At 63.8% G+C, this 55410-nt stretch carries 59 protein-coding genes (1 of these 59 only partly in view); 29 read left to right on the top strand and 30 right to left on the bottom strand.

The window, feature by feature from the left end; translation table 11 throughout:
* The 15 genes from G513_RS0107085 to G513_RS0107015 all read left to right on the top strand — a co-directional run.
* Positions 1-583: the 3' portion of a response regulator transcription factor gene (locus tag G513_RS0107085; protein ID WP_028475240.1), read on the top strand. It extends 167 nt beyond the left edge of the window; 583 of the gene's 750 nt are visible here — the last part of the coding sequence; the start codon falls outside the window, past its left edge; its stop codon occupies positions 581-583.
* An 8-nt stretch (positions 584-591) separates the two neighbouring features.
* A complete protein-coding gene (locus G513_RS0107080) occupies positions 592-1044 on the top strand; it encodes a CoA-binding protein (protein WP_022976128.1) in 453 nt (150 codons plus the stop codon).
* A 127-nt stretch (positions 1045-1171) separates the two neighbouring features.
* On the top strand, positions 1172-1819 hold the full coding sequence (rsmG, locus tag G513_RS0107075; protein WP_022976127.1) for a 16S rRNA (guanine(527)-N(7))-methyltransferase RsmG: 648 nt from the start codon (positions 1172-1174) through the stop codon (positions 1817-1819).
* A gap of 99 nt (positions 1820-1918) precedes the next feature.
* Positions 1919-2710: a ParA family protein gene (locus G513_RS0107070; RefSeq protein WP_022976126.1), complete on the top strand. Its 792-nt coding sequence runs from the start codon at positions 1919-1921 to the stop codon at positions 2708-2710.
* A complete protein-coding gene (locus G513_RS0107065; protein WP_022976125.1) occupies positions 2710-3555 on the top strand; it encodes a ParB/RepB/Spo0J family partition protein in 846 nt (281 codons plus the stop codon). Before G513_RS0107070 ends, G513_RS0107065 begins: the two co-directional genes overlap by 1 nt.
* A gap of 91 nt (positions 3556-3646) precedes the next feature.
* Positions 3647-4432, top strand: a complete 786-nt coding sequence (locus G513_RS21855; protein WP_033417401.1) for an SDR family NAD(P)-dependent oxidoreductase — start codon at positions 3647-3649, stop codon at positions 4430-4432.
* Positions 4433-4756: 324 nt separating this feature from the next.
* Positions 4757-5104, top strand: coding sequence for an ATP synthase subunit I (locus tag G513_RS0107055; protein ID WP_156891474.1), 348 nt, complete (start codon positions 4757-4759; stop codon positions 5102-5104).
* Positions 5104-5913, top strand: coding sequence for a F0F1 ATP synthase subunit A (gene atpB, locus G513_RS0107050; protein ID WP_022976123.1), 810 nt, complete (start codon positions 5104-5106; stop codon positions 5911-5913). The genes G513_RS0107055 and atpB overlap by 1 nt, the downstream gene beginning before the upstream one ends.
* 99 nt (positions 5914-6012) lie before the next feature.
* Positions 6013-6288 carry a F0F1 ATP synthase subunit C gene (gene atpE / locus G513_RS0107045; RefSeq protein WP_022976122.1) on the top strand — a complete coding sequence of 92 codons (276 nt, stop codon included), beginning with the start codon at positions 6013-6015 and terminating at the stop codon, positions 6286-6288.
* A gap of 48 nt (positions 6289-6336) precedes the next feature.
* Positions 6337-6810, top strand: a complete 474-nt coding sequence (locus tag G513_RS0107040) for a F0F1 ATP synthase subunit B (protein ID WP_022976121.1) — start codon at positions 6337-6339, stop codon at positions 6808-6810.
* Complete coding sequence (locus tag G513_RS0107035; RefSeq protein ID WP_022976120.1) at positions 6810-7346, top strand: F0F1 ATP synthase subunit delta; 537 nt, start codon at positions 6810-6812, stop codon at positions 7344-7346. The genes G513_RS0107040 and G513_RS0107035 overlap by 1 nt, the downstream gene beginning before the upstream one ends.
* An 84-nt stretch (positions 7347-7430) precedes the next feature.
* Complete coding sequence (gene atpA, locus G513_RS0107030) at positions 7431-8984, top strand: F0F1 ATP synthase subunit alpha (RefSeq protein WP_022976119.1); 1554 nt, start codon at positions 7431-7433, stop codon at positions 8982-8984.
* A gap of 38 nt (positions 8985-9022) precedes the next feature.
* Positions 9023-9886, top strand: a complete 864-nt coding sequence (gene atpG / locus G513_RS0107025; RefSeq protein ID WP_022976118.1) for a F0F1 ATP synthase subunit gamma — start codon at positions 9023-9025, stop codon at positions 9884-9886.
* 60 nt (positions 9887-9946) lie between these two features.
* Positions 9947-11356, top strand: a complete 1410-nt coding sequence (atpD, locus tag G513_RS0107020) for a F0F1 ATP synthase subunit beta (RefSeq protein WP_022976117.1) — start codon at positions 9947-9949, stop codon at positions 11354-11356.
* Positions 11357-11416: 60 nt separating this feature from the next.
* A complete protein-coding gene (locus G513_RS0107015; RefSeq protein WP_022976116.1) occupies positions 11417-11836 on the top strand; it encodes a F0F1 ATP synthase subunit epsilon in 420 nt (139 codons plus the stop codon).
* Here the strand turns inward: G513_RS0107015 and G513_RS25705 are convergent.
* The gene (locus tag G513_RS25705; RefSeq protein WP_156891472.1) at positions 11817-12011 is read right to left on the bottom strand and encodes a hypothetical protein; all 195 of its coding nucleotides are present in this window, start codon (positions 12009-12011) and stop codon (positions 11817-11819) included. The genes G513_RS0107015 and G513_RS25705 overlap by 20 nt on opposite strands.
* A gap of 98 nt (positions 12012-12109) precedes the next feature.
* Between G513_RS25705 and G513_RS0107010 the strand changes: the two genes are divergently transcribed.
* From G513_RS0107010 to G513_RS21845, 3 genes are all read left to right on the top strand, one after another.
* Positions 12110-12574, top strand: coding sequence for a hypothetical protein (locus G513_RS0107010; protein ID WP_022976115.1), 465 nt, complete (start codon positions 12110-12112; stop codon positions 12572-12574).
* A 140-nt stretch (positions 12575-12714) separates the two neighbouring features.
* Positions 12715-13500, top strand: coding sequence for a carbonic anhydrase (locus tag G513_RS21850; RefSeq protein WP_436197935.1), 786 nt, complete (start codon positions 12715-12717; stop codon positions 13498-13500).
* The gene (locus G513_RS21845; protein ID WP_022976113.1) at positions 13497-15053 is read left to right on the top strand and encodes a SulP family inorganic anion transporter; all 1557 of its coding nucleotides are present in this window, start codon (positions 13497-13499) and stop codon (positions 15051-15053) included. Before G513_RS21850 ends, G513_RS21845 begins: the two co-directional genes overlap by 4 nt.
* On the opposite strand, the gene G513_RS25700 is transcribed toward G513_RS21845, so the two are convergent.
* Positions 15043-15186, bottom strand: a complete 144-nt coding sequence (locus tag G513_RS25700) for a hypothetical protein (protein ID WP_156891470.1) — start codon at positions 15184-15186, stop codon at positions 15043-15045. The two genes, G513_RS21845 and G513_RS25700, sit on opposite strands and share 11 nt — an antisense overlap.
* On the opposite strand from G513_RS25700, the gene glmU reads away from it, so the two are divergent.
* Positions 15185-16561, top strand: coding sequence for a bifunctional UDP-N-acetylglucosamine diphosphorylase/glucosamine-1-phosphate N-acetyltransferase GlmU (gene glmU, locus G513_RS0106995; RefSeq protein WP_028475239.1), 1377 nt, complete (start codon positions 15185-15187; stop codon positions 16559-16561). The genes G513_RS25700 and glmU overlap by 2 nt on opposite strands.
* Here glmU and G513_RS21840 read toward each other — a convergent pair.
* The 8 genes from G513_RS21840 to G513_RS0106955 all read right to left on the bottom strand — a co-directional run bounded on the left by G513_RS21840 (position 16503) and on the right by G513_RS0106955 (position 24421).
* Positions 16503-17030, bottom strand: a complete 528-nt coding sequence (locus tag G513_RS21840) for a hypothetical protein (RefSeq protein WP_022976111.1) — start codon at positions 17028-17030, stop codon at positions 16503-16505. The two genes, glmU and G513_RS21840, sit on opposite strands and share 59 nt — an antisense overlap.
* Before the next feature lie 36 nt (positions 17031-17066).
* Positions 17067-17471, bottom strand: coding sequence for a type IV pilin protein (locus tag G513_RS0106985; protein ID WP_022976110.1), 405 nt, complete (start codon positions 17469-17471; stop codon positions 17067-17069).
* Positions 17468-20632, bottom strand: coding sequence for a pilus assembly protein (locus G513_RS0106980; protein WP_169560555.1), 3165 nt, complete (start codon positions 20630-20632; stop codon positions 17468-17470). Before G513_RS0106980 ends, G513_RS0106985 begins: the two co-directional genes overlap by 4 nt.
* Before the next feature lie 25 nt (positions 20633-20657).
* Positions 20658-21236: a pilus assembly PilX family protein gene (locus tag G513_RS24765; RefSeq protein ID WP_169560553.1), complete on the bottom strand. Its 579-nt coding sequence runs from the start codon at positions 21234-21236 to the stop codon at positions 20658-20660.
* 8 nt (positions 21237-21244) lie between these two features.
* A complete protein-coding gene (locus G513_RS0106970; RefSeq protein ID WP_169560551.1) occupies positions 21245-22345 on the bottom strand; it encodes a PilW family protein in 1101 nt (366 codons plus the stop codon).
* A 7-nt stretch (positions 22346-22352) separates the two neighbouring features.
* The gene (pilV, locus tag G513_RS21830; protein WP_022976106.1) at positions 22353-22829 is read right to left on the bottom strand and encodes a type IV pilus modification protein PilV; all 477 of its coding nucleotides are present in this window, start codon (positions 22827-22829) and stop codon (positions 22353-22355) included.
* A complete protein-coding gene (locus G513_RS0106960) occupies positions 22801-23373 on the bottom strand; it encodes a GspH/FimT family pseudopilin (RefSeq protein ID WP_084711464.1) in 573 nt (190 codons plus the stop codon). The genes pilV and G513_RS0106960 overlap by 29 nt, the downstream gene beginning before the upstream one ends.
* A gap of 172 nt (positions 23374-23545) precedes the next feature.
* Positions 23546-24421 carry a LysR family transcriptional regulator gene (locus G513_RS0106955; RefSeq protein WP_211219629.1) on the bottom strand — a complete coding sequence of 292 codons (876 nt, stop codon included), beginning with the start codon at positions 24419-24421 and terminating at the stop codon, positions 23546-23548.
* 151 nt (positions 24422-24572) lie between these two features.
* Between G513_RS0106955 and G513_RS0106950 the strand changes: the two genes are divergently transcribed.
* Both G513_RS0106950 and G513_RS0106945 read left to right on the top strand, forming a co-directional pair.
* Complete coding sequence (locus G513_RS0106950; RefSeq protein WP_022976103.1) at positions 24573-25139, top strand: carboxymuconolactone decarboxylase family protein; 567 nt, start codon at positions 24573-24575, stop codon at positions 25137-25139.
* Positions 25140-25163: 24 nt separating this feature from the next.
* A complete protein-coding gene (locus G513_RS0106945) occupies positions 25164-25919 on the top strand; it encodes an SDR family oxidoreductase (protein ID WP_022976102.1) in 756 nt (251 codons plus the stop codon).
* Positions 25920-25982: 63 nt separating this feature from the next.
* Here the strand turns inward: G513_RS0106945 and G513_RS0106940 are convergent, their stop codons facing one another.
* The 6 genes from G513_RS0106940 to gshB form a co-directional block, all read right to left on the bottom strand.
* Positions 25983-27659 carry a phosphoenolpyruvate carboxykinase (ATP) gene (locus G513_RS0106940; protein WP_022976101.1) on the bottom strand — a complete coding sequence of 559 codons (1677 nt, stop codon included), beginning with the start codon at positions 27657-27659 and terminating at the stop codon, positions 25983-25985.
* Between the two features lie 142 nt (positions 27660-27801).
* On the bottom strand, positions 27802-29058 hold the full coding sequence (locus G513_RS0106935) for a dihydroorotase (RefSeq protein WP_022976100.1): 1257 nt from the start codon (positions 29056-29058) through the stop codon (positions 27802-27804).
* Positions 29055-30092 (bottom strand): aspartate carbamoyltransferase catalytic subunit, encoded by a 1038-nt coding sequence (locus G513_RS0106930; RefSeq protein ID WP_436197934.1) that lies wholly within the window; start codon positions 30090-30092, stop codon positions 29055-29057. The genes G513_RS0106935 and G513_RS0106930 overlap by 4 nt, the downstream gene beginning before the upstream one ends.
* Positions 30029-30538, bottom strand: a complete 510-nt coding sequence (gene ruvX, locus G513_RS21825) for a Holliday junction resolvase RuvX (RefSeq protein WP_022976098.1) — start codon at positions 30536-30538, stop codon at positions 30029-30031. Before ruvX ends, G513_RS0106930 begins: the two co-directional genes overlap by 64 nt.
* Positions 30531-31091, bottom strand: a complete 561-nt coding sequence (locus G513_RS0106920) for a YqgE/AlgH family protein (RefSeq protein WP_022976097.1) — start codon at positions 31089-31091, stop codon at positions 30531-30533. The genes ruvX and G513_RS0106920 overlap by 8 nt, the downstream gene beginning before the upstream one ends.
* Before the next feature lie 146 nt (positions 31092-31237).
* Complete coding sequence (gene gshB, locus G513_RS0106915) at positions 31238-32191, bottom strand: glutathione synthase (protein WP_028475235.1); 954 nt, start codon at positions 32189-32191, stop codon at positions 31238-31240.
* 122 nt (positions 32192-32313) lie between these two features.
* Here gshB and G513_RS0106910 point away from each other — a divergent pair, with 122 nt between their 5' ends.
* The 5 genes from G513_RS0106910 to glcF all read left to right on the top strand — a co-directional run bounded on the left by G513_RS0106910 (position 32314) and on the right by glcF (position 38827).
* Positions 32314-33354 carry a molybdopterin-dependent oxidoreductase gene (locus tag G513_RS0106910; RefSeq protein ID WP_028475234.1) on the top strand — a complete coding sequence of 347 codons (1041 nt, stop codon included), beginning with the start codon at positions 32314-32316 and terminating at the stop codon, positions 33352-33354.
* Between the two features lie 72 nt (positions 33355-33426).
* Positions 33427-34968 carry an FAD-binding oxidoreductase gene (locus G513_RS0106905; RefSeq protein WP_022976094.1) on the top strand — a complete coding sequence of 514 codons (1542 nt, stop codon included), beginning with the start codon at positions 33427-33429 and terminating at the stop codon, positions 34966-34968.
* A 61-nt stretch (positions 34969-35029) separates the two neighbouring features.
* Complete coding sequence (locus G513_RS0106900) at positions 35030-36511, top strand: FAD-linked oxidase C-terminal domain-containing protein (RefSeq protein WP_022976093.1); 1482 nt, start codon at positions 35030-35032, stop codon at positions 36509-36511.
* Between the two features lie 3 nt (positions 36512-36514).
* On the top strand, positions 36515-37573 hold the full coding sequence (glcE, locus tag G513_RS0106895; RefSeq protein ID WP_022976092.1) for a glycolate oxidase subunit GlcE: 1059 nt from the start codon (positions 36515-36517) through the stop codon (positions 37571-37573).
* Positions 37574-37585: 12 nt separating this feature from the next.
* A complete protein-coding gene (glcF, locus tag G513_RS0106890; RefSeq protein WP_028475233.1) occupies positions 37586-38827 on the top strand; it encodes a glycolate oxidase subunit GlcF in 1242 nt (413 codons plus the stop codon).
* Positions 38828-38830: 3 nt separating this feature from the next.
* On the opposite strand, the gene G513_RS0106885 is transcribed toward glcF, so the two are convergent.
* Genes G513_RS0106885 through cysS form a run of 3 tightly spaced genes read right to left on the bottom strand, consistent with a single transcriptional unit; the run spans position 38831 to position 41636 of the window.
* Positions 38831-39511, bottom strand: coding sequence for a cupin domain-containing protein (locus tag G513_RS0106885; RefSeq protein WP_022976089.1), 681 nt, complete (start codon positions 39509-39511; stop codon positions 38831-38833).
* 14 nt (positions 39512-39525) lie between these two features.
* Positions 39526-40230, bottom strand: coding sequence for an esterase/lipase family protein (locus tag G513_RS21820; RefSeq protein WP_022976088.1), 705 nt, complete (start codon positions 40228-40230; stop codon positions 39526-39528).
* A 29-nt stretch (positions 40231-40259) separates the two neighbouring features.
* On the bottom strand, positions 40260-41636 hold the full coding sequence (cysS, locus tag G513_RS0106875) for a cysteine--tRNA ligase (protein ID WP_022976087.1): 1377 nt from the start codon (positions 41634-41636) through the stop codon (positions 40260-40262).
* Between the two features lie 141 nt (positions 41637-41777).
* Between cysS and G513_RS0106870 the strand changes: the two genes are divergently transcribed.
* On the top strand, positions 41778-42419 hold the full coding sequence (locus G513_RS0106870; protein WP_022976086.1) for a LysE family transporter: 642 nt from the start codon (positions 41778-41780) through the stop codon (positions 42417-42419).
* A 54-nt stretch (positions 42420-42473) separates the two neighbouring features.
* Here G513_RS0106870 and G513_RS24760 read toward each other — a convergent pair whose 3' ends face one another.
* Positions 42474-42785: a hypothetical protein gene (locus G513_RS24760; protein ID WP_028475232.1), complete on the bottom strand. Its 312-nt coding sequence runs from the start codon at positions 42783-42785 to the stop codon at positions 42474-42476.
* A gap of 135 nt (positions 42786-42920) precedes the next feature.
* Positions 42921-43493: an NUDIX hydrolase gene (locus tag G513_RS21810; protein WP_033417396.1), complete on the bottom strand. Its 573-nt coding sequence runs from the start codon at positions 43491-43493 to the stop codon at positions 42921-42923.
* Between the two features lie 144 nt (positions 43494-43637).
* Here G513_RS21810 and G513_RS0106855 point away from each other — a divergent pair, with 144 nt between their 5' ends.
* Positions 43638-44759: a PQQ-dependent sugar dehydrogenase gene (locus G513_RS0106855; RefSeq protein ID WP_022976085.1), complete on the top strand. Its 1122-nt coding sequence runs from the start codon at positions 43638-43640 to the stop codon at positions 44757-44759.
* An 84-nt stretch (positions 44760-44843) separates the two neighbouring features.
* On the opposite strand, the gene G513_RS0106850 is transcribed toward G513_RS0106855, so the two are convergent.
* Together G513_RS0106850 and G513_RS0106845 are read right to left on the bottom strand one after the other, a co-directional pair.
* Complete coding sequence (locus tag G513_RS0106850; protein ID WP_022976084.1) at positions 44844-45320, bottom strand: nuclear transport factor 2 family protein; 477 nt, start codon at positions 45318-45320, stop codon at positions 44844-44846.
* Positions 45321-45342: 22 nt separating this feature from the next.
* Positions 45343-45972 (bottom strand): pyridoxamine 5'-phosphate oxidase family protein, encoded by a 630-nt coding sequence (locus G513_RS0106845; RefSeq protein WP_022976083.1) that lies wholly within the window; start codon positions 45970-45972, stop codon positions 45343-45345.
* Between the two features lie 115 nt (positions 45973-46087).
* On the opposite strand from G513_RS0106845, the gene G513_RS21805 reads away from it, so the two are divergent.
* Positions 46088-47020, top strand: a complete 933-nt coding sequence (locus tag G513_RS21805; protein WP_022976082.1) for a LysR family transcriptional regulator — start codon at positions 46088-46090, stop codon at positions 47018-47020.
* A 141-nt stretch (positions 47021-47161) separates the two neighbouring features.
* Here G513_RS21805 and G513_RS0106835 read toward each other — a convergent pair whose 3' ends face one another.
* From G513_RS0106835 to G513_RS21795, 7 genes are all read right to left on the bottom strand, one after another.
* Positions 47162-48211 carry a metallophosphoesterase gene (locus tag G513_RS0106835; protein ID WP_022976081.1) on the bottom strand — a complete coding sequence of 350 codons (1050 nt, stop codon included), beginning with the start codon at positions 48209-48211 and terminating at the stop codon, positions 47162-47164.
* Between the two features lie 518 nt (positions 48212-48729).
* Positions 48730-49095, bottom strand: a complete 366-nt coding sequence (locus G513_RS0106830; protein WP_022976080.1) for a VOC family protein — start codon at positions 49093-49095, stop codon at positions 48730-48732.
* Positions 49096-49251: 156 nt separating this feature from the next.
* Positions 49252-50052 (bottom strand): TIR domain-containing protein, encoded by an 801-nt coding sequence (locus tag G513_RS0106825; protein ID WP_022976079.1) that lies wholly within the window; start codon positions 50050-50052, stop codon positions 49252-49254.
* A gap of 60 nt (positions 50053-50112) precedes the next feature.
* Positions 50113-50583, bottom strand: a complete 471-nt coding sequence (locus tag G513_RS24755) for a hypothetical protein (RefSeq protein ID WP_156891468.1) — start codon at positions 50581-50583, stop codon at positions 50113-50115.
* A gap of 926 nt (positions 50584-51509) precedes the next feature.
* The gene (locus tag G513_RS0106815) at positions 51510-53732 is read right to left on the bottom strand and encodes a hypothetical protein (RefSeq protein WP_022976077.1); all 2223 of its coding nucleotides are present in this window, start codon (positions 53730-53732) and stop codon (positions 51510-51512) included.
* A 1-nt stretch (position 53733) separates the two neighbouring features.
* On the bottom strand, positions 53734-54885 hold the full coding sequence (locus G513_RS0106810) for a hypothetical protein (protein ID WP_022976076.1): 1152 nt from the start codon (positions 54883-54885) through the stop codon (positions 53734-53736).
* A 336-nt stretch (positions 54886-55221) separates the two neighbouring features.
* Positions 55222-55410 (bottom strand): transposase (locus tag G513_RS21795; RefSeq protein ID WP_022976075.1); only part of this gene is annotated, 189 nt, incomplete at its 5' end.

Raw genomic sequence — 55410 nt, 5'->3', positions numbered from 1 at the left:
GGTGATGCCCGAAGAAGACGGCCTGAATGTGTTGCGCTGGCTGCGCGCCGGTTCCGACGTACCGGTGATCATGCTGACCGGCACCGACGCGCCAGCCGATCGCATCGTCGGTCTCGAACTCGGTGCCGACGATTACGTCGCCAAGCCTGCCGATCTGCGCGAACTGCTGGCGCGCGTGCGCAGCGTGCTGCGCCGCCGACCAGTTGTGATTCCACCTGCGTCGGCAGCGCCAGCCGCAAAGGCGCAAGACAACGAAAGCTGGTTCGGTCGCTGGCGGCTCGATCGGGCACGGCGTCGCATGGTTGATCCGACCGGCGATATCCTGCTGATCACCGGCGCGGAGTTCGGGTTGCTGTGCGCGTTCGCCGAGCATCCCAACGTGATCCTGTCGCGCGATAAGCTGCTGATGCTGTCCGGCACCGATCCCGGCGAAGTGTTCGATCGCGCGATCGATCTGCGCATCACCCGGCTGCGCAAGAAGATCGAACCCGTTCCCGGCGATCCGGCCGTGATCCGCACCGTGCGCGGCCACGGCGGCGGCTACCAATACCTGCCCTCGAACGGCCCGAATTACGGCCGCTGATACCGACCATGAACCGCCACTCGAACCTGCTCGAAACTCCGGCCAATATCAGCGCGCTGCTGGCGGCCACGCGACGCATCGCAGTGCTCGGCATCAAGCCGGAATCGCATGACGATCAGCCGGCGCATTACGTGCCGGCGGCGCTGGCGGCCGCCGGTTACGAGATCGTGCCGGTGCCGGTCTATTACCGCGACGTCACCGTCATCCTCGGCCAGCCGGTCTATCGGCGCCTGGTCGATGTGCCGGGACGGATCGATCTGGTCGATGTGTTCCGCTTGCCGTCCGCCTTGCCTGGACATCTCGACGATCTGCTCGCCGCCAAGCCGCGTGCGGTGTGGCTGCAGACCGGCATTCGCGACGATGCCTTTGCGATGACCTTGGCCGAGGCCGGCATCCTGGTCGTGCAGGATCGCTGCCTGATGGTCGAGCAGCAGCGGCGCGGTGCGCGGCCGGCGATTTGACGTCCGGGAAGACGCGGGCGGGGTGGCCGGAACCTCGGGCTTATACTGCGCGGCCTGATTCCCGTGCCTGTGCCATGCCTGCCTGCTGTTCGAACCCATCGCCATTCGCTGTGCCCCGGTCACGCCGATGAGCGACAGCAAGCATCCGCACAGCGAAAAGCGCCTGCGCGCGGGACTGGAACGCTTCGGGCTGGACGTGGGCCTGACCGAGCCGCTGATGCGTTATCTCGGCGAGCTGGAGAAATGGAACGCGACCTACAACCTGAGCGGCATCAAGTTCGTCGATGAGATGGTCACCCGCCATGTCTTCGATTCGCTCGCGGTGCTGCAGGCACTGCCGGCTTACACGCCGGGCACGCGGATGCTCGATGCCGGCAGCGGCGCCGGCATTCCGGGCCTGATCCTGGCGATCGTGCGGCCCGATCTGAATGTGACCACGCTCGATTCCGCCGGCAAGAAGGCGCGCTTCATGCGCCACGTGATCCGCACGATGGCGCTGCCGAATGCCGAGGTGTTCGAAGGCCGCGCCGAGGATCATCAGCCGGCCGAACCGTATCCGCTGATCATCAGCCGCGCGTTTGCGAGCCTCGCCGATTACATCGGTGTGACCGAGCATCTGGGTGGCCCGGATACGCGCTGGCTGTCGATGAAGGCGCATGTCGATACGGCCGAGAAAGCCGGCCTGCCGGCGGGCTTCGCGATCGAGTCGACCCATCGCCTGCTGGTGCCCGGCCTCGATGAAATGCGTCAGTTGCTGATCATCCGAGCCGCATAAGCTTTATTCTTTTGAGGCCCCCAGGGGCTGCCGCCCGCCGGATCGGTGCACGGAAGTGCCATCCTAGGCACTTCCGTAAACTCGCACCGATCCAGCCCAATGACCCGCATCATCGCGATCGCCAACCAGAAAGGCGGCGTCGGCAAGACCACGACGACCATCAACCTCGCGGCTTCGCTGGCTGCGACGCGTCGGCGCGTGCTGCTGGTCGATCTCGATGCCCAGGGCAATGCGACGATGGGCTGCGGCGTCGACAAGTACCGCCTGCTCTACAGCGTTCGCGATGTGCTGCTCGAAGCCGTCACGCCGCAGGCCGTCATCATCCATCCCGAAGGTCTCGGCTTCGGCGTCATGCCGGCCAATGCCGACATGACGGAAGCCGAAATCAAGCTGCGCGAGATGCCGGCGGGTGATTTCGCGCTGAAGCTGGCGCTGGAATCGGTGGCGCATGATTACGACTACATCCTGATCGACTGCCCGCCGGCGCTCTCCAAGCTCACCGTCAACGCTTTCGTCGCCGCCGATGGCGTGCTGATCCCGATGCAGTGCGAGTACTACGCGCTGGAAGGGCTCACCGCGCTGGTCGACACGATCAAGAAAATCCAGCGGGTGATCAATCCGCGCCTGGAAATCGAAGGCCTGCTACGCACCATGTTCGATCCGCGCAACAACCTGTCGAACGATGTGTCGGCGCAGTTGCTGCAGCACTTCGGCGACAAGGTCTATCGCACCCTGGTGCCGCGCAACGTGCGCCTGGCCGAAGCGCCGAGTCATGGTCTGCCGGCGATCACCTACGATCCTTCGTCGGCTGGGGCCAAGGCCTATCTGGCGCTGGCCGGGGAATTGCTGCGTCGCCATGATGGCGGGCAGATGAGCTTGGGGAGCGAATAGTGTCGGTGAAGAAGAGGGGTCTGGGCCGCAGTCTCGATGCGCTGCTCGGCAGTTCGCAGCCTCAGGCGGTGGAAACGGCGGGTGATGAGCTGCGCGAACTGGCGCTGGACAGCCTGGTCGCCGGCCGGCATCAGCCGCGGCGCAGCTTCGATCAGAGCCAGCTCGAAGCGCTGGCCGAATCGATCAAGGCGCAGGGTGTGGTCCAGCCGATCATCGTTCGCGAGATCGAAGACGGGCAGCACGAGATCGTTGCCGGTGAACGGCGCTGGCGGGCGGCGAAGCTGGCCGGCCTGTCGGTCATTCCGGCGGTGGTCCGCAAGATGGAAGACCGCGCGGCGATGGCAGTTGCCCTGGTCGAGAACATCCAGCGCGCCGATCTGAACCCGCTCGAAGAAGCCGAAGCGCTGCGGCGGCTGATCGACGATTGCGGTTTGACCCATGAGCAGGCGGCGGAAGCGGTCGGCAAGTCGCGTGCTTCGATCTCGAATCTGCTGCGCCTGATCGATCTCGATCCCGGCGTGCAGATGATGGTCCGCAACGGCCTGATTTCGCTCGGCCACGCCAAGGTGCTGATGGGTGCCACGGCGAGCCGGCAGGCGGAACTGGCGAAGCAGGTAGTCGAACGCGAGCTGACCGTGCGCCAGACCGAAGCGCTGCTGATGGCTTCGTCGCGGCCGGCCTCGCCGCCGTCGGCTTCGCTGCCGAAGTCACCGATCGCCAGTGAAATCGGCGAACGCATCGGCTTGCCGGTCACGCTCACCCAGTCGCCTCGTGGCAAAGGCAAGCTGGTGATCTCGTTCGACAACAACGCGCAATTGCAGCAGGTGTTGAAGCTGCTTCGCTGAAGGCGGCTTCGCGGTAATCCCGGTTTCGGAACCGCACTGCGTACACTGCGGCGGCGCAGCATCCCGCGCTGAACCGATTACGAGTGTGCCCATGTCGCAATACAAGACTGCTCTGATCACCGGAGCCTCCAGCGGCATCGGTGCCGCCTTCGCCGCGGCGCTCGCCCGGTCCGGCTCGGATCTGATCCTCGTCGCCCGTTCCGAGGACAAGCTGCGCGCCCTGGCCGGCGAACTGACTCGCGAGACCGGCCGCAACATTCAGGTGATCGCCGCCGATCTGTCGAAGCCGGAATGCGGCGCCAAGCTCAAGAAGGCGGTCGACGCGCTGGAAATGCACGTCGATCTGCTGATCAACAACGCCGGCTTCGGCACCACCGGTGCGTTCGAGAAGCAGGACGCGGGCCGCGAAGCCGAAGAAATCCGTCTCAACGCGGCTGCGGTTGTCGATCTCGCTCATGCCTTCCTGCCGGCGATGCTGGAAGCCAAGCACGGCGGCATCATCAATATCGCCTCATCGGCCGCGTTCCAGCCGATGCCGTACTTCGCGGTCTACGCCGCGACCAAGGCCTTCGTCTATTCGTTCAGCGATGCGCTGTGGGAAGAAGTGCGCGGCCGCGGCGTGCACGTGATGGCAGTCTGCCCCGGGCCGGTCGATACCGGTTTCTTCGAAGCGACCGGCGCCCACAACCTGCGCAAGAAGGTGCCGGCCGGAACCATGGTGTCGGCGGAAACCGTGGTCGATGCCGCACTCGATGGTCTGGCGGGCCGCAGTCGCCTCGTGGTGCCGGGCGGATTGATGAAAATCAGCGCGGCAGCGAGCGCTCTTGTGCCGCGTGGGCTGATGACCCGCCTTGTCGGTCGTCTGATGAAGCGCTGAAACCTGCTGTCGATTGCCGGTTCCGAGCTGTCGTCTGTCACGAAGTTGGAGCAGTTCGACGGTACCGATCAGGGTGGCTCGATTGCCGCAGCGCACCATTTGTGGGCTTTACGGTTATTTGGCGTCCTCTGGACATGGTTCTGAAGTGCATCAGAAGTCTCACATCGGTGACAGTTTGCATCGGCATGACGGAGCCTATGAAAAACGTAATACGCGACGATTGCAGGGATTTCAGGACGTAATGGTTGAAGATCGGCGTTGTTGCTGCGTATACTCCGCGCGCTTCGACGCCTCCCGGCGCTCATTGCGGAGCTCACAGCTCGCATGAAAACAGCCAGACGAATCGCCCAGCAGCAGCTCTTCATTGCCTTGCTGGGTGCTGCGATCTGGACCTGGATCGGTGGAATCCATTCGGGACTGGCGGCCGCGGTGGGCGGGGGAATAGCAGCAACGTTGACGTTTTATGCAGCGCTCAAGACGTTCGGTAAACATTCCGATGACCCCAATCTGGTGGTCACGAATTTTTTCCGCGCGCAGATGCGCAAATTTGCGCTGGCAGCAGTGTTGTTCGTGATTGCAGTGAAAATATTTGGCAGCAATTTCGCACCGTTGATTACGACGTTTGCGGTTGCGCTTTTGGTTTACTGGTGGGCTCTGACCTGGGATTCGTGATGTCAGCAGAAAGCGGCGCAGCCAAGACTCCAGCGGAATACGTCTCGCATCACTTGATGCATCTGACGTCGAACCACGATGCCGGTTTCGTCTCTATGACGAACTGGCACATCGATACCCTAGTGTTTTCGACGGTGCTCGGTCTGATCTTTCTGACCCTGTTCCGCATTGCCGCCGTGCGGGTCACCAGCGGCGTGCCGGGCAAGCTGCAGAACTTCGTCGAAGTCATCATCGAATTCGTCGACAACTCGGTGAAGGACAGCTTCAAGGGCGATCGTTCCTTCGTCGCGCCGTTCGCGCTGACCATCTTCTGCTGGGTGTTCCTGTGGAACTGCATGGATCTGGTGCCGGTCGATCTGCTGCCGCTGTTCAGCGAGCATGTCCTCGGCCTTGAACACCTGCGCGTGGTGCCGTCTGCCGACATGAGCGCAACCTTCGCGCTGTCGCTGTCGGTGTTCTTCTTCATCTTCTGGTACAGCTTCAAGTCCAAGGGTGTGGTCGGCTTCGCCAAGGAATTCCTGACCCATCCGTTCGGCGCCAAGCTGCTGCCGTTCAACATCATCCTGAACACCGTCGAATATCTCGCCAAGCCGCTGTCTCTGGCGCTGCGACTGTTCGGCAACCTTTACGCAGGCGAGCTGATCTTCATCCTGATCGCGCTGCTGCCCTGGTGGGCGCAGGTCATTCCCGGCATGGGCTGGATGATCTTCCACATTCTCGTCGTGACCCTGCAGGCGTTCATCTTCATGACGCTGACCATCGTGTACCTGAGCATGGCCAACGAGAATCACGACGCTGAGCACCATTAAGCAGTCGCCTTCAAGCAGTAGCTTTCTGTAGCGGCCGCAGCACCCTCCTCAGTACAAACCATCAACGCTTTTCAACGCAGAACCCCAACGGAGCACTTCATGGAACTCGTCGCCCAAATCCAAGCCAACACCGCGCTGACCATCGGTCTGATCTTCGGTCTGGCAGCCCTCGGTACCGCCATCGGCTTCGGCCTGCTGGGCGGCAAGTTCCTGGAAGGCGCCGCTCGCCAGCCGGAACTCGCGAACATGCTGCAGACCAAGATGTTCATCATCGCCGGCCTGCTCGACGCGGTCGCGATCATCGGCGTCGCCATGGGCCTGCTGATGATGTTTGCGAACCCGCTGCTCGCCGTCGTTCAGACCGCCGCGCAGTAAAGCGCTCTGTCTGAAGGCTGTTTGATCCTCTTTTACGGAGCCTAAGCGATGCAGGCCAGTATTCCATCCATCGTCGGCCAGATGATCGTCTTCGCTATCTTCGTCTGGTTCACGATGAAGTTCGTATGGCCGCCGATCACGAAGGCCCTCGACGAGCGCCGCGCGCGCATCGTCGACGGTCTGGCTGCGGCGGAGAAGGGTCAGAAAGCGCTGATCGAAGCCTCTTCGCGCGGTGACGAAGCTCTGAAGGCTGCGCGTACGCAGGCTCAGGACATCGTGGCCGCCGCGAATAAGCAGGCGACCCAGATGGTCGAGCAGGCGCGTGCCGATGCCGAGTCCGAAAAGGCTCGCATCGTCGCCGCCGGCCACTCCGAAGTCGTGCGCGAAGTGACGCAGGCCAAGGATGCGCTGCGCAAGCAGGTCGGTGAACTGGCGGTTGCCGGTGCCTCGAAGATCCTGAAGCGCGAGATCAATGCCGGCGCCCACGCCGAGCTGATTGCTGAGCTGGCGGCGAAAGTCTGATGGCCGAGCTGAGCACACTGGCGCGGCCGTACGCGAAAGCGGTGTTCGAGCTCGCGCGCGATGCATCGCGGTTCGGCGACTGGTCGGCGATTCTTCGCGGACTGGCCGACGCAGTCAGCGATCCGGCGGTGGCTTCGGCCATCGGCCATCCGGCAGTCAGCAAGGGTCAGCTGTCGCAGGCGCTGGTCGAGGCCATCGGCCCGCAGATCGGCGCAGACGGTTCGAACCTGCTGCATCTGCTGATCGACAACGGTCGCCTCAAGCTGGCGCCGGCGATCGCTGCCGAATTCGAAGCGCTGCGCGCTGAGGCCGAAGCGACGATCGACGTCGAGATCACCACCGCATCGGTGGTCGAGCCGGCGCGCCTGGCCGAGCTGATCGACGCGGTGGCCAAGCGCCTCAGCCGCAAGTTGAATGTGACCACCAAGGTCGACGAAAGCCTGCTGGGTGGTGCCGTGATCCGCGCTGGCGATCTGGTCATCGACGGCTCGGCCGTCGGCGAACTGGATCGTTTGCGTCAGCAGCTGATTGCCTGAATCCCCGAACCTCATTCGGCGGATTCGAACTAATTTCCCGGCCTGCCGTGGCCCAAAACGGCGAGCTAGAACCGAGCACATGACATGCAACTGAATCCTTCCGAAATCAGCGACCTGATCAAGAGCCGCATCCAGAATTTCGCGGCCGCGACCGAGGCCCGGAATACCGGCACGATCGTGTCGCTGGCTGACGGCATCGTCCGCATCCACGGTCTTTCCGACGCGCTGCAGGGCGAAATGCTCGAGTTCCCGGGCGTCGGCGGCGAGCCGACCTACGGCCTGGCGCTGAATCTGGAGCGCGACTCGGTCGGCGCCGTCGTGCTCGGTGACTACAAGCACCTCACCGAAGGCGACACGGTGAAGACCACCGGCCGCATTCTCGAAGTGCCGGTTGGCCGTGGCCTGCTCGGCCGCGTGGTCGATGCGCTCGGTCGTCCGATCGACGGCAAGGGTCCGATCGTCAGCGATGGCACCAGCCCGATCGAAAAGATCGCCCCGGGCGTCATCGCCCGTCAGTCGGTCGATGAACCGGTGCAGACCGGCTACAAGGCCGTCGACGCGATGATCCCGATCGGCCGCGGCCAGCGCGAACTGATCATCGGTGACCGTCAGACCGGCAAGACCGCGATGGCGATCGACGCGATCATCAACCAGAAGTCCACCGGCATTAAGTGCGTCTACGTCGCCATCGGCCAGAAGGCTTCGTCGATCGCCAACGTCGTTCGCAAGCTCGAAGAGAACAACGCCCTGGCACACACCATCGTCGTCGCCGCTGCGGCGTCCGATGCGGCCGCGCTGCAGTTCGTCGCGCCGTACTCCGGCTGCACGATGGGCGAATACTTCCGTGACCGTGGCGAAGATGCGCTGATCGTTTATGACGATCTGTCCAAGCAGGCCGTTGCCTACCGTCAGGTGTCGCTGCTGCTGAAGCGCCCGCCGGGTCGCGAAGCCTATCCTGGCGACGTCTTCTATCTGCACTCCCGTCTGCTCGAGCGTGCGGCCCGCGTCAATGCCGACTACGTCGAAAAGTTCACCAACGGCGAAGTGAAGGGCAAGACCGGTTCGTTGACCGCGCTGCCGATCATCGAAACCCAGGCGGGTGACGTCTCGGCCTTCGTGCCGACCAACGTGATCTCGATCACCGACGGCCAGATCTTCCTCGAAACCGATCTGTTCAACGCCGGTATCCGTCCCGCCATGAACGCCGGTATCTCGGTGTCGCGCGTCGGTGGCGCCGCCCAGACCAAGGTCATCAAGAAGCTGTCGGGCGGCATCAAGCTGGCGCTCGCCCAGTACCGTGAACTCGCCGCGTTCGCGCAGTTCGCGTCGGATCTCGACGAAGCGACCCGCAAGCAGCTCGAGCGCGGCCAGCGCGTCACCGAACTGATGAAGCAGAAGCAGTACGCGCCGATGTCGGTCGCCGAAATGGCCGCGTCGCTGTACGCCGCCGAAAAGGGCTTCCTCGATGATGTCGCGGTCGAAAAGATCGGCGCCTTCGAAGTCGCCATGCAGCAGTTCCTGGCGACCAGCCACAAGCCGCTGCTCGACAAGCTGAACGTCAAGGGCGACTGGAACGATGCGCTGGAAGGCGAACTGAAGGCCGCGATCACGGCGTTCAAGAAGCAGTCCGCGATTTAAGTCCTCCAGTCCACCTCTAGGCACGACCGAGAACTACATTGGCAGGCGCAAAGGAAATCCGCACCAAGATCAAAAGCGTGAAGAACACGCAGAAGATCACGCGCGCGATGGAAAAGGTGGCGATCTCGAAGATGCGCCGTGCCCAGGTCCGCATGACTGAAGCGCGTCCGTATGCCGAGAAGATCCGCCGCACCATCGCCCATCTGTCGCAGGCGAACACCGAGATCACTCATCCGTTCATGGCCGAGCGGCCGGTGAAGCGGATCGGCGTGCTGGTGGTATCGACCGATCGCGGCCTGTGCGGCGGTTTGAACACCAATCTGTTCCGCGCGCTGACCCGCTCGATCCGCGAATGGCGCGATCAGGCCATCGACGTCGAATACGCCGTCATCGGCAGCAAGGGCCTCGGCTTCTTCCGCCGGGTCGGTGGCAAGGTGGTCGCACAGAATTCCCAGCTTGGCGACAAGCCGCATCTCGATCAGCTGCTCGGCTCGATCAAGGTATTGACCGACGCTTACCGCGAAGGCCGTATCGATCGCCTGTATCTGGCCTCGACGCAGTTCGTCAACACCATGACCCAGCGTCCGGGTGTGCGTCAGGTGCTGCCTGTCGAAGTCGATCCCAACGCCAGCAAGCTGGCTGACAACTGGGATTACATCTACGAACCGAACGCGACCGAACTGCTCGACACTGTGCTTCAGCGCTATGTCGAATCGCAGGTCTATCAGGCCGTGGTCGAGAACGTGGCCAGCGAACAGAGCGCCCGCATGGTCGCGATGAAAGCGGCCACCGATAACGCCGGCAAGATCATCAACGGCTTGCAGCTCGCTTACAACAAGGCCCGTCAGGCCAGCATCACCAAGGAACTGGCGGAAATTGTCGGCGGCGCCGCAGCAGTCTGAGCAAGCTTTCAGTTTCCCCTTTTAAGCTGCAACCCAAGAATTCTGGATAGAGAAACAACGATGAGCACTGGCTCCAGCAACGGCAAAATCGTACAGATCATCGGCGCCGTCATCGACGTCGAGTTCCCGCGCGACGCGATTCCGAAGATCTATGACGCGCTCAAGGTCACCGGCACCGAGCTGACGCTCGAAGTGCAGCAGCAGCTCGGCGACGGCGTGGTCCGTTGCATCGCGCTGGGCTCTTCGGATGGCTTGAAGCGTGGCCTGGTTGCCACCAACACGCAGGCGCCGATTTCGGTGCCGGTCGGTCGCGCCACGCTCGGCCGCATCATGAACGTGCTCGGCGAGCCGATCGACGAAGTCGGTCCGGTCGAATCCGAGCATCACTGGCCGATCCACCGCGATGCGCCGAGCTACGAAGACCAGTCCGGCTCGACCGAACTGCTCGAAACCGGCATCAAGGTCATCGATCTGCTCTGCCCGTTCGCGAAGGGCGGCAAGGTCGGTCTGTTCGGCGGTGCCGGCGTCGGCAAGACCGTCAACATGCTCGAACTGATCAACAACATCGCCAAGGAACACTCGGGTCTGTCGGTGTTCGCCGGCGTCGGTGAGCGTACCCGCGAAGGCAACGACTTCTATCACGAAATGTCGGATTCCAAGGTCATCGTCCGCGATAACCTTCCGGAATCGAAGGTCGCGATGGTCTACGGCCAGATGAACGAGCCGCCGGGCAACCGTCTGCGCGTCGCCCTGTCGGGCCTGACCATGGCCGAGTACTTCCGCGACGAAGGCCGCGACGTGCTGTTCTTCGTCGACAACATCTATCGCTACACGCTGGCCGGTACCGAAGTGTCGGCACTGCTCGGCCGCATGCCGTCGGCCGTGGGTTACCAGCCGACGCTGGCCGAGGAAATGGGCGCCCTGCAGGAGCGCATCACCTCGACCAAGACCGGCTCGATCACCTCGATCCAGGCCGTCTATGTGCCGGCCGACGATCTTACCGATCCGTCCCCGGCAACGACCTTCGCGCATCTCGATGCCACGGTCGTGCTGTCGCGTGACATCGCGTCGCTCGGCATCTACCCGGCCGTCGATCCGCTCGATTCGACGTCGCGCCAGCTCGATCCGGACGTCGTCGGTTCGGAGCACTACAACACCGCTCGTGACGTGCAGGGCGTGCTGCAGCGCTACAAGGAACTGAAGGACATCATCGCGATCCTCGGCATGGACGAGCTGTCGGAAACCGACAAGCAGGCTGTGTCCCGCGCGCGCAAGATCCAGCGTTTCCTGTCGCAGCCGTTCCACGTTGCCGAAGTGTTCACCGGCTCGCCGGGCAAGTACGTGAGCCTCAAGGAAACGATCCGCGGCTTCCGCGAAATCGTCGACGGCAAGCACGACGCGCTGCCGGAGCAGGCGTTCTACATGGTCGGCACCATCGACGAAGCGGTCGAGAAGTCGAAGAAGCTTTGATTCGTCGCACAAGCGCAGGATCAATCCGACCTTCATCCGCCGACCTAATCTGAGCACGAAATGGCAACCATCGAAATCGACATCGTTTCCGCCGAAGGCCAGATCCACCACGGTCAGGCATCGATGGTGTTCGCTCCGGCAGAAATGGGTGAAGTCGGCATTGCGCCGCGGCATGCGCCACTTCTGACCCGCCTGAAGCCGGGCGCGGTGCGCGTGAAGCAGGCAGATGGCAGTGAGCAGGCGTTCTTCGTCGGCGGCGGCATTCTCGAAGTGCAGCCGCATCTCGTGACCGTGCTTGCCGATACCGCGATCCGCGCCAAGGACTGCGACGAAGCGCTGGCCAATGAAGCGAAGCGTCGCGCCGAGGAAAAGCTGTCGAACGCCAAGAGCGATGTCGATCTGGCGAAAGCCCAGGCCGAGTTGATCCAGGCGGTCGCGCTCGCCGACTTCCTGACCAAGATCAAGAAGTCGACGCACTGATTCCAGGCCGGCTGATCGCGTTGCGAAATCGAACGCCGGCCTTTGAGTCGGCGTTTTTCATGGTGATCCAGCGCGCCTCACAGCCTTCCGATCCCGGCCGCTGGTCGATCCGGCCGAAGGTTTGTCTTGAAAGTGACGCGGCAAGTCCGTAAATATGGATTACCGAGCGCTTCATGAAGCTGGCTGCGCGCGCAGTGGTTGAAGCAGGCGCACTTCTTGCCTTTTCCAATGTCCTAGTTGCGAGTAACCGAATCCAGACCGATGCAACCCTCCTTGTTCACCGCCATCCGACGACTCGTCGCGACCCGCGCCATGCGGATTGCGTCCTTGTTCGTGTTCGCGATGTGCACGGTGACCTGGGTGGCGCAATCGGTATCGGCGATTCGCGATAACCCGCGCGTGCCTGGATCCGACGCAGCGGTAATCGTGGCCTCGGCGAAATCCGTGGATCTGGGCGCGGCGAAAGCGCTTGCCGTGCAGGTCGACGACGAAGCTGTCGACTGCTCTGCCGGCAGCGAAGGCGATGAATGCGAAGCGGACGTCATGGCCCTGGTGGCCCTCGACGAAACGCATGACATCAAGCTGTTCTTCCTGCGTGAGTTCACGCATCAGATGCAACCTGCGGTTGGCCGCGTTCCCCGCAACAGGGACTTTGGCGCCATCACGCGCATGTCGTCGGAAACCTTCCGCCCACCCGACAGCCTTGTCGGCGTGCAAGGGCGTTTGCTCCAAGCCTGAGTTCATTTCGGCAGCCGTATTGAGCGGTTGCCAGAAGTCTTCAGGGCCTATCCGGACAGCGGCGTCATGCCGAACAGGGATCGAGCAAGTAGTGCAATCCGATATTCCAAGGTGACGAGCGAACTGTGTCCGCATCGAAGATGCGCGCCGCAGTCTCGTCCGACGACATACAAGGTGACGAGATGGAAAAGCTGATCAAGGGTTTCGAACTGTTTCGCAAGGTCACGTATCCGACCAAGCAGCGCCTGTTCAAGAAGCTGGCGTCGGCCCAGGCGCCGCACACGCTGGTGATCACCTGCGCGGATTCGCGCGTGGTGCCGGAATACTTCACCTCGAGCGATCCGGGCCAGCTGTTCGTGGTCCGCAATGTCGGCAACATCGTGCCGCCGTATGCCCAGTTCACGGGTGGCGTGTCAGCCGCGATCGAATACGCCGTGGTAGCGCTCGGCGTGAAGGACATCGTCATCTGCGGCCATTCCGATTGCGGCGCGATGAAGGCGACGCTGAATCCGGCCAGCGTCGGCGAGATGCATGCGGTCGCCGCCTGGCTGCGTCATGCCGAAGTGGCCAAGCACGTGCTGGACGAGAACTACCAGTTCGAAGACAAGGGCGATCGCCTTTATGCGCTGACCGAAGAAAACGTCATCGCCCAGCTGGACCATCTGCGGACCCATCCGTCGGTTGCGGCCCGCATCGCCTCCGGCAAGCTCGGCATTCATGGCTGGATCTACGACATCGAAACGGCCGATATCCGGGTGTTCGATCCGGATGAGCGCAAGTTCGTGACCTTGGAAATCCCGGGTGACGCCGCCGCCGAGAAGATTCCGGCCGCGGCAGCCGATGCCGGCAGCAAGCCGCGCGCATCGACGGCAGCTTCGCGCGCCAATGGTATTCGCGCGGTGGCGTACGCTGGCACAGATCTGTGAGCGCGGTTCCGAACACTGCTGCTGGCAGCACCGCCCGCAGCAGTAACGTCTTTGCCGATTTCCTGGCGTCGATCGTCGTGTTCCTGGTCGCCGTGCCGCTGTGCATGGGCATTGCGATCGCGTCCGGCGTGCCGGCTGCGGCCGGTCTGATCACCGGCATCATCGGCGGCCTCCTGGTCGGCGCGATTGCCGGTTCGCCACTGCTGGTCAGCGGGCCGGCGGCGGGTCTGGCGGTGCTGGTGTTCGAACTGGTACAGACCCACGGCATCGTCGCACTCGGTCCGGTGGTGCTGCTGGCCGGGCTGATCCAGGTGGTGGCCGGCGTCACCGGCCTCGGCATGTGGTTCCGGATGGTGTCGCCGGCGGTGGTCAACGGCATGCTGGCCGGCATCGGCGTGCTGATCATCGCTTCGCAGTTCCACGTGATGTTCGATGCCAAGCCGCTGCCGACCGGCTTTCAGAACTTCTTCGCGGCACCGAAGCTGATCTTCAACTCGATCACCAACGGCGCTGGCGCCCAGGCGGCACTGCTGGGCCTGGCGACGATCGCGATGATCCTGGCCTGGGACAAGCTGCGGCCGAAGCAGCTGAAGCTGTTCCCGGGCGTGCTGTTCGCCATCGTTGCCGCCACGGCGATCGCCGAGCTGATGCAGTTGCCGATCAACCGGGTCGAGCTGCCGGACAATCTGGTCGCCGGCATCGACTGGGTGCTGCCGAAGGATGCGATGTTGCTGTTCTCGAAGCCGACCTTGCTGGTCTCGGCATTCGCGTTCGCGTTCATCGCCAGTGCCGAAACCTTGCTCTCCGCCGCTGCGGTCGATCGCATGCACAACGGCCCGCGGACCAAGTTCAGCCGCGAGCTGGCCGCGCAGGGCATCGGCAACACACTGTGCGGCCTGATGGGCGCGCTGCCGATGACCGGCGTGATCGTGCGCAGCGCAGCGAACGTGCAGGCCGGTGCTACCTCGCGGCTGTCGACGATCCTGCACGGCACCTGGATTCTGGCCTTCGTGCTGCTGCTGCCCTGGCTGCTGCGCATGGCGCCGGTTGCGGCGCTGGCCGGCATCCTGGTCTATACCGGCTTCAAGATGGTCAAGCCTTCGCAGGTCAGGGAACTGGCCGAATTCGGTCGCGGCAATGTCGCGGTGTTCGCGGTGACGGCGCTGGTGATCGTCGCCACCGATTTGTTGATGGGTGTGATGGTCGGCATCGGCTTCGCGCTGCTGCGTCTGGCACTGCGTTCGGCACGTCTGCACCTGAATCTCAAGGCCGGCGACCAGCCGAACCAGAAGACGCTGCGCATGGTCGGCTTCGCGACGTTCCTGAACATTCCCTGGATCGTGAAAATTCTCGACGACATCGAACCGGGCACCGAGCTGACCCTGGACATCGACCGTCTGCGCCACGTCGATTACGCGGTGCTGGTGTTGCTGCAGGACTGGGCACGCATGGCGCCGGTCAACGGCTCCGCGCTGCTGGTCGACTGGGAGCTGCTGAAGAGCCGTTCCGAAGGTGGCGACGAGCGCCGCGAACTGGTCCAGGTCACGGCTTGAGAATCCGCTGATCGACCGGTCTTTTCGAGACCTGCCGATCAAGCTTGGCCCGCCGCGTGATTCGCGCGGCGGGCTTTTTTATGGCCATTGCATTGGCCTTATCATCGCCGCTGAATTCCAGCACCCGTGCCATGACAGACAGAGTCCACGCCATCGTTCTCGCCGCCGGCCAGGGCACGCGCATGAAAAGCGCGCTGCCCAAGGTGCTGCACCCGATCGGCGGCCAGCCGATGCTCGGCCATGTGCTCGATGCCGCGGCGTCGGCCGGCATCGCGTCATCGCATGTCGTGCTCGGTCATGGCGCCGAAAAAGTGGGTGACTGGCTCAAGTCGCGCTCAGCAGAACAGCCGCGCTCCGTGTTGCAACTGAAGCAGCTCGGCACCGCGCATGCGGTTTCGCAGGCAATGCCGGAGGTGCCGGATACCGCGCTGGTCGTCGTGCTCTATGGCGACGTACCGCTGATCACGCCGGAGACGGTAGCGGCGTTGATCGCAGCGGCGAAGGATGGCTTCGCGCTGGTCACCGTCACGCTCGATCAGCCGCGCGGTTACGGCCGCATCCTGCGCGACGCTGCGGGTCGCGTGACCGGCATCGTCGAGGAAAAGGACGCCACACCGGAGCAACGCCAGATTCGCGAGGTCAACACCGGTCTGATGGCAGCGCCGGCGCGCCGGCTGCGCCGCTGGCTGAGCCATGTCGGCAACGACAACGCCAACGGCGAGTACTACCTGACCGATGTCGTCGGCCTTGCCGCGAGGGACGGCATCACCGTGCGGACGGTCAGTGCGGCTGCCAGCGAAGAAGTCGAAGGCGTCAACGATCCGCTGCAGCTGGCGCGTGCCGAGCGGGCCTTCCAGCGCCGCAACGTCGAGCGCCTGCAGCGCGACGGCCTGTATCTGGCTGATCCGGCGCGCTTCGATCTGCGCGGCAGCTTGCGTATCGGCCGCGATGTACGCATCGATGTCGGCTGCGTGCTGGAAGGCCAGGTCGAACTCGGTGACGACGTGCAGATCGGCCCGTACTGCTTGCTGCGCGATGTCCGCGTCGCGGCCGGCACCAAGATCGATGCCTTCTCGGTGCTCCATGAAGCGGCGGTCGGTCGCGCCTGCATCATCGGTCCGTACGCGCGGCTCCGGCCCGGCACCGTGCTTGGTGACGGCGTGCACATCGGCAACTTCGTCGAGCTGAAGAAGACCACGGTCGGCGATGGTTCCAAGGCCAACCATCTGGCCTATCTCGGTGATGCGGTGGTCGGCGCGCGGGTCAACATCGGCGCCGGCGTCATCACCTGCAATTACGACGGCGCCAACAAGTTCACCACGGTGATCGGCGATGAAGCCTTCATCGGCACCGACAGCCAGCTGGTCGCGCCAGTGACCATCGGCCGTGGCGCCTACATCGCCGCCGGTTCGACGATCGCCAAGGACGCGCCCGCCGATCAGCTGACCATCAACCGCGCGCGAGAGCAGCGTTCGTTGCCGAGCTGGAAGCGGCCGACCAAGGGTTGAGCTGCACGCGGTCACAGTCGTCGATCAAGCGACTGGCGAGCAACCAGCGCCGTGCGTCGTCGACATCGCCTGCAAACCAGGCCGCTGCCGAGCCGAGGATGAAGCTGTAGCCCCAGGCATCCATGTCGGCGAATACCTGGGCGCGCGAGTAGCCACGCAGCTGCTCGGCCAGCAGGCACTGCAGATAGCAGACCGCGTTTTCCTCGGTGTCGGTGCCGCCGGCATCGGTGTGCAGCCCGGCGCGGCGGGCGTCGTCCATGCAGATCCAGTGACAGGCTTCGTGCAGCGCCGAATGCACCGGCGTGTCCAGCCGCAGATAGAGCTGCGCGCCGACCAGTCCGGCTTCCGGCTCGCCCCAGTAGCTGCCGGGAATTGCGGCGTCGGCCGGCAGCCAGACGATGCCCAGGCCCCAGGAGCCGAGCAGGTCGGCGAGGGCGTGATCGGGCAGGGCGGAGCAGGGCGTGACCATCCGCGAATTAGAACAAATACGCGCGGCGCAGGCGTATTACCAGCAGGCGCTTGTGGCTGCACCGCTGCTGTCGACGGCGCTGCGTTCGGCCAGCTGATTCAGGCTGAAGCTGCGGCAGATCAGGTCATCGGCCTGCACACCTTGAGCGGTCGCGCTCAGCGTATAGCTGCTGGCGTCACGGACCACGGTGACGCTGTAGCGATGATCGGCGCTGTCCTGCGGGCTGACGATCACGCAGGCGGAATCGTCATAGCGACCGAACTGGGTCTGGCAGCGTTCCAGGGTCTGGGCCAGTTCGATCAGCGCGATCCGCGCATCGGTGCGGCGGCTCTTGCGCACGCTGTTCTGGTAGCTGGGCAGGGCAATCATCGCGAGCAGCGCGATCACCGTGACCACCACCATCAGCTCGATCAGGGTAAAGCCTCTTTGTCTGCGCCTCATCGCATCTGTCTCCAGGACAGACGGCCACCAGGCTCGACGCCGGGCGGCGGTTCGATGGTCGTATCGATGCCGCCGGTGGTGCCACTGGCCAGCTTCACCTCGAAGGCGCCGGTGGCGATGATCGCCGGCGTCTTGATGATGCCTTCCTTCGATTGCCGGCCACTGACCGACATCCGCACACCGCCGACCACGATCTGGTCCTCGCTGTTGAAGGCGGTGTCGCGGTTGAGATCGAACGGTGTGGTGACGCGACGTGAGCCGCTGACTGCGTCGATCTCCATCAGGTAGCTGTCGCCACCGAAGCCGCAGGCCGCGGTGTTCGGGATCAGCGTGGTGAAGATCACTGCGCCACCTCTGAGGATCGGCGTCGATACCTGGCGCTCGCCGGCGTCCGGCAGGTTCAGATACCAGCCGAGCTGGCTGGCGGTCGGCGTGTTGTTGGTGGTGGCGCGGACTTTCTCGGTCTGGCTGCCGAAAGCCTGAGTCACGGTGGTGATTACCTGCTGGCCGAGCAGCGAAGCCCGGCTGTTCGGCGGCGCACTGCCGTTGTCGGCATCGCGGATCGCATAGAACGTGTTGCCGACCGTGCCGACGGTGTTGTCGTCGCTACGGAAGTACGAACCGGTGCCGAAGTAGACGAGATAGCCGCCGTCCGGATGGATGCCCACTTCGGCCCGCGCGGTGATCGGCTGGCGATTGCTGGTGGTGCAGGGGTCGGCGCTGCAGGCACGATATAGCGGCACTGGCGTGGTGCCGCTCTTGAAGGCGAAATCCCAGGTCGCCGGATTGCTGCCGCGGACGTCGATCTTCCACATATTGCCTTTCAGATCGCCGGCGTAGATCAGATCGGTGACCCGGTCGCCGTCGACATCGACCGGGATCGGCGCCGACATGCCGTTGTCGCTGCCGACACCGGTGTCGAACTTGCGGATCACGCTGCCGTCGTCGAGCTTGACCAGATACAGCACGGCCTTGCCGTTGGTGCTGTTGTAGCCGTTGGCGATCAGTGCCGCCCACTGGCCGTTGGCCAGCCGCACGATCGCCGCCTGCGGATACGAGTAGCCCATGTCGACATCGCTGGTCGGCGTGAACTCCCACAGGACGTTGCTGGTGCCGAAGCTGGCGGGATCGGTCACGTCCAGCGCGAACACCGATTTGCCGCCGCCGCCGAGCGTGCCGAGCAACACCGTTTTCCAGTTGCCGTTGACCCGGGCATCGAGCAGGCGCACCGCGCCGTCGACCAGATAGCGATGGTTCTGGTTCCAGGTCTGGCCACTGATGGCGCTCAGGCCGCTGTAGACAGCATCCGGCACGTAGGCCAGTTGCTCGACGCCGTCAGTGGCGCGGAAGCCGTGCAGCATGCCGTCGTTGGCGCCGACATAGACCATCGCCGGGCGGGCCTTGTAGGCGGCGCTATCGCGGAACGCCGTGTAGCTGGTGCCCTCGGTGCCCGGCAGGCGGGCATAGCCGTAGTCCTGCTGGCCGGCGAAGGCGGGATCGGAATTGACGACGTCGCCAAGCACGGTGGTGGCACTGCGACGGCGCAGCGCGGGCGCGGTGTCGCCTTCGTTGGTTCGATCGCCGCGCAGCCAGCCGAGGCGGTTCTGACCGTTGCTGTCGGTAGTGCCGGCGCTGTCCTTGTTCAGCGCCGCGATCTGGGTGCTGTTCAGCTGAGCCCAGAGGAAGCTGCGGCCGCGGCTGCCCAGCGCCCGCGTCGGATCGTAGGTCAGGATGTTGCGGCTCGCGGCGGCCGGCAAGCGCAGGGCGGCGTCCCAGATCGGCGTGCCGACGGTGCCGTCGAGCCGCACCGGCAGTGCCAGCAGTTGGCCGCTCCAGTCGCCGGTGGCGAAGCGCGCCTGGTAGATCGCGGTATCGGCGGTCAGGCGTGTGGAATTGGTCGCGATCGATGCCGCGGCGCTGGTCCGCGCGGCGATGTCGTTGAGCGCGTTCTGCAGGGCGATCTGCAGCTGCGAAGCATTGTTCGCGGTGTACGACTTGCCCTGCCCGTATTCGGCGGCGTCCTGCAGCATCTGGTTGTTGATCGCCAGGCCGATCGAATAGGTCTGGATGCGCTGCATCTTGAACGTCGCATCTTCGTAGCTGACGCCGGTCAGGTCGTTGCCGGATTTCTTCAGGTCGGTGTCGTAGCCGAACTTGGCCAGATCGTCGAGATACAGCGTCCAGGCTTCCTGGCTTTCGCTGGTGCCGCTCTGGCCGCGGAAGCCGTCCGAGTAGCGCGGGAAGAACGGATAGGTCGCCGAGGTCGTCGACGGCGCCTTGGCATCCCAGTTCGGCAGGCTCAGGAAGCTGTTGGCGAGATCGTCCGGATCGTTGGTCGGAAAGCTGCTGTCGTAGGTCGGGAAGCCGTCGGTGACGACGATGACGAAGTTCTTCTGGCAGCGGTACTGCACCGGACTCGTGTAGGTGCCGGTGTTGTAGTACGAACTCAAGCCGCGGAAGTAGCGGGTGATTTCGTAGAAGGTTTCGGCCAGCGGCGTGTTGCTGTCGGCGGCCAGCGCATTGATCGCGCTGGTAACGGTCGCTGGTGCACTGCCGCAGTTCGCGACCACCTTGCCGCCCGGTCCCTGGTCGCCGCCGCTGATGGGCGGATTGAAGCGCGCCAGGCCCCAGCGCAGGGTCGGATTGGCGTTGACGATGCTGGTCGCGACATTTTTCGCCGCGCTCAGCCGGGACTCGTTGGGGATGGTGCCGGTGGTGAGATTGCTGTTGCTCGCATACGTTGCGAACAGATAGTTCAGGTAGTTGCCGGTGTAGCGGGTATCGGTGCCGGAAGGTGTCGGCAAGCTCAGGCATTTGCGCGTGCCGGACCCATTCTGGCGCCCTTCGCGGCGGCTGTTGGAACAACCGCCGACATTGATGTCGCCAATTCCGACGTTGCCATCGGTCGCGGTCCAGCACTGCGTATTGTTGTTGTTGCCGCAGGTGCGCGGGCTCCAGTCGGCGTAGGTCGTCGACGGGTTGTAACTATCGGCCCAGGTGACGTTCTCCATGCTGCCGGAGTTGTCGAACAGCAGCATCACGTTCGGCGACACGGCGGTGGACAGGAACAGCGGCGCGTTCGACAGCGGGATGACCGCCTGCGCGGAACTGCTGATGACGAGCAGTGCGACGGCAATACAAGAGGCGATGGGTGCGCGCATGGTCATGATCTATCGGCCTGGCCGCTCAGCGCTTGAACGTCGACTGCAGCAACACCACCGGCGCCGGTTCCGCAGCCGCGTTCGCGCCCCAGGCGCGGGCGCTGATCCGGTAGATGATCCGTTCGCGGCGATCCTCGGCAGCATCGGCCTGCAGGCTTTCGCCGGGCGCGGTTTCCTCGATCACTTCGAGTTGCTCGATCAGGTACTCGCCGCGCGCGAGATCGATCGGCGCCGGTGGCGCATCGCTGGTCACCGAGGCTGGCCGCCACGAGGGGTACGCCGCATCGGCGGCAGTGCGCTGCCACACCGGCTTGTAGGCAACGCTCGGCGTATCCGGGTTCGGCGGATCGGGCAGATAGAAACCATCGGCGGCCGGGCTGTTGATGGCGACGAAGGTCGGCAGCATCGGCTGGGTCAGCACCAGTTCGGCTTCACGCAGCGCCGCTTCGGCCACCTGGAATGCGATCTGGCGATCCTGACTGTTGTGGCTCATCCGCTCTTCGAGCGTCGTGGCGCGCATCGAGCCGATCGCCAGCAAGGACAGCACCATCAGCACCACCAGGCCAACCATCAGCACCACGCCCTGTTCGCGACGCGGTTTCATGACCGCGCTCATGGCAGACGATTCCGTAGCGCCAACGTCAGGGTCACGACCCGGCGCAGACGGCCATCATTGAACGGGCCGACGCTGACGCCGAGCAGATCGAAGGTATGCGGATCATTGCTGCCGGCGCGACGAGTGCTGCCGGCCACCAGCAATGCCACGCGCACGCTGACCACGCGGCGCCAAGCGTCGCTGGTGGTGAAGGCGCTGGCCGGGCGATAGACATCGGGGACGCGGTCGCCGTCGCTGTCGTCGCCGTACAGCACCTGCAGATTCTCGACGCCTTCAGCGACTTCCTGCGCCTGGTCGTCGACCACCCGCCAGAGCGCCGGGCCGCTGCCGCGGGCGCTGTTGCGAATCAGGTAGCTGACCGTGCCGATGCGGATCAGCTGGGCGCCGGCGCTGAACTTGCGGCCGAGGTCCTGGGTCCAGTTGCCGGGCGTGGGCGAGCTGACCGCGTTGTGCACGACGTTGCCATAGCTCACCGGCACGCCCAGCGAATTGTTGCTGCTGGCCACCGTGTAGCCGCTGGCCTGGAAGATCGCAGCGCCCGAGCAGTCGCTGACCATGACGATATTGCCGGCCGCCAGTGGCGCCGGGCTCAGCGGGTTGATGCGCAGATCGGCCGAGGTGGTGGCCATGTCCTGGATCACGAAGACATCGGCCGCGAGACTGGCACGGACGGTCAGCACATCGGTGCCAGCCACGACGTTGGTCAGGCTGCTCGGCAGCGCCGGCGACCAGCCGCTGGCGGTGGCATCGAAGCCTTCGGCGTAGCGGTCATAGCGGTAGCGGAAATCGCTGTGGGTGAACTCGGTGCGGCCGCTGCCGGCAGTGGCCGGGTTCGGGTTCAGCGCGTTGCGGATCTCGCCGGTATCGCTCAGGCAGCCGCGATAGCCAGCCATGCGCACGTCCTGGCCGATGCGTTCGCTGATGTAGCGGATCGCTTCCTGGCGCGCCGCCAGCGATTCGGTGGTGACCGAGGTCCGCGCCGTGGTCAGGTAGACGCGGTAGATGCCGGCGAGCAGCACCAGGCCGATGACCATCGCGATCATCACTTCGATCAGCCCCAGGCCGGCCAGCTTCCGCATCGGGCGCGGCCCAATCACGGCGCGTTCACAGCTGGGTGCGGAGATTGACCACGCCGCTGCCGTCATTGCCGGCGCCAGAGCCCGATCGTCCCGGTTCCTGCCAGCGCACGGTGATCGTCACCACCTGCGCTTCGACGAACACCTGGCCGTCGCCATCGGGCAGCGCGGCATCGAGCGCCGCCTTCCAGCTGGCCAGATCGGTAGCCGCCAGATCGGCCGCGCTGGGGGCGTCGCCAAAGGCGAGGTTGTAGCGACCGCCGATCGCCTGGGCGCGGTTCGCGCGCATGCGATCGAGCAGATCGTAGGACTGGCCGACCGCTTCGGTCCGCAGCGCTGCGCTGCTGCTGTGCTGCAGGCTCAGCACCTGCAGCGAAGCCAGACCGAGCAGGCCGATCGACAGCAGGACGACGGCGATCAGGATCTCGATCAGCCCCGCGCCGCGCTGACCTCGCGCGGCTGAAACCGTCGGCGATTCAGGCCGTGCAGGACGAGATCGCGACATTGGGGCGTCCCTGCAGACTGAGCGTGATGTTGCGCTGCTGGTCTTCGGTGCAAGCCGACGGCCGCAGGCGGAAGCTCGGTTCGCTGGCATCGGCGAGGAAGCCGGTCGGCAGGTAGCTGATGCGGCTGGCGCTGCCGGTCAGCGCATCTCCGGGCCCCAGCGAGCCGAACAGCTTCAGCACCTGCTGACCGCCGCTGGCCGTGCCCGCTTCATCGACCGTCGCCCGCACCACCATCCAGCCACCGGACCAGTTCAGGCTGTCGGAGCACTGGTAGCGGGCGTTGACATCGGTGGCGCCGACGACGACCCGATACGGACACAGCGATACCACCCGGGCGGCGCCAACGGCTTCGCTGCGGGCGAAGTTCAGTGCGCTGATCAGCGTGTTGGCCTCGGTCGCCATGCGGTTGCCGAGCATCAGATCGCCCACCGCCGGTGCCGCCAGAGTGCCGGTGATCGCGACGATCGCCAGCGTCGTCATCACCTCCGGCAGCGAGAAACCGCAAGCAGATCGGCGAACAATTCGGCTCTGAATTCGGGGCATGGCGGCGTCCTCGCAAATGGCGGCGCCCGGCAATCGGTGCGTCGGCCATAGGCAATAACGGCAGCTTGTGCTTGATCTTTAGACGTGATTTTCGTCAGCCGACGAGCGGAAGCGCGGTACGGCGGAATGAATTGCTGAACGCCACGGCCACCGCGCCGGCTCGCCGGGATGGCTAGGGGGCGTCGCGGAGCATCGGATCGGCCGCGAAGGCGGCAGCGAGCAGATCCATGAACACCCGGGCCCGGCGTGGCAACAGGCGCTTTTCGGGGTAGAGCGCGTGGATCGGCAGCGACGGAACCGGCCAATCCGGCATCAGCACGCGAATTTTGCCGGCGGCAATCTCGTCGGCGAACAGCCAGCAGGGCATCAGGCCGATGCCGAGGCCGTCGAGCACGGCGGCGCGGACGCCTTCCGGGCTGTTGACGCGAAAGCGGCCGCTGACCTGGATCGGTGCCCGTTCGAACGGCCAGACCTGGCCGGTCGCCAGCAATGAGAACAGCACGCAGTTGTGGCGTGGCAGGTCGAGCGGTGTCTGCGGCGTACCGTGCGCGGCGAGGTAGTCGATGCTGGCGACGCAGATTCGCCGCGCCGTGCCGATGCGCCGCGCCCGCAGACTCGAATCGCGCAGATCGCCGACGCGGATTGCAACATCGACGCCATCTTCGACCAGATCGACCATGCGGTCGCCAATCTGCAGATCCAGTTCGATCTCGGGAAATTGCTCGAGGAAAGGTTTTACCAACGGCAGGATCTTGTAGCGCGCAAGCGCGACCGGACAACTCACTCTCAACAGCCCGGACGGCCGATCTTCACCGCGCGCATTCGATTCGGCTTCACCGAGCGCGTCGAGCGCAGGCCGCACCTCGGCGTAGTAGCGCTCGCCTTCCGGAGTCAGCGTCAGTTTGCGGGTCGAGCGGTGCATCAGCCGCATGCCGAGCTGCGCCTCCAGGGAAGCCAGATGGCGGCTGACGTTAGGCTGTCCGATGCCTAGTTCGCGGGCCACGGCCGACAGGCTGCCGGTTTCCACAGCTCGGGCGAAGCAGGTCATCGACAGCAATCGGTCCACGGGCCTCCATTGATGCTGAATTCATGCGGATCGAACATGAGCACTATGCAATTTTCCTAGCTTATCGCTGAATCTGCATGAGTAGATAGTTCTCTCACCGCCGAGACTGCATCGGCTTCCAACGAGAACGACCATGCTCCACTTCCCGCTGCCCACTGCTGAAACCGCTCCCGAAGCCAGCCGCGCCACTTTGGTCGCGATCGAAAAAGCCTGGGGCTTCGCACCCAATCTGATGCGTACCTTCGCCAACAGTCCGGCCGTCGTGCAGGGCGCCTGGGGCTTGCTTGGCGCTTTCCAGCAGACTAGCTTCACGCCAGCCGAACGCGAACTGGTGATGATCGCCGCCAGTGTCGAGAACGCCTGCGGCTACTGCACCGCTGGTCACAGCTTGATGGGCAAGGGCGCGGGCTTGAGCGATACGCAGATTGCCGCGCTCCGGGCCGGTGAAGCGCTGGACGACGCCAGACTCGAAGCGCTGCGCAGGTTCACGACGGCCGTCGTTGCCAGACGTGGTCACGTCGGCGAGGTCGAGTTGCAGGCCTTTCTCGCCAGTGGCTACGCGCCGCCGCAGGTGCTCGAAGTGGTGCTTGGCGTCGCCGCAAAGACGCTGACCAATTACACCGATCACCTCGCTTCGGTGCCGCTGGACGACGCGTTCCAATCTGCAGCCTGGACGCCCGCCAGCCGCAAGGCGGCCTGATCCCCTAACCCGACGAGCACAAGAATGAACAAGAATCCGCAGGTAGTACTGATCACGGGTGCACTGACCGGCATCGGCCGCGCCACCGCATTCGCCTTCGCGGCGACCGGCGCGAAGCTGGTGGTTTCCGGCCGCCGTGACGCTGAAGGTGAAGCCCTGGCCGCCGAACTCAAAGCCACCGGCAGCGAGGCGATCTTCGTCCGCGCCGACGTCCGCATCGAAGCGGAGGTGCGTGAGCTGGTCGCCACCGCGGTCGCGGTGTTCGGCCGGCTTGATGTCGCCGTCAACAATGCCGGTACCGAGGGTGGGGGGGGGCCGATCACCGAGGCCTCGGAAGAGGTCTACAACGCGACCTTCGATACCAATGTCAAAGGCGTGCTGCTTGCCATGAAGTACCAGTTGCCGCCAATGCTCGCGCAGGGCACGGGGAGCATCATCAATCTGTCATCGCTGGCCGGCCACGTCGGCTTTCCAGGGGCTGCGATCTACGCGGCCAGCAAGCATGCAGTGGAAGGCTTGACGCGCTGCGCCGCACTGGAAGCGGCGCCGATGGGGGTTCGTGTCAATGCCGTGGCACCGGGGCCGATCCAGACCGACATGCTCGACCGTTTCACCGGCCGCAATGCCGAGATGAAAGCCGGCTTCATCGCCAGCGTGCCGGCGCGCCGTTCCGGCACCGTCGACGAGGTGGCGTCGACCATCGTCTATCTCGCAAGTCCTGGCGCGGCATTCATCACTGGCCAGATCGTGACCATGGATGGTGGTCTGTCAGCCCAATAACGATCGGAAGCCGTAATGAAAAACCCGGCACGAGGCCGGGTTTTTCGTGCAGCGGGCCGTGCTTCAGATACGCGGCTCGATGCCGAAGGCGGCGAAGCCCTTGGTCTCGAAGTTCTTGCGGAACATGTCGCGCAGCTTGGTCGCCGTGGCGTCGTAGCCTTCCTTGTCGGTCCAGGTGTTGCGCGGATTGAGGATCGCGGCATCAACGCCCGGGCAGGATTTTGGCATCTTCAGATTGAGGATCGGCTGGGTCTCGGTTTCCACACCGTCCAGTTCACCGTTGAGGGCGGCGTTGAGCAGCGCGCGGGTCACCTTCAGGCTCATGCGCTTGCCGGTGCCGTACTGGCCACCGCTCCAGCCGGTGTTCAGCAGGATGCAGCGCGCCTTGTGCTTGGTCATCTTTTCGGCGAGCAGTTTGGCGTAGACGTTCGGCTTGTGGGCCATGAACGGGCCGCCGAAGCAGGCCGAGAACGTCGGCTGCGGTTCGGTGACGCCGACTTCGGTGCCGGCGACGCGCGCCGTGAAACCCGAGACGAAGTGATACATCACGTCTTCCGGCTCCAGGATCGAGATCGGCGGCAGCACGCCGAAGGCATCGGCGGTCAGCAGCACGATGGTTTCCGGATGCGGGCCCTGGCCGTTCGGCATGACGTTCGGCACCACGCTCAGCGGGTAGCTGAAGCGGGTGTTTTCGGCCAGCGAGCCGTCGTTCAGATCGAGCTCGTCCGGATGGCATTCGGCCATCGTCTTGCCCGGCAACGGCGGCACGTTCTCGATGATGGTACCCGGCTTCGACAGCGCTTCGGCGATCACCGGCTCGGCGGACTTGTCGAGGTTAATCAGCTTGGCGTAGCAGCCGCCTTCGAGGTTGCACAGGCCGTTGTCGGACCAGATGGTTTCGTCGTCGCCGATCAGGCGGCGCGAGGCATCGGCCGACAAGGTCGTCTTGCCGGTGCCGGACAGGCCGAACAGGATGGCGCCGTCGCCCTTGGCGCCGACGTTCGCCGAGCAATGCATGCTCAGACGGCCCTGCTTCGGCAGCAGGTAGTTGCCGACGGTGAAGATGGTCTTCTTGTTGACGCCGCAATAGTCGGCGCGGCCGGCGACGATGCAGATCTGGTTCTTGGTGTCGATGATCACCGCCGCTTCCGAGCGGCTGCCGTCACGCTCCGGCTCGCAGACGTAGCTCGGCACGTTGAGCATGGTCCAGCGGCGGGCATCGACGTCCTTCACGCCTGGCAGGTTCTTCGGGAACATGTTGTCGCAGAAGAACGCGTGGGTGGCGTACTCGCCAACGAAGCGGTACGGCACTGCGAAATCGGCGTCCGAACCCATGAACAGGTCCTTGACGTACAGCGTCGCCTTCTTGTCGTTCAGATGGGCGACGACGCGCTTCAGCAAGCCTTCGTACTTGGTCGGGTCGTACGGCGTGAGATCGGCCTTGAACCATATCTCGTCCGCCACTTCCGGCCACTTCACGGCGAAGGTGTCCTTGGTGCGGCGGCCGGTGCAATCCGGATCAGTGTAGAAAACCAGCGGGCCGGCAACGCCGAGCTTGGTCGCAAACGCCTTCTGGGCATCCGAGGGGCCGTCGCGCGAGACGCGGCCACGATCGTTGGCGATCGCCTCGTGGAACAGCTGTTCCTTGCTCAGTTCGTACTTGTAGGTGACGGACTTGAGACCGAACAGCTTCTCGAGGTCAGCCTGGAAGCTCGTCGCGGCGCTTTTCTGATCATCCATTGGTTTTCGTTACCACTTTTTCGCAGGGGAAGGGTCACCGGCAGCGCAGAAGGCTGGAGCGGAATCGCTACATTTTACGGAAACCGGAACCATTCCGTATCAGACGGGTGATTTTGACCGGGGGTAACCCCTGGGGCGGCATTCACCCCCGCCAGACGCGTGCTGCACGGCCTGTAAATGTCTCGCCCATGAACGGTGTATTGCGGCCGGCACTAAGCATGTTGCGGCCATCCAGACGCCATTCTTCGGTGGGATCAACCAGGCAGAGATCGGCGCGTGCGCCGAGTGCGAAACCGCCCTGCGAAAGACCCAGAATCCGTGCCGGGCCGCCAGCCAGACGCTCGGCCAGCGCCAGAGGCGTCAGCAGTCCGGCTTCGACCAAGCGCAGGCTCAGCGGCAGCAGGGTTTCCAACGCGGAGATGCCCGGCTCGGTCTGCGGCAGCGGATTGGTCTTGGCATCCAGCTCGTGCGGCTGGTGATCGGAGCAGATCGCATCGATCAGACCGCTGCCGACGGCGGCCCGCAGCGCATCGCGATCGCTCGCCGCGCGCAGCGGTGGAATGACGTGCGCCATCGCATTGAAGCCTTCGAGATCGGCATCGGTCATGAACAGCTGGTGCGCAGCGACATCGGCAGTCACCGGCAGGCCGAGACGCTTCGCCGAGGCCAGCAGATCCACGGCGCGAGCGCTCGACAGGCGCCCGAAATGCACCCGAGCGCCGGTGTCCTCGATCAACGAGATCCACTGCCGCATCGCCAGCGCTTCGGCGGCCACCGGAATCGCCGCCAGGCCGAGGCGCGTCGCGATCGCACCTTCATGGGCGCAGCCGTGATTGGCCAGCGCGTCATCGAGCGGCACCACGTGCACGGTCATGCCGAGGCTGGCCGCGTATTCGAGTGCGCGGCGCGCGACCAGCGGACTGGCAACCGGGTTCAAGCCATTCGATACGCCGACGCAGCCGGCCGCCTTCAGCGCGCTGATCTCGGCCAGCGCTTCGCCGCCGAGACCTTTGGTCAAGGCGCCGAGCATGTGCACATAGGCGCCGGCCGCCTTCTTGGCGATGCGGTTGACCCGGTTGACCATCGCCGTGTTGTCGATCACCGGCGCGGTGTCCGGCGGCAGGCAGACGGCGGTGATGCCCGACGCCAGCGCGGCATGGGTTTCCGAGCGCATCGTGCCTTTCTGCGTCGCGCCCGGTTCGCGCATGCGCGCGCAGAGATCGACGATGCCCGGGATCAGCCAACGGCCGGCGGCGTCGAAGGTTTCCTCGAACGGGCCGCTGTCGGTCGCCACGATCAAACCGTCGCGGATTGCCAGATCAGCGACCTTGTCAGTGCCGGCGCGTGGATCGAGCAGGCGGGCGTTGCGGATCAGCACATTGTTCAGGAAGGCGCTCATGAGTCGGCTCCTTCATCACCGAGAATCATGCCCATGACGGCCATGCGCACCGCGATGCCGTGCTCGACCTGCTCCAGAATCAGCGAACGCTCGCCATAGGCGACATCGCCCTCGATCTCGACGCCACGATTGATCGGCCCCGGATGCATCACCAGCACCTCGGGCTTGAGCTTGGCGAGGCGGGCCTTGGTCAGGCCGAAATCGCGATGGAATTCGCCGGTCGACGGCAGGAAGGCGCCGACCATGCGCTCCTTCTGCAGGCGCAGCAGGATTACCACGTCGGCATCTGCCAGACCGCTGTCGATGTCGTTGTGCACGGTCACGCCCATCGCTTCGATGCCGGCGGGAATCAGGGTGCGCGGGCCGACGACGCGGATTTCCTTCGCACCGAGTATGCGCAGTGCGTGGATGTCCGAGCGGGCAACGCGTGAGTGCAGGATGTCGCCGACGATGGCGACGGTCAGGTTCTCGAAATCCGGTCGGTGGCGGCGGATCGTGAACATGTCGAGCAGCGCCTGCGTCGGATGCGCATGGCGGCCGTCGCCGGCGTTCAGGATCGCGACTTCGGGCGCTGCGTGCTGAGCGAAGAAATGCGCAGCACCCGAGGCTTCGTGGCGGATCACGAACATGTCCACCTGCATCGCTTCCATGGTCTTCAAGGTGTCGAGCAGCGTTTCGCCCTTGGAGGTGCTGCTGGCCGCGATCTGCAGATTCAGCACGTCGGCCGACAGCCGCTTGGCGGCCAGCTCGAAGGTCATCCGGGTGCGCGTCGAAGCTTCGAAGAACAGATTGACCACGGTCTTGCCGTGCAGCAGTGGCACCTTGAGCCCGCGGCTACCGCGATTGCTGCTCGGTTGGCCGGCGTAGCGCTCGGCCTGGTCGAGAATGTCGGTCAGCAACGGCCGTGACAGGCCTTCCACGGTCAGCAGGTGGCGCAGACGCCCATCGGGCGTCAGTTGCAGCGGATGCGTCATGAGGCCTCGGCCTTGGGAATTTCGGACGGTGCCGATGCGGCTGGCGTCGAGCGGCCGCAGTCGGACAGATATTGCTCCAAGATCAGCCGCGCGGCCACGCCATCGCGCTCGCCTTTCTGCACGCGATGCTTCTTGCGGCCGTCGGCGCGGGCGGTGCGGATCTCGTCATCGGCCGCCCGTGACGACAGGCGCTCGTCGACCAGGAACATCGGCAGGCCGTAGCGGCTGCCGAGTTCCTGAGCGAAGTTGCGCGCCGGCCCGGTGATCGCCTGATCGGCGCCCTCCATGTCGACCGGCAGACCGACGATCACCGCATCCGGCCGCCATTCCTTGATCAGCTTGCCGATCGCGATCCAGTCCGGCTCGCGGCCGTTGGTGACCACCGGCAGCGGCCGGGCAAGGCGGGTGAGATCGTCGCCGACGGCCATGCCGATGCGCTTCAGGCCGTAGTCGAAGCCCAGATAGACGCGGGTCTTGGTCGATGTGCCGCCGCTCGGCTCATGCATGTCCGGCGCGGCTCGCGAGATGGCTGATGTCGACGCCGATCAACCGGGTCGCGGCGATCCAGCGTTCGGCCGCTGGCGTCGCGAACAGCACCCGCTGTTCGACCGGAGCATTGAGCCAGGAATTGGCCAGCACCTCGGTTTCCAGCTGGCCTTCGCCCCAGCCGGCGTAACCGAGCAGCACCAGATAATCGCTAGGGCCTTCGCCACGGCCGATCGCGCCGAGTACATCGCGCGAAGTGGTGATGTAGAGGTTCTCGTCGACTTTCAGGGTCGAATCCCAGCCGCCCGGTGCGGTGTGCACGACGAATCCGCGCTCTGGCTGCACCGGCCCGCCCCAGAACACGATCGGATCGCCCGGCATCGCTTCATGATCGACGCCGATCTGATCGAGCATGTCGGACAGCCGCAGGTCGGTCGGCCGATTGACGACCAGGCCCAGCGCGCCCTTTTCCGAGTGCTCGCAGAGCAGGGTCACCGAATGCCGGAAGTTGTCGTCATCGAGGCCGGGCATCGCCACGAGAAACTGGTTGCTGAAGTAGCTTTCGTCGGCCATGTGGGCAGTATCGGGTTCGATGGTCGGGGCTGACAAGCACTCGAAGCGTAAAGCTTTTCTGACGCGGAGACTGTCGTTCAAAGCGAGGGCGGCCCTTGGCCGCCGACGCGGTGGATGGGCGAAAGCGGCGGCGGGCGTGGCCCGCCCTACGGAAGTTTCAGCCGGCGCTCGATGGCGTCGATCAGCAGACCACCGATGTCGGTGCCGAACGCGGCGTCGATCTCGCGCGCGCAGGTCGGGCTGGTGACGTTGATCTCGGTCAGGCTTTCGCCGATCACGTCGAGGCCGACGAACAGCAGGCCGCGGCGCACCAGTTCCGGGCCGACCGTCTCCGCGATCCGTTTCTGCGCTGCGGTCAGCGGTCGCGGCTCGCCCTTGCCGCCAGCGGCCAGATTGCCGCGCGTTTCACTGCCCTGCGGAATGCGCGCCAGACCGAAAGGCACCGGCACGCCGTCGACCACCAGCACGCGAGTATCGCCATCGACGATCGCCGGCAGATAGCGCTGGGCGACGATCGTCCGCCGGCCGTTGTCGCTGAGCTGCTCGATGACGCTGCCGAGGTTCATGGCATCGGCGCCGATGCGGAAGATGCCGCTGCCGCCCATGCCGTCGAGCGGCTTGTAGATGACGTCGTGATGCTCGGCGTGGAAGGCGCGCAAGGTCTTGTCGTCACGCGAGAACAGGGTCGGCGGGCACAGTTCCGGGAACCAGGCGGTGAAGGCTTTCTCGTTGCAGTCGCGCAACGAGGCCGGGCGATTGACCACCAGCGAGCCCTGGGCTTCGGCGCGCTCGAGCATGTAGGTCGTCGCGACGAATTCCATGTCGAACGGCGGGTCCTTTCGCATCAGCATTGCGGTCAGATCGCCGAGCCGCACGACTTCCGGCTCGGAAGTGAAGTCGAACCAGTGCTTCTTGTCGTCGAACACGGTCACCGCGCGCGTGCGACCCCAGGCGATGCCATCACGCAGCCAGAGATCGCCCTGCTCGAAATAGCGCAGCGCCCAGCCGCGCGCCTGCGCCGCCAGCATCAATGCCAGCGTGGTGTCCTTGTACGGTTTGATCGACCCGATCGGGTCCATGACGATGCCGAGGGTTTTCATCGGGGTGTTCATGCGCGATTCGAGTTCGTGGGGCGCCATGCGGCGGCCGGCGGCAGATGGTAACGGAAGGCCCCGCCCTGAAGATTGCGGCGGCCCGTCGCAGCTGCCGCGATAATCCGGCGATGAGCGCGAGCGCCGATTCCCTTGTCCTGCCACCCGGCCAGGCCCTGACCGACAAGTTCCCGCTGGTCGGCGAGCAGACGGCCGCGCCCGGCTGGACTCCGGAAACCTGCCGGGTCGTCATCTCCGGCTGTGTCGCGCGGCCGCTGACATTGTCGTTCGCCGACCTGCTGGCGCGGCCGTCGCAGCAGCGTGTTGCCGATATCCATTGCGTCACCGGCTGGTCGCGGCGCAGCCTGGCGTTTTGCGGCTGGCCGCTGGTCGAAGTGCTGGCCGCTGCCGGTGTCACCGACGACGCCCGCTATGTGCGCTTCATCGCTCACAGCCATCGCGCGCACGACACCTCGTTGCCGCTGGCGCTCGCACTCGAAGACACCTGGCTGGTGCACGAGATCGACGGCGAGCCGCTGTCGCCCGAGCACGGCGGGCCGCTACGCACGATCACGCCCGGCCGCTACTTCTACAAGAGCCTGAAATGGCTGGCCGCGATCGAACTGCTGGCCGAGGACCGGCCCGGCTACTGGGAGCGGGTCAGCGCCTATCACAACGAGGCCGATTTCCGGTTGGAGCAGCGCTTCGACGAAGCGCGCATCTCATCAGTGGAAACTGTCGCCCAGTTCCGCGAGGCGGCCGACTTTGCAGGCTGGCGCGACACGGTGCTGCTGAAAGCCCGGCTCGGCGGCTGGCAGCCGCGGACGCTCGATCTGTCCGGCATCCAGGCCAAGGCTTGCTCGTTTCGCAATGCGAAGCTGGTCGGCGTGAATCTGCGCGGCGCGAATCTGAGCCTGTCGAATCTCGAGGGCGCGGATCTGCGTGACGCCGATTTCACCGGCGCCGATCTCGAAGGCGCTAGCTTCGCAGGCGCCGATCTCCGAGGTGCTCGAATGATCGATGTCGCGCTGTCGGCAACCCGCTTCTTCCGCGACTTCGCCAACGGCAAGCGGCTGGCGGCGCAGGTCGATGGCCTGGCGATCGAGAACCCGCATGGCCTGCTGGAAACACAGGCGGCGTATCTGATCGAGCAGGGCGTGCGTCTGGTTTGAGGTCGGTGCCGCCAGCGTGGCCGTTACAATGCGCACCGGCCAATCCGCCGCGCTGCCCGTGATGTCGCTGCCATGACCGCTGCCGTTTCCTCCGCTGCACTTCCCGCACTGCTCGGCCCGCATTGCACGGTCGATCCTGATCGCCTGCGCCGCTACGAGATTCCCGAGCGCGGCGAACCGGGCAAGGCCAGCGGTCTGGTCGTGCCGCAGACCGAGGCCGAAGTCGCCAGCCTGCTGGCCACCTGCAGCAAGAATGGCGTGAAGCTGGTGATCAGCGCCGGCCGCACGGGCCTGGTCGAAGCGCAGCGTCCGGATGGCGAAGTGGTGCTGAGTCTGGAAAAGCTCGACCAGCCGCTGAGCTTCACGACGCCGGATGGCGACGTCTTCCGCTTCGGCGAACGCGCCGCACCAGCCGTGCATGCCGATGCGCTGGCCGCCTGGTGGCGCGGCATCGGCACACCGCCTTGCGCCGATGCCGTGCTCGAAGTGCAGGCCGGCATGGCGGTCGACGCGGTCAATCTGCTGCTGGCGCCGTTGAACCTGATGTGGCCGATGGAGATGGGCTCGTCGAGCGCGGCCAGCGTCGGCGGCTGCATCGCCAATGCTTCGGCCGGCGCCAACGCGGTCTGCTATGGCACCGCCGCGCATCTGGCGATCCAGGCCTTCGGCTACTCGGGCGATGGCCGCGAAGTGCTCAGTGATGCGCCGGCCTGGAAAGCAGTGCCCGAAGATCTGCTGGCGATCAACTCGGCGCAGCCGCGCCCGGAGTGGGGCCTGATCGGCACCCAGGGTGTGCTCGGCGTGATCACCCGCGCGAAGATCCGCGCCTACGCCATTCCAGGTCAGCGCGAAGCCGCACTCATTCCGGTCGCCGACATGCCGGCGGCGATGCGCATTCACGCCGCCGCGCGCGCGCTGTTTGGTGACGATGTCGAGGAATTCGAGTTCATCGGCAAGCCGGCGTTGGAGCTGGTGCGCGAGCTGAAAGGCGAAGCCTTCCGTTCGCCCCTGGCCCGCCATGACGCGCCTTACTACCTGCTGCTGCAGGTGAAATCGCACAAGGCGCACATCGATCTCGCCGGCATGCTTTACGAGTTCCTGGCCGACGATGTCTCGCTGCCCGAGGAGCAGATCGGCTACGCGCCGCTGAAGGCGCTGAAGGAAATCCGCCACTCGATCACCGAAGCCAGCAACGCCCGCATGCGCGCGCTCGGCGGCGGCCGCTTGAGCTTCGACACGGCGACACCGGTCGCCGTGTTCGGCGATTACCTCAAGGTGCTGGAAGCTGAGCTGAAAGCCGAGTATCCGGACATGGCGCTGATCGCCTTTGGTCATGCCGGCGTCGGCGGCGCGCACCTGCACATCCTCGGTTCCAAGGAAGTGCCGGTCGCGCAGCACGCCAAGGCGCTGGTCAAGATCGTCTTCGACGTGACCCAGGATTTCGGCGGCACCTTCAGCGCCGAGCACGGCGTCGGCACCAAATGGGGCGACGATTTCATCGCCCGCGCGCCGGCCGAAGTACGCGCCGCGCTGATCGCCGCCAAGCGCCGGCACGATCCGACCGGCACTCTGAGCCCGCGCAGCTTCGCACTGGATAGGCAGCTGGCTGGCTAAGCATTCCCAACTGCTTTCCGTTCATATTTGGTTTGTTGCAGCAGCCGGCTAGACTCCGGCGATGAACGCGCCGATTCGCGACCTTCCGATTGATTCCGCCGCGCTGTTCGCAGCGCTGGTGGCTGTGTTGCCGAAAGGCGCATTGCTGACCACGACCGAGCAGATGCGGCCTTACGAATGCGATGGCCTGTCGATGTACCGGCGGCTGCCCTTGTGCGTGGCGCTGCCGATCGATGAAGCTCAGGTCACCGCCGTGCTGCGCATCTGTCATTCGCGCAGCGTGCCGGTCGTCGCGCGTGGTCATGGCACCGGGCTGGCCGGTGGTGCGTTGCCGGAAGAAGGCGGTGTGCTGCTGTCGCTTGCGCGCTTGAATCGCATCGTCGAACTGGACCCGCTGGCGCGCATCGCGCGAGTACAGCCCGGCGTCCGCAACCTCGCGATCAGCGAAGCCGCGGCGCCGCACGGTTTGTACTACGCGCCCGATCCGTCGAGCCAGATCGCCTGCTCGATTGGCGGCAACGTCGCCGAGAACTCCGGTGGCGTGCATTGCCTGAAGTACGGCCTGACCGTGCACAACGTCGTCGCCGCGCGCTTGGCTATGGCCGATGGCGAACTGCTGGAACTCGGCGGCGAAGCACCGGATGCGCCGGGCTATGACCTGATGGCGCTGCTGGTCGGCTCCGAAGGTCTGCTCGGCGTGGTCACCGAAGTCACCGTCAAGCTGCTGCCGCGTCCGCAACTGGCGCGCGTGGTGATGGCCTGCTTCGCCAGCGTCGAGCAGGCCGGGCAGGGCGTCGCCGCGATCATCGCCGCCGGCATCATTCCGGCCGGGCTGGAGATGATGGACAAGCTCGCGATCGCCGCGGTCGAGGATTTCGTCCATGCCGGCTATCCGCTCGACGCCGAAGCGATCCTGCTTGCTGAAAGCGACGGCACGCCGGAAGAAGTGGCGCACGAGATCGAGCAGATCGAAGCGGTGCTCTTGGCGAGCGGCGCAACCGCGATGCGCACCTCGAAGGACGAGACCGAACGTCTCAAGCTCTGGGCCGGACGCAAGGCCGCGTTCCCGGCCGTGGGCCGGATCACGCCGGACTACTACTGCATGGATGGCACCATTCCGCGCCGCTATCTCGGCGAGGTGCTGCGCAAGATCGCCGATCACTCCGCCGAGTTCGGGCTGCTGTGCGCCAACGTGTTTCACGCTGGCGACGGCAATCTGCATCCGCTGATCTTCTACGACGCCAACAAGCCCGGCGATATCGAGAAGGCCGAAGCCTTCGGCAATCGCATCCTCGATCTGAGTGTGGCCGTTGGCGGCACGATCACCGGCGAACATGGCGTCGGTGTCGAGAAGATCGACGCAATGTGCACGCAGTTCCGCTCGGTCGAACTCGAAGCCTTTCACGCGGTGAAAGCAGCCTTCGATCCGCGCGGTTTGCTCAATCCGGGCAAGGCCGTGCCGACGCTGCATCGTTGTGCGGAGATGGGCCGCATGCACGTGCATGCCGGCCAGACGCCGCATCCCGAACTGCCGCGCTTCTGACGAATGTCGGATTTCATCGAACAGGCGCAGGCACGTATCCGGGAAGCGCAGGCCGCCAACACGCCGCTGCGCATTCGCGGTGGCGGCACCAAGGATTTCTACGGCTCTTCCAGTGACGGCGAACTGCTGGACACCCGCGCGCACAGCGGCGTGATCGCTTACGACCCGAGCGAACTGGTGCTGACCGTGAAGGCGGGAACGCGGCTCGCCGAAGTCGAAGCGACGCTGGCCGCGTCCGGCCAGTGCCTGCCGTTCGAGCCGCCGCATTTCGGTGCCGGTGCGACGGTCGGCGGCTGCGTCGCCAGCGGCCTGTCCGGGCCGCGTCGGCCGTATGCCGGTGCGGTGCGCGACTACCTGCTCGGCGTTACCTTGATCGATGGTCGCGGCGAATGCCTGCGCTTCGGTGGCCAGGTGATGAAGAACGTCGCCGGCTTCGACACCTTCCGCCTGCAGGCCGGCGCGATGGGCACCCTGGGTCTGATCACCGAGGTCAGTTTCAAGGTGCTGCCGACGCCGGAAGCCGACGAGACGCGAGTGTTCGAGTGCGACGCACAGTCGGCGATCGCGACGATGAATCGCCTGGCCGGCCAGCCGTTGCCGCTGGCAGGCGCGATCCATCACCAGGGTCGTCTGAAGCTGCGACTGGCCGGCAATCCGGCTGCCGTGCGGGCCGCGGTCGCCAAGCTCGGTGGCGAACCGCTGCCGGATGCGACGGCCTTCTGGACCGTGCTGCGCGAGCAGAAGCATCCGTTCTTCGCCGGCGATGCGCCGCTGTGGCGCCTTGCGGTCAAGCCGACGAGCCTGCCCCTGGCGAGTGACGACATCGACGAGCTGATCGACTGGGGCGGCGGCCAGCGCTGGCTGCGCACGGCGCGTTCTGCAGACGATCTGCGAACGCTGGCCACTGCCTGCGGTGGCCATGCAACGGCATTCAGACTCGCGGCATCTGTCGATGCCTTCCAGCTGCCGGCTCCTGCCGTGATGGCGCTGCATCGCCGACTGAAGGCGACCTTCGACCCGGCCGGCATCCTCAACCGCGGCCGGCTCTATCCGGACTTCTGATGCAGACCCCAGATGCAAACTAACCTGGCTGACTTCATCCGCGACACCCCGCAAGGCCAGGAAGCCGACAGCATCCTGCGCGCCTGCGTGCACTGCGGTTTCTGCAACGCGACCTGCCCGACCTACCAGTTGCTCGGTGACGAACTGGACGGCCCGCGCGGCCGCATCTACCAGATCAAGTCAGTGCTTGAAGGCGCGCCGGTCACCGAGGAAACCCGCGATCACCTCGATCGTTGCCTGACTTGCCGATCCTGCGAATCGACCTGCCCGAGCGGCGTGCAGTACGGGCGGCTGGTCGACATCGGCCGCGAAGTCGTCGAAGCCAAGGTGCCACGCAGCCTGCCGGCGCGGGCGCTGCGCTGGCTGCTGCGCCAGGTGCTGTCGCATCCGGCGCGCTTCGCTTTCCTGCTCGGCCTGGGCCGCTTGTTCCGGCCGTTGCTGCCGCGCGTCTTGAAGGACGTCGTGCCGCTCGCGCGTCCGGCCGGAACCTGGCCTGCGCCGCGTCATCCACGCCGCATTGTCATCGCCGGGGGCTGCGTGCAGCCCTCGCTGGCGCCGGACATCGACAGCGCTGCCGCGCGCGTGCTCGATGCCATCGGCATCAGCGCCGAATCTGTTTCGATCGGCTGCTGCGGCGCCGTTTCCTATCACTTGAACGCGCAGGCCGAAGGGCTGGATACGGCGCGCCTCGCCATCGACCGGCTTTGCGCCGCGCTTGATGCCGGCGCCGAGGGCATCGTCGTCAGCGCCAGCGGCTGTGCGAGTTTCGTCGTCGAGTACGCGCATCACCTGTCAGGCGATCCGGCCTATGCGGTGAAAGCCACGCAAGTCACCTCCGCACTGATCGACCTGACCAGCCTGCTGAGCCGCGAAGCCGCCGCCTTTGATCGGGCCCTGGCCCATTCACTGGCGCGTTCACCGGCGAAGCCGGAGGCGATCGCCTTCCACTCGCCCTGCACCCTGCAGCACGGCATGAAGAACAAGGGCAATGTCGAGCGCCTGCTGACCGTCGCCGGCTTCCGCACCACGGTGGTTGCCGATTCGCATCTCTGTTGCGGCTCGGCGGGTACGTATTCGATGCTGCAGCCAGCGCTGTCGGCAACGCTCAAGGCCAACAAGCTGGCGGCACTCGAAGCCGGTGGTCCAAGCCGCATCGCGACCGCGAACATCGGCTGCCTGACGCATCTGGCGGGCGGGGCGAAGCGGCCTGTGGAGCATTGGATCGAGCTGATCGCCGAGCGCCTCGGCGTCTGAAACTCAGGCGACGCCGGGCAGCTTGGTCCGCGGTGGCAGATGCCCCGCCTTGAACCAGATCCTGCAGCCTGCGCGCGAAAACGGCGTGTGCGCGGAACCGGGTGGCACGCGATACCAGGTACCGGCCGGATAGTCGCCGAGCTCGTCCGACAGCACGCCCTGCAGTACCAGCACTTCCTCGCCGCCGCCATGGGCGTGGAACAGCGAGGCGCAGCCGGGCGCGAAGTCGATCAGCTTGACCACCTCGTCACCAAACTGATGAAGCAGGATTTCCTGCTGGCAGGGCACGCGGCCCGGCTTCCATTCAACCGTGCTGGTGTCGATTGCGAACTGCGCCGTGTCGCCGTTCTCGAACTGCCAGAGCTTGACCAGGATCGTGCAGCCCTGCGAAGAGCGCGGGATGTGTCGCGAACCTTTCGGATTGCGCACATAGGTGCCGGCCGGATAGGCCGCGTGCTCGTCCTCGAACACGCCTTCGAGCACGTAGAACTCTTCGCCGCCGCCGTGGGTGTGCGCCGCGAAGCGGGAGCCTGGCGCGTAGCGGACCAGGCTGGTTGCCCGCGCCACTTCGTCACCATCGCGATCGAGCCGCTTGCGCTCCACGCCGGCTTCCGGCGATGGCGTCCAGTCCATCGCCGTGGTGTCGATGACGACGCGCTGCGTGTAATCGGTATTGAGCTTCATCGAGACGACCTCGATCAGGGCTGGGCGAGAGCCTTGGCGATGATGCCGAACACCTTGCGGTCGACGACCATGCCGAGGTGCGAGCACTGCACTTCGATGTGCTTGACGTGGCGGTTGTGGCGGTCGATACAGGCGCCCCAGTTGACGATGCCGTCGTGGCGGTCGTACAGCGCGGTGACCGGCACCGAGATCAGCTTGCCGGTTTCGCGGGCATCGGCGGCCAGCGCCGAGCGGTCAAGGTCCAGGCCCTTTTTCTGGTAGCTGCGACCCACCGCGGTGAACTTGGCGCCGCCGATCACCGGCGAGCCGAGCGTTACCACCTGATCGACCCATTGCGGATATTCGCGGGCGATCTCGCGGGCCATTGCGCCGCCGAGGCTCCAGCCGACCAGCTTGACCTTGGCGCCCCGGCTGTCGGCGAAGCGCTGCAGGCGCTCGACCAGCAGCGGCTGCAGTCGTTTCAGGTTGCCGGTGTTGCGGCCCAGGCCCCAGCTGATCGCGTGATAGCCGAGCGCTCTCAGGCGCCGGGTCAGCAGTGAAACGGCCAGATCATCGGCGGCGAAGCCCGGCAGCACCATCACCGGCTCGCCATGGCCGCGCGGCAGCTCGGCGGCGAACGGGCGCGGCAGTAAGCTGCCGACCAGTTCCGGCACCACGCGCAGTTCCCAGAGCATCAGCTTGCGCGCCGGCATCATCAGCTTGCGATCGGGTGTGTTCATCGTCAGCGTTCCTTGTGCTGGGATCGTGCTTACAGCCGGCGCCAGCGCTGGCCGTCCTTCGAGTCTTCTACCAGTACCCCGCGCGCTTTCAGATCGTCGCGGATGCGGTCGGCTTCCTTGTAGTCCTTCGCGGCTTTCGCGGCGACGCGGGCCGCAAGCGCCGCTTCGATCTCGGTTTCGCTCGGGCCTGTCGATTCGCTGCCGGACGACTGGCTGAACCATTCGCCCGGGTTCTGCTGCAGCAGGCCGAGCAGCGCGCCGGCATCCTTGATCTGGGCGACCAGCGTCGCTTTCTCCGCCGCATCGCTCGCCTTGTTCAGCGCCCGTGCCAGTTCGAACAGTTCGGCCAGCGCGGCCGGCGTGTTGATGTCGTCTTCCAGTGCTGCGATGAACGCCTCCGGCGCCTTGGCCTCGGATGCTGGGACATCGCCGGCATCGCGCAGCGCGCCGTACAGGCGATCGAGCTTGCGGCGGGCATCGGCGAGGGCTTCGTCGTTCCAGTCCAGCGGCTGGCGGTAATGGCCGGTCAGCAGCGCGAGGCGCACGGCTTCGCCCGGCGCGGCTTTGAGGATTTCGCGGATCAGCAGCACGTTGCCGACCGACTTGGACATCTTCTCGCTGTCCATGGTCAGGAAACCGTTGTGCAGCCAGTAGCGTGCGAAGGTCTTGCCGTCGTGCGCGGCGGTGCTCTGGGCGCGCTCGTTCTCGTGATGCGGGAAGACCAGATCGTGGCCGCCGCCGTGGATGTCAATGGTGTCGCCGAGCAGCGCTTCGGCCATCGCCGAGCACTCGATATGCCAGCCCGGACGGCCGCGGCCCCACGGTGATTCCCAGCCCGGTTGATCCTGTGTCGACGGCTTCCACAACACGAAATCGCCCGGGTCCTTCTTGTAAGGTGCCACTTCCACGCGGGCACCGGCGATCATTTCGCGGCGGTCGCGCTTCGACAGTTCGCCGTAGCCGGCATAGCGGGTGACGTTGAACAGCACGTGACCTTCGGCGGCGTAGGCCGAGCCATTGGCGATCAGGCGCTCGACCATCGAGATGATGTGCGCGAGGTGTTCGGTGACCTTCGGTTCGTAGGTCGGCCGGGCGACGCCGAGCGCGTCGAGATCCTCGTGATAGATGTCGGTGTAGCGCTCGGTGATGACCTTGATCGCCACGCCCTCCTTCGCTGCCGCCGCGTTGATCTTGTCGTCGATGTCGGTGATGTTGCGGGTGTAGTCCACGCGCGGATAACGGCGGCGCAGCACCCGCGCCAGCACGTCGAAGACCACTGCCGGACGGGCGTTGCCGATGTGCGCGAACGAATACACCGTGGGCCCGCAGACGTACATCGTCACCCGCTCGGGGTTCAGCGGCGCGAAATCTTCCTTGCGGCCGGACAGCGTGTTGTGCAGTTGCATGAGGGCTCGATTGGCGAAGGCGGCGGCGCGATAGCGGCGCGAAAACCGCGCAAGGATAGCTTCGCGACGGGGCGGTTGCAGGCGAGTCCTCCCGGCCCATTCCATGCGAGCGACAATGACGCCATTCCGCTCCAGACGCTCATGACCCTCGATACCTGGCTGGCCTTCTTCGTTGCTGCCTGGCTGATCTGCCTGTCACCCGGACCGGGCGTGCTGTCCTGCGTCACGGCCGGGCTGAATCACGGCTTCCGTGCCGCGCTGTGGAACATCGTCGGGCTGCAGGCGGGTGCGACGGTGACTCTGATCGTGGTCGGTGTCGGGCTGGGTGCGGTGCTGGCCACCTCGCCGATCCTGTTCACCGCGATCAAGTGGTTCGGCGCCGGCTATCTGGTTTATCTGGGCATCAAGCAGTGGCGCTCGGCGAGCGCGCCGCTGCGACTGCCAGCTGCCGAGTTGTCGCGGGTTACCCGGACCAACGTGCCGCGGGCCCTGTTCCTGCGCGGCCTGATCGTCAATTCGACGAATCCCAAAGGCATCCTGTTCACGGCGTCGGTGCTGCCACAGTTCATCGACCCGGCGGCACCTCAGCTGATCCAGTTCGTGATCGTCTGGTGCACGCTGCTGTTCACCGATGTCTGCTGCATGTGCGGCTACACCGCGCTGGGCGTGCAGGCGCTCGGCTTCCTGCAGAACCCGGTTGCCGCTCGCTGGACCAACCGCGTGTTCGGCGCCTTGTTCATCGCCGCCGGCATCGGCCTGGCGGTGTTCAAGCACGGAGCTTGATCGCGGACAAAAAAAAGACCGCCGTGGCGGTCTCCTTTCGCAGCTCAGACGAGCTTAGTTCTTGCGATCTTCGCGACGTTCCTGGCGATTTTCCTGCCGCTCTTTGCGGTTGTCCTGGCGCTTTTCCTGACGGTCGCCACGATTTTCCTGGCGCTTGTCGGTGCGCTCGGCACGGTTTTCTTGACGATCCTTGGTGCGGTCTTCGCGGTTGTCCTGACGCTTTTCCTGACGGTCAGCGCGATTGTCCTGGCGCTTCTCCTGACGTTCCGAAGCCTTCTCGGCTGGCGTTTCGTCGGCACTGACGTGAACAGTGGTCAGCGCAAAGGCGGCAGCGGCGAGGATCGTGGCAATCGATTTATGGTTCATGGTCTCTTCTCCTGAGGGCGGTAATGCGATAGCGCTGCGGCACTTTTATTAGGCTGATGAATGTGCCGCTGCGACCAAACCTACTCTAGCCTTCCCGCATGAACGCCCGCTGACCGGTCGTCAGCCGCCGGATATCTAGTCTTTCGAGCCGGTAGTCACTTCCGGGCGCCGCCCGTAGCGGGTCATCAGGTCCAGCGTGTGGATGTCCTGCACGCCCTTGGCTCGGTTTTCGAAGAAGAACTTCAGGCCGTGCCAGATGGTCGGGAAGGCGATGTCGTCCCAGGGAATTTCCTCTTCGCTCATCAGTCGCGTTTCCGAGCTTTCCGGCGTCACGCCGTGATGCGGGGAGCGCATGGTGCCGTGATAGATCATGTAGATCTGCGATACGTACGGCACGTTGATAACCGCCAGCAGGCCGGTGATGTCGACCTCGGCTTGTGATTCCTCCAGCGTTTCGCGCGCCGCGCCCTGGGCCGAGGTTTCGTCCATTTCCAGGAAGCCGGCCGGGAACGTCCACAGGCCCAGGCGCGGTTCGATGTTGCGGCGGCACATCAGCACCTTGCCTTCCCAGATCGGCACGCAGCCGGAGACGACCTTGGGATTGCGGTAGTGCACCGTGCCGCAAGACGGGCAGACGGCGCGCGGCAGATGGTCGCCAGGCGGAATCAGCTGGTCCACGGCATGGCCGCAGTCGGAACAGAATTTCATGCGGAAGGGCAGGGTGCGCGACGCGAAACGGCGTCTGAGGAGAGCGTAGCAGAGGAGTCCTGGCTCTGGCCCTGCAAAGATGGACTTTGAACGGGGCGCCGCTCGGCGGGGTCACTGCTGCATCACCCACACAAGGATTTTCCGATGAATCGTCTTGTCCTGCCCTTGCTGGCCAGTCTGGGTCTTGTCGCCAGTTCTGCGGTATTCGCGGCCGAGCAGCCCGTGGAAAAGCCGAACTACAAGCTGGTGACCGTAGCCGAAGGTCTCGAATTCCCGTGGAGCCTCGCCTTCCTCCCGGATGGCCGGATGCTGGTCACCGAGCGGCCGGGGCGGTTGCGCATCGTGACCGCCGAGGGTCGCCTGTCGCCGCCGGTGACCGGTGTGCCGGCCGTGTTCGCGGAACGCCAGGGCGGCTTGCTCGACGTGGTGCTCGATCCGCAGTTCGCCAGCAATGCGCGCGTCTACCTGTCCTACGCGGAAGCGGATGCGGCCGGTCTGGCTGGCACGGCTGTGGCGCGCGGCAAGCTGGTGGGCAATGCGCTGACCGAGGTCGAAGTGATCTACCGGCAGACGCCGAAATCCGAAGGCGGCCTGCACTTCGGCTCGCGGCTGGCGTTTGCGCCGGACGGCAAGCTGTTCATCACCCAGGGCGATCGCTACCTGATGAAGGACATGGCGCAGACGCTCGACAACGATTTCGGCAAGGTCGTCCGCATCAATCCGGATGGCTCGATCCCGACCGATAACCCATTCGTCCGCACCGCCGGCGCGCGTCCGGAAATCTGGTCCTACGGCCATCGCAACATGCAGGGCGCGGCGATCCATCCGCAGACCGGCAAGCTGTGGACGCACGAACACGGCGCGATGGGCGGCGACGAGATCAACCTCGACGAAGCCGGCAAGAACTACGGCTGGCCGGTAATCACCTGGGGCGTCAACTACGACGGCAAGCCGATCGGCATCGGCACCACGAAGGAAGGCATGGAGCAGCCGCTGCTGTACTGGAAGCCATCGATCGCACCGAGCGGCATGGCCTTCTATACCGGCGACAAGTTCGCAGACTGGCGCGGCAACCTGTTCGTCGGCTCGATGAAGTTCGCCTACCTGAACCGCATCGAGCTCGACGGCACCACGGTCAAGGCCGAGCACAAGCTGCTCACCGAAGTGAACGAGCGCATCCGCAGCGTCCGCCAGGGGCCGGACGGCTACCTCTACGTCACCACGGACACGCCGAAGGGACGAGTGCTACGCCTGGAACCCGGCTGAGGTAGGGTGGGCAGGCTTCATCTGCCCACGCGGGCACTGCGGTCTGGCGGCTGCTAATCGGTGGGCAGGTACAGCTTGCCCACCCTACAGCCCGAGATCGCTCAACGACGGGTGATCGTCGGGCCGCCTGCCGGACGGCCAGCGGAACAGGCGGTCAGCGTCGCCGATCTCCAGGTCGTTGATGCTGGCATGGCGCAGTGCCATCAGACCGTTGGCGTCGAACTTCCAGTTCTCGTTGCCATAGCTGCGATGCCAGTGGCCGACGTGGTCATGCCATTCGTAAGCGAAGCGCACAGCGATGCGGTTATCGCCGAAAGCCCACAGTTCCTTGATCAGCCGGTAGTCCCGTTCCTTCACCCATTTGCGTTCCAGGAACTCGACGATCTGCCCGCGGCCGACCAGAAACTCGTTGCGATTACGCCAGCGGCTGTCCGGCGTATAGGCCAGCGATACGCGTACCGGATCCTTCGAATTCCAGGCGTCTTCGGCCAGGCGCACTTTTTTCGTCGCGTCCTCCAGCGAGAACGGTGGCAGTGGCGGGCGGGGTTCGATTGCAGTCATCGGGTCGGGTCTCCTCAGTGGATTAGTGCTGCACGACTGGCTGGCCTTCGAAGGACGCCAGTTTCGCTTTCAATTGCTCGATCTCGTCGAGCAGCGGCTGGACCTGTTCAGCAGTGAAACGCGGCGTGATGTGCTGCGGGCAGTTCCAGTCCACGGCTTCGACGTCGAAGATCACCGCACGTTCGATCTGGGCGGGATAGCCCGGGGTCTCGATGCTGGCGATCAGCGCCGGGTCGTCGGCCGCTTCGACGATACGCGCACGCGCCCAGATCTTCAGCCGCCGGCGCTTGGCGTAATCCATCAGGAAGAGTGACACGCGAGGGTCGGCGACGATATTGCCGGCGCTCAGGTACTGAACATTGCCGCGAAAGTCCGCGAAGCCCAGCGTCTTCTCGTCGATCACCCGAAGAAAGCCCTTCGGCCCGCCGCGATGCTGCACGTACGGCCAGCCGGCCCGGCCCTCGGCTTCGGTGCCGTGGCTGGCGAGATAGAAGCTGTCGCGTTCGGCGATGAACTGCGCTTCGCGCACCGTGATCCGGTCGCGATGATCGTCGCTGGTCTCGAAGCCCTGGTTCTGCTCGCGGCTGCCATAGCGGCGCTGCGCATCGCGCACGCTGTCGGTGAAGGTCAGTTCTGAAAATCGGCGGGCCATGGAAGTCTCCGGTGTGGATGAGCGAGCCACTGCAGGCTAATCCGTTACTCGTGCGACTAGAATCCATGCCATCCAAACAAGTTTGTTTCAGAAATCGAAACAATGGACCCCATCCATGAACCGCCTCCACGAGATGACCGTGTTCCAGGCCGTGGCCGATGCCGGCGGCTTCTCGGCGGCTGCGCGGCGGCTGGCCTTGTCGACGCCAGCCGTCACCCGCGCGATCGCATCGCTGGAAGAACGGCTCGGCGCGCGCCTGCTGCACCGGACCACGCGGCAGATGCAGCTGACCGAAGCCGGCGAGCGCTATCTCGGCGATTGCCGGCGCCTGCTCGCTGAAATCGACGAGGCCGATCGTGCCGCCGCCGGCCTGCACGCCGAGCCGCGCGGCCAGCTGCTGGTCACCGCATCGGCGCTGTTCGGGCGGCTGCACGTCGCGCCAGCGCTGTTCGGCCTGCTGGCGCTGCACCGGCAGCTGACGGTGCGCACGCTGTTCGTCGATCGTGTCGTCAATCTGTCCGAAGAAGGTGTGGACCTCGCGGTGCGCATCGGCGAGTTGCCGGACTCCTCGCTGCGCGCGGTGGGCGTCGGCCATGTGCGGCGAGTGCTGGTCGCGGCACCGGCTTATCTCGCCCAATACGGCCGGCCCGTTGCGCTCGCGGATCTGGCCAACCACGCCACGATCGGCTTCACCGGGCTGTCGGTGCCGAACGACTGGCGCTTTCAGGTCGATGGTCAGCAACGGCAGGTGCCAATCAGCCCGCAGTTGATCACCCAGTCCGCCGAGGTCGCGCTCGATGCCGCCATCGCCGGTCTCGGCCTGGTTCGTCTGCTGAGCTATCAGGCCGATGCCGCGGTGCATGACGGCCGGCTGGAAATCCTGCTGCCGGCGTTCGAGCCGCCGCCGCTGCCGGTGCACGTGCTGCATCACGAAGGCCAGCGGGTATCGGCCAAGGTGCGTGCCGGCTTCGATCATCTGGTCGCAGCACTCCGCGCCAACCCGGTGCTGCAGCTGCTAGTCCACCGAACCGGTGAGTTCGCCCCCTGATGGGCGTACGAATTGGGATGCGATGCAAGGAAGAAAGCACAGCAATAGTTGTTCTATTGCGAGCATTTCTGACGCTGCAGCGCGCCCAAGGCGTGCGTCCAGCAGGGGGTGGAATCTCATGGGTGCGGTGGACTAACCCGATCAGGTTGCCGAGCGGCGGCCGTTGTCCATCACCAGCTCGCGCTCCGGCCAGCGCATTGCCGACAGCCTGCCGCTGAAGCCGGTAGTCACGCCCTCGGCACGCTCAGCGAAGCGCAGGCCCACGCAGTGATCCACGCAGAACGCATTGCCGCTCCGCCCCAGCCAGACATCGTCCGGCACGTCCTTGAACAGGCCGTGGATGCCGCCCTTGTGCGCAGGCTGGGCGACGCCGCTCGGCGTGCGCCAGTAGTGGCCGAAGATCACCGCGACCGGATCGTCGTACTGCTGCCACCAGCGCGTGCGCCCCAGCAGACGCCACTTGCTGGTCGACCAGAACGGTTCGGCCGCCGGCAGCTCGATGCCCGAGGTCAGTACCCGTACCGGATTGCCGTTCTGCTGCCGCGCCTCGCGTTGCGCGAACAGCGGCAACAGTTCCGGCTGGACCTCGCGCTGCGACATCAGGGCGTGATAACGCCGGCCCTGCTCGGCACAGAGCGGATCGGCATCCAGCGCCTGCAGCTCGGCACGCAGCACCGCTTCAGCCTCGATGTACAGCGCCACCGCGTTGCCCGCCTTCGAAGTGCGCACCGCCTGCAGCGCCGCCGCGTCCGGACAAGCGTGAACGATGCGCAGATCCGCACGCTCCAGCACCAGCGGCAGGCTCAGCAGGAAATGGATGATGTCCGCGCGTGTCTCGACATCCGCCGGCCGGCAACCGGCAAAGCGCGGATCGGCGTGGTCCTGATGCCAGTCCTCATCGAAGAACCAGCCATTGCCCTCGCGCGGCTCATCGCGCAGCAGATTCATCTCGTGATTGCCGAGCACGCACTGCGCGCGCCCCGCTGCGATCCAAGCCTGCACCCGCCGAATCACCTCGATGCTGTCCGGCCCGCGATCGCAAAGATCACCCACGAAAACCAGCCGCCGCCCCTCCGGATGCCGCGCCTTGGCGTCGTAACCGAGTTCGTGCAGCAACGCATCGAGCGCTTCCACTTCGCCATGGACATCGCCGATGACGTCGAGCGGGCCGGTGGCCAGCGGTTGGATCAATCCTCGTTGTTTCAAGACTGGTTCTTTCTTGTAAGTACTAGCGTCCAAGCGGAACCACTGGTCATAGCTCTGGCTACCCTGGGTCCAAGCAACCAGACATACGTGACTGCGACCACGACGCATGCTCCAAGCAGTGGATGAACGTGGCCAGCCGAGACTTGGACCCAAGCAGCAAAAGCACCCGCTGCTGAAACGCCGACGAGCAACAGCAGTACGGCCAAAGCGTTCAGTCGGACCAAGGTAAAGGCAAACAAGATCGTCGCGAGCGCCAACGGCATCCCGATGCCGCGGTGATGGCCTCGATAGTCAGTGACGGCAAATACATAAAGCCAGCCCGCGCCAAGACAAGCTATGCCGAAAGCTGCCAACCAGATCGCGCTCTTCTGAAGTGATGTCCACATGATGAATCTTCACGCTCAGATTCAGACGACACCGTGCGGTAGCGCAGTGTATGAAACCGCTGCTTGCCTTCAGCTATCGCCGAAGACGGTCGGCTGGAAGGGAAAGGTCAGGTTGACTCACCGAACCGCCGAGACTTTGAAGTGCGGGTTCTCGATGATGCCCAGCCGATTGCCGAACGGGTCCTTGACCGCAGCCACCTTGATGCCTTCTCCAACTTCCGTGACAGGCTCAAGCTCCGTTGCACCAAGCACAACGAGGCGTTGGAACTCCTCACTGACGTTTTGGACGCCCCACAAAGCTTGTGGGCCGCTGGTACCTGGCACGCCGTCCGGGATCAGGCCAAGTTCAAAGCCGCCTACAGAAAAGCCCACATAGAAGGGCTGATCGAAGTACGGCTTGATTCCCAGTACCTGCTCGTACCAGTTCTTGGCCTTGGTGAGCTCGGCGACTGGGTAGATCGTTGTGCGCAAACCGAGAAGCATGTTGATCTCCGCGTGATGCTGGATTTGATCGTGGGCATTACGAGATGCTGCGGCACAACCCAAGCAACCTAACGACCTAGCTAACGCGCAGGCCGGCTTTATGGCCCCGTCGCGTTGAGCGCCCGTTACGCCTCGCTGCATATCGGGGCAATTGGATCACGGTACCTCAGCAACTTTGTAGCCGCAGGCCTTAAGTTCTCTGAGCACCTCAAGCTTCCACGCTCCGGCCCCGTCTAAGGAGACATAGACAACTCCACTGATATCGTTTGGAGTTTCAATATCGCCCTGAACTAGTGCGCAGACGTTCTCCCGCCCGAGCTTTGCCATTAGGTATCCGTGCTCGAATACGACGTTCTGTCGGGCCCGGTTCTTCGGAGGAATCTTAGTCTCATAGACGCCGCGACCATGATCGCAAGCTGTGTACAGAACTAGAGCAAAATCTGCATCATTCGCGTAGTGCTCGATCTTCTCGATGATTGTCATTCCAGCGCTCGCCTGCTCGTGCAGGACGATGGTTTCGATTCCTTGGCGCTCGATGAAGCGACTGACTTCTTGCTTGACTTCGTTGTTGCGGCCGTGAACGATAAAAACCTTACGCTTATTTCGCGTAACCGAAGATTCTTTCTGCCGCTTCCGTACGTTCGTTGAGTTCTGAAGCAATTTCAGGTCATTAAATTCGAGGGCGTCAAGCAGGGGTGTGAACTGCTCGGATAAATAAGTTCGACGTTCCGCATACGATTTGAATTTCGGTTGGATGAAGCCCCAGAACGAGTCCAGGTTTCGATGCGTCTTCACCCAGGCCGGAAGTCCGTCTGCGACTGCCTGGTTCGAAAGTAGCTGATGTCTGAGGGTCTCGTACTCGCTTGATTCAGCAGGATTTCCTGTTGCATGCGCAACAAGCATGTTGAGCAGGTAGCTCACCTTCTCGAAGTCAGTCTTCAGGAATTCGATGCTCATATGCTGGCGGCGGTTGTTTGACGCTCAATCGTCGCATGGAGCTGAAGATTGGACGTCATCTTACCCATTGAACGCCTCGCTCAACTGAGGCCGAAGTTGAAGGACTGCGATCAGGATGGCGGTGGAAGACCCAATTAGCTGTGAGCTTTGCTCCGGATCAGCTAAATACCGGCCCTGAAATTTTCCACCGTGAAATAAATTGCTCCTAACGCGACAGATGTAGACAAACAAGTCTTTTGCATCGCTACCCCGGCTCGCTGGCGCGGCGGACCAGACTAATTTGTCTCCCTCCAAATCTTGTCTGTTGGGCGGCTGCTGAAGCAGATAGGCGCGCGCCTCTTTGATGTTCTTTTCTGACATTGCCATTAGATCGGAGGCCACGTCATCTGCGAGCTGATTCCAGTCAGCCTCCACCGCACCAGATTTTCGGGCTTGCCGAATGCCAGCGGCTTTCATTGCGTATTCAAAGCGAGCAAACAAGGTGAAGAATGCTCGGCACTCTTCGATATCAAAGCGTCTTGGAGGCTGCATGACCATCTCCATGTGACGTCCAACGCCAATTAGCTACAAAATGTCGCATAGCCCGGCCGAAGCAGTATTAGGCATCGTCCTGTCGATTGATCCGAGACCGTCGCCGCGTCGAGTCCCAATGGGTTTCGATAGGGAATACAGACTCACCGACGCTTCTCGAGAATGACTGTACGGCAGAGCCATCAAAGACGACATGCGTTCCCCTCGGCCATCGCAACTGCTGACCAGATAGGCCGGTAGATCGGGTCCTACAGGCACTATAGTTTTTGAATGCTCCGCGCCGGGAACGGGTTCAAGCGATTCTTCGGAGCGCGCGCCGGCTAGCGGCATGGATAACTTCCCGTCGTTTTGAAAGTTGCCCAGCCTGCTGCCCACGAATATCCAGAGATACAGGCAACCGGAGCGGGAAAACGCCGGAGGCGCTTTTTCAAGTCCTTGATTCCGGGAGCCGAGGGGCTTGGTGCAAGCCCCGCACAAAAACCGGTGTAAGGAGGGCATCAAACTAGGCTCCGAATCGCCCTATCCGTCGCGTTTTCTCTGTTTAATATTGTCAGCATACCCCCAAAAGTACCCCCAACAATAACCAGTACTCCTTGATCGGCGTACGATCCGATACTGTGCGCCGATCTAGCCATGTAGCAGTGAAGCCGGGCAATGATGCGCTTCGTCCTGTCATTGGCTCAGTTCAGGAACTCCTGGGGCTTCTCGCTTAGTTGATCAAGTATTACCGCGCTAGACGTCCGGAGAACGGCACGTGAGGCGATCGGCTAAGAACTCGCGGCTTGATAACGTGAGGGCCGGTCTGTACCAATAACGGTCGTTCGCAGAATCAAATATGCGGAGCTGCCACCGACCCATAACCAACATCGATCTCTGCAAATCTTCGGCCCGTATCAGCCACTCGCTGAATGACTGCTTCGGCTTCTCTATCGGCTTCCATCCCAGTAATAACGGTGTCGAGCGAAGTCGAGAAGTCCGTAAAGTTCAGGGACGTCTTTCACGGAGGCAAGCAGTTCGTCATCTAGTAGGCGCTTGCCCCAAGTCTTCGCGATACGCATCCGTTGAGTTGCGAGCGCTGTAGCGAACTCAGTCGCGGCTTCGCCGCGCTCTAACCGATGATGCTGAAAGACTCTCCGCAAGATACGGCTCATATCGGCGCTCAGTTCCGGCGAGGATTCAAAGTCCAATTCCGAAGGGTAGGCCGCTCTAAGCAGCGAGGCTTGGATTACACCGTCGTTGTAGCGGGTAAAACATTCGGGGGAAAGAACGACGTGCCCATAGGCACTCGATCGCAACTGAAGATCCTCGGCAATAAAGCTGTTCTCACGAGCATTTTGTAACGTAGCAGAAATCAGCGCGTAGACGAGAGCTTGGTCGGTTAATTCGTGGGGGTTGTCGAGGAATACGAAGTCGCGTCTGAGAACCAGAGGCGCACCTGATGTAGTGCTATGTAATCGAGGGGTTGAGCCAGCCGTCCCGGTATCGCTAATAGCCTTGAACCTCGCCTCCGCCCATGTGGCAAATGGCCGGTCGACCTGCTCTTCCAAAAGGTGGAGCAACAGCGCCCGTTCCTCGTCCCAAGAAGACATACCGTCAGAATGGCCAGCGGCCATCGAAAACCAAGTCTCCACGGCATAGTCCCATGACTTTGGACCCTTTCGCAGATTTGCTTCGGTCGTTTTGTAGGCGGAGCTACTGATCGGAAGCGCGACGCCGATTAGGAATGTACGTGGAGATTTTGGCGCGAACAATCGAAGGTCGCGGCTTATCGATGCGAGTTGTGTCCCTGACCGTACCACAGCGGACACGATGAGCACACCATGATCGGTCGACATCGGTGTCTTGCCGCCAAGATCCGATGCATTGATAAGACCATCGGGCTTCGGCAGGCCCATTTGCTCAATCTGTCTTTCGCAGAAGGACGCCATGTCTGCGGACACTGGATCATCGGCATGAACAATCCACTTGGTCGTTCCGGGAACGCTCCAGCGCAGACGTTGATTGACCCACTCCTTGAACGAGTCCACCAACATCAACGCAGCGCCGTCGATGGCAAGTGCACGCGGTTGATCCGCGCCCGGAGCCGCAAAGTCCAATGCGAACATTTTCTGGACTCCGAACAGCCCAACTTTGCGCTTTAGATCCGCGACAGCGTGTTTTAGGGATAAGACTACGGCTCGGGGTGGGCTTGCAGTCGAACCAAAGAACTCGCCAGCCAACTGAACACGAGCTGCGCCAGGTCTCCCCTTGTCTCTGCCACGTACATTTACGTTGAAAAGGGTCTGTACATTGATGAGAACATGGCTGTCGTCACGATGATCTTCTACATCCAGGCACGTAACGATGCGATTTCCGGGACAACGTGCGTGCGTTGCGAATCGTTTGGCAAGCGCTCCGCTTGTTGAGGCCGATATTAGGCAAAGAATCTTTTCAGGCATCTCGGGCCTGAGTGCTTCTATGCCGGTGTATGAATGAAAGCTCTGAACGGAAGGAGCAACGTACCGACCCGCACTCTGCGCAAATGCAACAACCGCTCGTGCCAATGGTTGCATCGACATCGTATCTATATAGATAGTCCGGACCCCATCGAGCTGCTTCCCAATCTTCTGAAGGACCGCAATTCCGACGAACACGATCTCAGCCTCAGATTGAAGAAGATCGGCTGCGAGAAGAAAGATATCGAGGACATCACCGGACGGTTTCACAAACACACATCCGGCAGGTGCATGCTTCAGAACATTGTGATTTACGGCGATGTGATGGAGGCCCTCCTGAATAGCTCGCTTAAATGCCTCTTCTATCTGTGATTCTGTGAGAGGCTGGATTCCACCCAAGGATTCGGCCTTCCCGACAAGGCCGTACCCATTAATACCGACCAAAACTCGTGCCCAGATGGTCGGCCCACGTTGCAGGGCAGTTTTAAGTGACGCGTCGGAGTGGCACTGCTTCATTACCTCGTCAAAGCTTGCTAATGGCACTAGAATGAAAATGTCGTCGGGGAGGACTTCGCTCTCTAATGTTGACTCTAGCGTTGCGGTCAAGTCATCCGCTTCAAATCGCTGGAAGCCCTGAGATACAACCAGCACCTCGCGATTGTGCGTGTCGCCAGCAAGCGCAAATGACGCGCGGAAGTTAAAGAATCGGGACACGCTATGCCCTGATCGGAAGAATGATGCTTATCAGTAGTCCTTCGACTGGCGCCAACACGGGATGTTGTTCATCCCAGTGCCAAAGTTCGAAATCACTGTCGGACTCGTTCCCGGAAAAATGGCGATACAGGCAATAGCGCCCGGTTCTGATTCTGATCATGCCGCGAAGCGAGCGCAGCATGCGCCAGGTGAACGTTAGACCAGCACCAGACGATCTAGAATCCTTGGTAGTTATACCGAAGCGGAAGCATTGAGTGGTCGCGGCCAACTCCTCTTCGGGTGTCATCTCTGAGAACTCTCTTCCGAGTTGGCGACGTGCCAGTCCGGGTCCCGCGTCGAAAATAGAAAGCTCAAATGCCCGTAGGCTCTTTCTAGAGTCGGTCGTCCTGACTCGTTGCTGAAGATACTGCGTTAGCGAAGGGCGCCCTGCCGTAAAGTGGGAAATGAAATCGAAGTCAACGTCTGAGTATCGGGCAAGCATGCCGCGAACATTGCGCTTGTACTGATTTTTCTTGGCATCCGTTGTTGCATGAGCATCAGTATTCTTCATCAACTCGTAACAAAGTTCACCCATGACTGCGGGGTCGCGTGGCCCGAAGAAATCGCGATCTGCCGTCGGAACGACAGTCTGAAAGATAAGACGGAGGAGCGAAGAAAACTCTGAACGGCTCCTAATCGAAGCAGCCGTACGATTGCTATATAGAGGAAATAGATACTCACGCTTTGCAGCCTTCACACAGATCAAGCTGATGGAACGGCCTTTCGCCGAGTCTGTCAGTCGATCTCCGCCAGCATCCATTGCCTCAATGAAAGGTATTGCCGCGGCGAGTGCTACTTGGCGAGAAAATGCAGTTCCGTGCTTGTCTAGTATTTGGGCCGCCATGATAAGGCCGACAAGCCCGTGGGCCTCAGCGCATACGTTACCCAGCGTTTCATCTAGCAGTTCGGGGTCAACGTATGTTCGTAGCGCCCCTTCAGGGTGCGCACGTGCCCACGATAGGACCAGCTGAACGAGAGCCGCTTCGGCTCCGAGCGCACCTCTGTACTTAGGCGGATTGCTTGGAACCTGCAGGACGTCGGCGCCGTCCTTCGAGTTTGCAAGCGCCAACACCTCGAATTCGTCAAGCGAGAAATCTTTTGTAACGCTCAGCATGGATTGCTCGTCGTAACCCGTTCTTGGCGGACTGAGCCTACCACTAAAGAGCGCCGCATTTGGGTCACGCTGCGAGTTCGTGGACGGATATGTGCTCGCGGGCCGGCTTGGTTCTCCGGGGAATCCAGGTGCCGGAAGCTGACGCCTGTCAGCGCTTCCTCTGGCCGGCCGGATACGCGAAGCGAGTCGAACGCGAACATCCGTTTGGGGCTGAGGCTGTGTGAAAACGCGTCGGAATAGATTATGTCGGTGAGCTGGCGCGATCGAAAGTTCGAGATTGTCCTGTCCTTTCGTCAATTTGGTGCGACGGCAAAGGTTGAAAAATCGGGCGCAACCTCACGCCCTGATCATTCCGATCAGTTGCTTCGTTCCGAAGATGTTCAGTGCCCGTGTCAGGTTGTAGGCCAGCACATGCAGGCTCATCTCGGTACTGACGCGAGGCAGGGTTCTGGTCAGGAAGTGTGTCGCGCCCATCCGGGCTTTCAGCGTGGCAAAAGGATGCTCCACCGTCTGCCGTCGTATCCG

Origin of the sequence: Nevskia ramosa DSM 11499 (genome assembly GCF_000420645.1) — a bacterium.
GTDB classification, from domain to species: domain Bacteria; phylum Pseudomonadota; class Gammaproteobacteria; order Nevskiales; family Nevskiaceae; genus Nevskia; species Nevskia ramosa.
The sequence above is the reverse complement of the archived record's forward strand: the minus strand, read 5'-3'. Positions and strand labels throughout refer to the sequence as shown.

What these genes read in the sequence shown, in the direction of transcription:
- G513_RS0107080 (WP_022976128.1), top strand. Translation starts at nt 592, where the DNA reads ATGAACCGCCACTCGAACCTGCTCGAAACTCCGGCCAATATCAGCGCG.
- rsmG (WP_022976127.1), top strand. Translation starts at nt 1,172, where the DNA reads ATGAGCGACAGCAAGCATCCGCACAGCGAAAAGCGCCTGCGCGCGGGA.
- G513_RS0107070 (WP_022976126.1), top strand. Translation starts at nt 1,919, where the DNA reads ATGACCCGCATCATCGCGATCGCCAACCAGAAAGGCGGCGTCGGCAAG.
- G513_RS21855 (WP_033417401.1), top strand. Translation starts at nt 3,647, where the DNA reads ATGTCGCAATACAAGACTGCTCTGATCACCGGAGCCTCCAGCGGCATC.
- G513_RS0107055 (WP_156891474.1), top strand. Translation starts at nt 4,757, where the DNA reads ATGAAAACAGCCAGACGAATCGCCCAGCAGCAGCTCTTCATTGCCTTG.
- atpB (WP_022976123.1), top strand. Translation starts at nt 5,104, where the DNA reads ATGTCAGCAGAAAGCGGCGCAGCCAAGACTCCAGCGGAATACGTCTCG.
- atpE (WP_022976122.1), top strand. Translation starts at nt 6,013, where the DNA reads ATGGAACTCGTCGCCCAAATCCAAGCCAACACCGCGCTGACCATCGGT.
- G513_RS0107040 (WP_022976121.1), top strand. Translation starts at nt 6,337, where the DNA reads ATGCAGGCCAGTATTCCATCCATCGTCGGCCAGATGATCGTCTTCGCT.
- G513_RS0107035 (WP_022976120.1), top strand. Translation starts at nt 6,810, where the DNA reads ATGGCCGAGCTGAGCACACTGGCGCGGCCGTACGCGAAAGCGGTGTTC.
- atpA (WP_022976119.1), top strand. Translation starts at nt 7,431, where the DNA reads ATGCAACTGAATCCTTCCGAAATCAGCGACCTGATCAAGAGCCGCATC.
- atpD (WP_022976117.1), top strand. Translation starts at nt 9,947, where the DNA reads ATGAGCACTGGCTCCAGCAACGGCAAAATCGTACAGATCATCGGCGCC.
- G513_RS0107015 (WP_022976116.1), top strand. Translation starts at nt 11,417, where the DNA reads ATGGCAACCATCGAAATCGACATCGTTTCCGCCGAAGGCCAGATCCAC.
- G513_RS25705 (WP_156891472.1), bottom strand. Translation starts at nt 12,011, where the DNA reads ATGAAGCGCTCGGTAATCCATATTTACGGACTTGCCGCGTCACTTTCA.
- G513_RS21850 (WP_436197935.1), top strand. Translation starts at nt 12,715, where the DNA reads ATGCGCGCCGCAGTCTCGTCCGACGACATACAAGGTGACGAGATGGAA.
- glmU (WP_028475239.1), top strand. Translation starts at nt 15,185, where the DNA reads ATGACAGACAGAGTCCACGCCATCGTTCTCGCCGCCGGCCAGGGCACG.
- G513_RS25700 (WP_156891470.1), bottom strand. Translation starts at nt 15,186, where the DNA reads ATGGCACGGGTGCTGGAATTCAGCGGCGATGATAAGGCCAATGCAATG.
- G513_RS21840 (WP_022976111.1), bottom strand. Translation starts at nt 17,030, where the DNA reads ATGGTCACGCCCTGCTCCGCCCTGCCCGATCACGCCCTCGCCGACCTG.
- G513_RS0106985 (WP_022976110.1), bottom strand. Translation starts at nt 17,471, where the DNA reads ATGAGGCGCAGACAAAGAGGCTTTACCCTGATCGAGCTGATGGTGGTG.
- G513_RS0106980 (WP_169560555.1), bottom strand. Translation starts at nt 20,632, where the DNA reads ATGCGCGCACCCATCGCCTCTTGTATTGCCGTCGCACTGCTCGTCATC.
- G513_RS24765 (WP_169560553.1), bottom strand. Translation starts at nt 21,236, where the DNA reads ATGAAACCGCGTCGCGAACAGGGCGTGGTGCTGATGGTTGGCCTGGTG.
- pilV (WP_022976106.1), bottom strand. Translation starts at nt 22,829, where the DNA reads ATGTCGCGATCTCGTCCTGCACGGCCTGAATCGCCGACGGTTTCAGCC.
- G513_RS0106960 (WP_084711464.1), bottom strand. Translation starts at nt 23,373, where the DNA reads ATGCCCCGAATTCAGAGCCGAATTGTTCGCCGATCTGCTTGCGGTTTC.
- G513_RS0106955 (WP_211219629.1), bottom strand. Translation starts at nt 24,421, where the DNA reads ATGACCTGCTTCGCCCGAGCTGTGGAAACCGGCAGCCTGTCGGCCGTG.
- G513_RS0106950 (WP_022976103.1), top strand. Translation starts at nt 24,573, where the DNA reads ATGCTCCACTTCCCGCTGCCCACTGCTGAAACCGCTCCCGAAGCCAGC.
- G513_RS0106945 (WP_022976102.1), top strand. Translation starts at nt 25,164, where the DNA reads ATGAACAAGAATCCGCAGGTAGTACTGATCACGGGTGCACTGACCGGC.
- G513_RS0106940 (WP_022976101.1), bottom strand. Translation starts at nt 27,659, where the DNA reads ATGGATGATCAGAAAAGCGCCGCGACGAGCTTCCAGGCTGACCTCGAG.
- G513_RS0106935 (WP_022976100.1), bottom strand. Translation starts at nt 29,058, where the DNA reads ATGAGCGCCTTCCTGAACAATGTGCTGATCCGCAACGCCCGCCTGCTC.
- ruvX (WP_022976098.1), bottom strand. Translation starts at nt 30,538, where the DNA reads ATGCATGAGCCGAGCGGCGGCACATCGACCAAGACCCGCGTCTATCTG.
- G513_RS0106920 (WP_022976097.1), bottom strand. Translation starts at nt 31,091, where the DNA reads ATGGCCGACGAAAGCTACTTCAGCAACCAGTTTCTCGTGGCGATGCCC.
- gshB (WP_028475235.1), bottom strand. Translation starts at nt 32,191, where the DNA reads ATGAAAACCCTCGGCATCGTCATGGACCCGATCGGGTCGATCAAACCG.
- G513_RS0106910 (WP_028475234.1), top strand. Translation starts at nt 32,314, where the DNA reads ATGAGCGCGAGCGCCGATTCCCTTGTCCTGCCACCCGGCCAGGCCCTG.
- G513_RS0106905 (WP_022976094.1), top strand. Translation starts at nt 33,427, where the DNA reads ATGACCGCTGCCGTTTCCTCCGCTGCACTTCCCGCACTGCTCGGCCCG.
- G513_RS0106900 (WP_022976093.1), top strand. Translation starts at nt 35,030, where the DNA reads ATGAACGCGCCGATTCGCGACCTTCCGATTGATTCCGCCGCGCTGTTC.
- glcE (WP_022976092.1), top strand. Translation starts at nt 36,515, where the DNA reads ATGTCGGATTTCATCGAACAGGCGCAGGCACGTATCCGGGAAGCGCAG.
- glcF (WP_028475233.1), top strand. Translation starts at nt 37,586, where the DNA reads ATGCAAACTAACCTGGCTGACTTCATCCGCGACACCCCGCAAGGCCAG.
- G513_RS0106885 (WP_022976089.1), bottom strand. Translation starts at nt 39,511, where the DNA reads ATGAAGCTCAATACCGATTACACGCAGCGCGTCGTCATCGACACCACG.
- G513_RS21820 (WP_022976088.1), bottom strand. Translation starts at nt 40,230, where the DNA reads ATGAACACACCCGATCGCAAGCTGATGATGCCGGCGCGCAAGCTGATG.
- cysS (WP_022976087.1), bottom strand. Translation starts at nt 41,636, where the DNA reads ATGCAACTGCACAACACGCTGTCCGGCCGCAAGGAAGATTTCGCGCCG.
- G513_RS0106870 (WP_022976086.1), top strand. Translation starts at nt 41,778, where the DNA reads ATGACCCTCGATACCTGGCTGGCCTTCTTCGTTGCTGCCTGGCTGATC.
- G513_RS24760 (WP_028475232.1), bottom strand. Translation starts at nt 42,785, where the DNA reads ATGAACCATAAATCGATTGCCACGATCCTCGCCGCTGCCGCCTTTGCG.
- G513_RS21810 (WP_033417396.1), bottom strand. Translation starts at nt 43,493, where the DNA reads ATGAAATTCTGTTCCGACTGCGGCCATGCCGTGGACCAGCTGATTCCG.
- G513_RS0106855 (WP_022976085.1), top strand. Translation starts at nt 43,638, where the DNA reads ATGAATCGTCTTGTCCTGCCCTTGCTGGCCAGTCTGGGTCTTGTCGCC.
- G513_RS0106850 (WP_022976084.1), bottom strand. Translation starts at nt 45,320, where the DNA reads ATGACTGCAATCGAACCCCGCCCGCCACTGCCACCGTTCTCGCTGGAG.
- G513_RS0106845 (WP_022976083.1), bottom strand. Translation starts at nt 45,972, where the DNA reads ATGGCCCGCCGATTTTCAGAACTGACCTTCACCGACAGCGTGCGCGAT.
- G513_RS21805 (WP_022976082.1), top strand. Translation starts at nt 46,088, where the DNA reads ATGAACCGCCTCCACGAGATGACCGTGTTCCAGGCCGTGGCCGATGCC.
- G513_RS0106830 (WP_022976080.1), bottom strand. Translation starts at nt 49,095, where the DNA reads ATGCTTCTCGGTTTGCGCACAACGATCTACCCAGTCGCCGAGCTCACC.
- G513_RS0106825 (WP_022976079.1), bottom strand. Translation starts at nt 50,052, where the DNA reads ATGAGCATCGAATTCCTGAAGACTGACTTCGAGAAGGTGAGCTACCTG.
- G513_RS24755 (WP_156891468.1), bottom strand. Translation starts at nt 50,583, where the DNA reads ATGCAGCCTCCAAGACGCTTTGATATCGAAGAGTGCCGAGCATTCTTC.
- G513_RS0106810 (WP_022976076.1), bottom strand. Translation starts at nt 54,885, where the DNA reads ATGCTGAGCGTTACAAAAGATTTCTCGCTTGACGAATTCGAGGTGTTG.